Origin of the sequence: Candidatus Brachybacter algidus (assembly GCF_016707225.1) — a bacterium.
Taxonomy (GTDB): Bacteria; Bacteroidota; Bacteroidia; order Chitinophagales; family Saprospiraceae; genus Parvibacillus; species Parvibacillus algidus.
Map to the genome: position 1 here is coordinate 115,343 of NZ_JADJID010000007.1, position 57,671 is coordinate 173,013.

The window sequence follows — 57,671 nt, forward strand, 5'->3', positions numbered from 1 at the left end:
TAAGAAGAATTATGATGAGATTACTTATGAAGTAAAGTCGGATACACCTTATTATGGACCAGCTTTGTTCCTGAGAGGTGGAAAGAGTAAATATGTCAAAAATGAAGATATGGCATATATTAAAGCATTGTATCCTTATGCACATTTAGAAACTTTGGAGGACGCCGGGCATTGGTTACACGCCGATAAGCCGATAGAGACTTATGAGGCCATTGTAAGATTTATGGAGGAGATTGACTAATTGATCTACAAAGCTGTTGTCAAATCAATAGAACAAAGAGAAGTTTGATTGTGTCCTAATTTTTTTTTTTAGACAATAATTATCAAAACAGTCAAAGTTAGGAGCTCCGATGGTTTTAATCCAGAGAAGTACGATAATCAGAAATTTAAGTCGCGCCGAACCAAACTTAGGCTTCTAAATAGTATTCCATAATTAAGAAACATCCTTCTAATGAAATTTTGAATGAAATTTAAAGGAAGGTGATCTTTAATCATCCCCGATTTTACATCCTTTCTTGCTATATTTGCCCGAAATAACCTTATTTTATTTATGTCTTATCAATTTATAAATTTTAACATCCAGGACCACATTGCCAGGATTATTTTTAATCGACCTGAAGTTTACAATTCTATTCATCAGGCAATGGCTTTTGAGATACAGAATGCGCTTGAACTATGTAAATCGCATGAGGTAAGATGTGTGGTTGTCCAGGGTTCAGGAAAAGCTTTTTGTGCAGGACAAGACTTGAAGGAGGTCGTCGATCCAAATGGTCCACGCCTGCAGGACATCGTTCGTGAACATTATAATCCAATAATCAAAGCAATCAGGTCATTAGACAAACCTGTGATTTGTGCAGTCAATGGCGTGGCTGCTGGCGCGGGGGCTAATATCGCTCTTTCTGGAGACATCGTTGTAGCTACACAAAGTGCCTCATTTGTCCAGGCCTTTTCTAAAATTGGTCTGATTCCTGACAGCGGCGGAACATTCTTTTTACCACGCCTCATAGGATGGAACAGAGCTTCGGCACTTATGATGACAGGAGACAAGGTTATGGCAGCAGACGCCCTGCAGATGGGCATGTTATATAAAGTATATGAAGATAATGACTTTGATAACTGTGTTAATGCCCTGGCATCAAAAATGGCCGAAATGCCTACCTATGGCCTTGCTTTAACTAAACAAGCTTTAAACAATTCATTGACTTCAGACTTAAATAGGCAGCTATCTATCGAGGAGGAGCTGCAGACTCTTGCCGGACAATCCTACGATTATAACGAAGGTGTGGACTCATTTTTACAAAAGCGTCCACCTTCTTTTAAGGGAAAATAACTAGCGTTAAATTGTATTTTCAAGGAATATTTGTAAGTATTTAACAGAAAAATTGATAATGACGATAAATAAAGTTGCAATAATAGGAGCAGGGGCGATGGGCACAGGCATAGGGCAAGTGGCGGCATCCAATGGTTGTGAAGTCATATTTTTTGATGTAATCCAAGAGACGCTCCTACACTCACAACAATCGCTTTCATTTACGATGCAATCCTTGATTGTGAAAAACAAAATAAGTGCTGAAGACTCTGAAGCACTCTTGAAAAGATGCACATGGACGGGTGAAATGGCAGACATCGCTCAGGTAGATTTGGTCATCGAAGCTGTCATCGAAGACGTTCAGGTAAAACGTTCTATTCTGAATGATGTAGGAAGTATTGTTAACGAAGATTGCATAGTCACCAGCAATACCAGCTCTCTCAGTGTGACCAGGCTTGCCTCTGTATTAAAACATCCTGATCGCTTTGCGGGGCTTCATTTCTTTAACCCGGCTCCAGTTATGAAATTGGTAGAGGTGATTCCTGCATTACAAACTAGCCCAAACGTTTTGTCTATATTGATAAGTTTGATGGAACAATGGGGAAAGAGCCCTGCTGTAGCTCGTGATACTCCGGGTTTTATCGTTAATAAAGTAGCAAGACCTTTTTATGGAGAAGCATTGCGCATCTTTGATGAGGGATTGGCTGGTTGCAAGTTGATCGATGAAGCTATGAAAGAAATAGGTGGTTTTAAAATGGGGCCTTTTGAATTGATGGACTTTATTGGACATGATGTTAACTACAGGGTAACTGAGTCTGTATACAATGCCATGTATCAGGATGCCAGATATAGGCCCTCACTCACTCAGCGTTCACTGATGGATGCGGGTTGGTTAGGCCGAAAGTCAGGTAAAGGATTTTATACACATCCTGAATTGGAAGAAACGATGCCTAAAAGAGCTATTCTTACCAAACAAGGTATATTCGATCGTATCATGGCCATGCTCATTAATGAAGCAGTAGAGACTGTATATATGAATGTTTGCACTGAGGATGATCTTGACAAAGCCATGACCTTGGGCACTAATTACCCCAAAGGCCTGATGGCTTGGGGAAGAGAGATCGGCTTTGAAACTATCAATAGGAGGATCAAAGCCCTTTATGAGAACTATCTTGAAGACAGATACCGTCCAAGTGCATACTTTCAGGCCCTATGATCACTGATATACTTGGATATATAGGAGCATTCCTGATGGGTATCTCACTCGGAGTGATCGGAGGGGGAGGCTCTATTTTTTCTGTTCCTATCTTAGTTTATATTTTTGGAGTAAATCCCGTGATCGCTACTGCTTATTCTCTTTTTATTGTTGGTCTAACCAGCCTTTCCGGTTCCATTAATCATATCCGATTAGGCAATATCAACTGGAAGGCTGTGTTTTTCTTTGGGATACCTTCTATTACCACGGTCTTTATCACCAGAACACTTTTAATACCTTTAATCCCGGATCCCGTTTTTGTCGGTACGGCAATGCAGGTGCCAAAACCTACTTTTTTTCTTTTAATTTTCGCAGGGTTCATGTTGGCTGCGTCTTTTGCAATGATGCGTAAAAGTCAAATTCAAAAAACAGAAGATACTAAGCTAAATTTCTTTAAAATCACAATGGCAGGGTTCTTTGAGGGTTCTCTGACCGGCCTTGTAGGAGCTGGAGGCGGATTTCTTATTATTCCGGCACTTGTACTGCTAGGAAAGGTAGAAATGAGAAAGGCAATTGGTTCATCCCTCATTATTATTGCAGTGAAATCGTTAATGGGATTCATGGGTGACCTACACAACGACGTGGTGATCGATTGGAAACTGTTGGTTACATTTGCTAGTGTTGCTATTGTAGGCATCATGCTTGGCAGTACTTTTTCTACAAAAATAAGTAATGAAAAACTCAAACCCATCTTTGGATATTTTGTACTGGTCATGGCCATAACAATATTGTTTAAAGAACTATTTTTGAAATATTTTATTTAATCGATATTCTATGTTAAAACACATCGAATATTAAAAGAGCATCGCAAATGAAAGTGGAACAGATCTATACAGGTTGTCTGGCACAAGGAGCATATTATATTAAAAGTAAAAATGAAGTGGCTATTATTGATCCTTTGCGAGAGATCAAACCTTATCTCGAAAGAAGTGAAAGGGATGGTGCCAAGATAAAATACATTTTTGAAACACATTTTCACGCTGACTTTGTCTCTGGTCATGTAGATCTTAGCAGAGCCACAGGTGCACCCATTATATACGGACCTAACGCCAATCCTAGTTTTGAAGCAATAATAGCAGAAGATGGGCAAATATTTGAACTTGGTGATATAAAGATTAAAGTACTGCATACTCCCGGCCATACAATGGAGAGTGCTTGCTATTTGCTTTTGGATGAAAATAACACACCTAAGTATCTTTTTAGCGGTGATACTTTATTTTTAGGCGATGTTGGACGTCCTGATCTTGCACAGAAGGCAGGCCATTTGACTGTTGAGGATCTGGCAGGGCATCTTTATGACAGCCTCAACAATAAGATTATGCCACTTCCTGATGATGTCATTGTTTATCCTGCTCATGGTGCCGGCAGTGCATGTGGTAAAAACATGATGAAGCAAAATTCGGACACTTTGGGACACCAAAAAGAAATGAACTATGCGCTAAGACAACCTGATAAAGAATCATTTATCACTGAAGTCTTAGATGGATTGACCCCTCCTCCCCTTTATTTTGGCATGAATGTTAAGATGAATAGGGATGGCTATGAACAGATTGAAGATGTACTGGATAAAGGTAAAGTAGCCCTTAATCCGGCTGAATTTGAGTCCATTGCTAATGAATCCAATGCATTGATACTTGATGTACGGAATCCGGAAGATTTTGCAAAAGGATTTATCCCACGGTCTATAAATATTGGTCTAGAAGGTCAATTCGCACCTTGGGTGGGTGCATTGATCGTGGATGTTAAAACTCCTCTTCTCCTCGTGACTTATCCGGGCAAAGAAGAAGAAACATCATTACGGCTATCCAGAGTAGGGTTCGATAATCAACTGGGACATATCGGAGGTGGATTCCAATCATGGAAGGACGCTGGTAAAGAAATAGATCAGGTAGACAGAATTTCCTCAAATCAGTTTATAGATGAATTGACCACTAAAGGTGGCGTAATTTTTGATATTAGAAAGGAATCAGAATTTGAAGGAAATCACGTAGAAAATGCGAGAAATACTCCTCTGGAAAATATCAATGACTGGATTGATGATGCTAAAGAAACAGATGCTTTTTTTGTGCATTGTGCAGGTGGCTATCGAAGTATGATGGCAGCATCGATTTTGAAATCGAGAGGTATTCACAATTTCAAAGAAATAGAAGGAGGTTTTGGAGCCATTAAAAATGAAATGGAAAGCATAGTTTAACCAAAAAATAGGACAATGATATAAATGTTCAAATTATTTGATGTATTTTCATTGGTTCAATTATTAATAGCAGTATCTTTGGCTGGTTTTAACAAACAAAATTGTAAATTAATTATATAATATTTTAAAATTCAAATCTCACTATTATGGTAAACAAAGTAATTTTAATTGGGAACCTGGGCAAAGACCCTGAAATAAGACAATTCGAGAATAACTCGGTTGCTAATTTTTCACTTGCTACAAGCGAGACTTATGTAGATAAAACAGGCGAAAGGAAAACTCTAACAGAATGGCACAATATTTCAATTTGGGGAAAAGGTGCAGAGATTGTAGAGAAATATCTGAAGAAAGGCAGCAAAGTTTACATTGAAGGGAAAATCACTTACAGAAAGTATCAGGATAAAGATGGTGTAGATCGTTATTCTACCGACATTAAAGCAGATACTTTTAAGTTTTTAGACTCAAAAGAATCTAATCCAAGTGGGGGCAACGAATATAATTCTAATTCGACTCAATCCAATCAACCTTCGCAAGCAGCGCCCAACTATACGGACGCAGATGATCTTCCTTTTTGATCGAAGAATTAACAATAGGGATGTTTTGCGACATCCCTATTTTTTTAAGCTTTAATATGAATTGTGAATTATTTGTTATCGACCTGCAATCTATCTAAACACTAAGTAATTTTGCGTTGTTACTCGTGTAATCTCATTAGTAATGGTGAAACAAAGTGGTAAGTTTTTTTTTAAATGGTAGATTAATTCAATTTAAAATGAAAGCATTAAAGAATATTTTAACAGGTATTTTGATTTGTATTGCATTTCTTTCATTCGGCCAAGGCACAATGCTCGAAGTGCAGTTGAGTAAGGATACCGTATATTTTGGTAATCAGGTTAAAGTAACTTTTGTGGCCTCTAATATTTCCGGCTCATTTGTCCCACCGTCATTTGATGGCTTCAATGTGGTAAACGGACCTTATACTTCAAGTTCTTATTCTTTTATCAATGGAAGTGAAAGTAGAAAGACTACTTATATATATGTACTTGAACCAACGATCATAGGCAAATTGACCATAGGGAAGGCGACATACAAAAGTGCTGATAAGGAGCTTTCTAGCAATGAAATAAAAATTTATGTGAAAGCCAACCCAGAAGGAATAAAAGAATCAGCTGAGAAAAATGAACCGAAAAGAAGTAATGACTTCTTTGAAGGATTTGGTTCGATGGAGGACTTTTTTAATTCTCCAGACTTAAAACCTTTTAGTACACAGCCTCAAGAGGCACCCATCAAAGCAACAAAGCCAAAATATAAATTCAAAACTGAGAAACTATAATTATTAATCTTAACCACTATATGTCAGGCATTAAAAGATTCATCTTTTTTAGTTTCTTTCTCTTTTCCATCACTAACTTTCTAAAAGCACAGGAAGTTAGGTTTTATGCTGAAGCAGAGACTAATGAAGTTCCTTTAGATGGTTATTTTGAAGTATATTTTAAGATTGAAAATGGAAACGGAGTGGATCTCTCTCCTCCGACCTTTTCGGATTTCAAAGTTCTCGGACCACCGACCTTTTCATCACAGACGAGCATTATAAATGGAGAAGCTTCCAGATCCAGCTCATATACATTTACTCTTGAGCCTACAAGAAAAGGAAGATTTACTATTGGTCCCGCTACAGTAAAGGTAAACGGTAAGATCTTTACCTCCAAACCGATAACTTTGGAAGTATTGGAGGGAAAAAGTGATGCTAAATTGACAGATGAAATTCAAAATGGTGGAGATGTTTTTGCCAGAATGGAGATCAGTTCGGAAGTCGCTTACCCCGGACAGCAGATTACACTTGAATATAAAATATATTCCAGGTTGGATGTTTCCTCATTCAACTTTAATAGCGAATCAAAATATACCGGCATATACGTCAAACCTTTTAAAAACTTCGATGGGGGTGTCAAAGTTAAATCGTTTGGGGGTCAAAGATATATGGTTCGAACTCTTAGAAAGCTTGCGCTGTTTCCACAGCAAAGTGGAAAAATGGTCATAGATCCGGCCATCTTGACTGTGGGTATTCCGATGGACAATGATGATCCATTCGGCTCATTATTTTCTAGTTCTAAGCCAAAACAACTCAGAACCAATAGTTTGCAATTTGAGGTTAGGCCTCTGCCAACTCCTATCCCAGATGGCTTTCTTGGCGCAGTTGGTAACTTTGAATATTCTGTGTCGAGTGATAAAGTTGAATTGACCACAGATGATGCAGCTATGCTTAATTTTAAAATATCGGGCAATGGTGATATGAAGAAAATCCAAACACCATCGCTAAGCACAGACTCTATCTTCGACTATTATCCGGCTGAAGTGTTGGAAGATACAGAACAGGAATCATCAGGGCAATGGACTGGCATTAAATCTTATGTCATAGATCTTACTCCTAAAAAGCCGGGAAAGTATAACATCGATATTCCTCCATTTGTATATTTTGACCCAAAGACAAAGGAATATAAAACAATAGCACCTGAACCGCTTCCTCTTGTGGTGAGTCAGGGATTAAATAAAGCAGATTCACAGAGCGATGAAGCGGAGCTGGTAAAAGAAGTTTCCTATTTTCAGAAAAATAGAAATATTATATTGGTTACCGCAGGTAGTTTGGCGTTGCTGGCATTTATCGCTTTTCTCTTCAGACCTTCAACTAAAAAGGAGCATAATAATTTAACCGGCACTGAGCCTAAAGGAGCTGAAGCCAAAATAGATATTCTTGAATCTGACCAAGCCCTCAAAATTCCTCCAAAGGAGACAAATGTCAACGAGTTACTTAGAGAAGCAGAGAATTTAAAGATTAATGAAAACTGGAAAGAATTTTTCAAGAGTCTTAATGAAACATTAGGAAGTTTTCTTTCTGAAAAACTGGAAATTCCATTTTCTAAGTTTTCAATCAATTCTGTCATTGATAAGTTGAAGGAGCTTGAGCTCAGTAATGAGTTTATAGAGGAAACAAGACAAATAATGCAAAAACTTGAGGGTGCTGTTTATGCCAGATTCATTGATCAAAATACGGCAAATGAGATGCTGGAAAGTGTCCGGAATGTGATGCACAAATTAAAATAAGCCTTTATATATGTTATATTTTAACTTCAATCCCTTTCCGGTGCTCTCCTCTGAAAGATTAGAATTCCGCAGGATAGGGCATGAAGATGCCACTGATTTTTTTAATCTAAGGACACATCCTCAGGTCATTCGTTACCTTGACAGATTGCCGGAAAAGTCAGTAAAAGATGTTTTTCCGATCATCGATAACATTGATGCAGCAGCAAAGAATAACACAGGTATCCTATGGGTGATCACCTCTAAAGATTCTGAAAGAATGATGGGTACGATAGGGTTTTGGAAGACAGATTCACAACATCACCGGGCAGAAGTGGGATATTTATTACATCCGGACTTTTGGGGGAAAGGCTTTATGGATGAAGCTTTGAAGAGAATTATAAAATATGGCTGGGAAAATATGTTACTCCACACTATTGAAGCAAATATTAATCCGGAGAATAGGGCTTCAAAAAAATTATTAGTCAACAATGGGTTTGTGGTGGAAGGATATTTTAAGGAAAGTTATCACTACGATGGAAAATATTTAGATGCAGAGATTCTGTCCCTGATAAATAAATAATTGAAGTTTCGGTGGTATATATATTTTCTAAAAGTCTTACTATTACTCAACCTAAGTTAGAAATTAGTACACATCTGATGCTTTGATTCCAAAATCTAATGATAACTTGATGGAAATGGAACAGAGATGACACTAACTTTTATAATAGATCAAAACTCCATAAATTTTAGCCACCACCGCCCAAGCAGCATCGAAAATAATTGCACGAATTTGCACGAATAATTCGTGTTAGATGCGAAGCATCATTCGTGCAATTAGTGGCAAAAAGAAAAAGATTAAATTGCAAGCAAATCTTGTAAAAATAAAAATTCCTAAAGCTTTTATTTGCCACGACCGCGCAAGCAGCATCGAAAATAATTGCACGAATTTGCACGAATAAATTCGTGTTAGATGCAAAGCATCATTCGTGCAATTTGTGGCTAATAATATTTATTTTGGGTGAATACCTAAAAAATTAAATCTGAATAATTTTATGTAAAAACCATAGTCCTCAAATGAGGGAAATCTTCTCAACTGCATTTTACTTTTTACCTCATCAAGTTATCTTTTTGATTTTGGAACTAAAGCATTACAGGTTAAATAATTTCTAATTTCAGACATCTAACTTTATAATGAGTTAAAGAAATACTTATAGCGTTTCATTTCTAACGACGAATTTTTACTACCTAATACTTCTTACTTAGATATTCAGAAAGTTCATGAGAGATTCATATCTTTCATTCAGCGTATCGATATATTCAGTCTCCGTAAATGTCGCTAGCACTACATAATTATATCGCTCAAAAGTAGCTTTTAGGTATTGAACATCTAAAAGATTGATCTTTAAAGTTACATATATCTTGCTGGGGTCTGGACCACTATTCTGTGAAATGAAACTACTTAGTATCATACCGTTTTCAGATTCTACTATCCTGCTGATCTCGGTAAGTGAATAGTCAACTCTATTTATCTCAAGCACCAGAATGGCGCCGGCTTCATTGAAAGAAAACTCTGATGCAAAACTTTGCACTAATTTTTCCAGGGTAATGACACCTAGGTACTTTTGGTTACTGTCTACTACAGGAATACAAGTTAGATTAGTTAGCGATATGAGTTCAAGAACTTCAAATACATGATCGTTTGCCTTGACATAGGCTGGTTTATATGGCATTTGGTAGGACTCCAAAGGCTCGTTTGTGTCATGTTCAAGTATTAATTCCTCAGAAATAATGCCTATTACTTCATGACCATCAACTATGGGCAGGTGTCTTATAAAAAAATCTTCCATGATACGCAGAGCATCATCTCCGGTGTTAGCAGGGCTAACCGGAGTAATTTCAGATACGATCAATTCGGATGCAAACATTATAAAAAGTATTGTTGGTTATAAAGTTAGATTAATAACGTCATGCGAACAGTTTTTGTTTTTGAGCCGCAAATTGTTCATCAGTAAGAACGCCATTTTGTCTTAACTCACCAAGCTTTTTAAGTTCTGCCAATAATTCATCTGTGGACAATGGTTCCTGGTTTTCCTCAATTATTTCTACTTCGGGAGCAATTGTCTCAGGACTTTTTATTTCATTTAACGCTTCTTTTTCATCCTGAATTTGCCATTTAGTAAATCCCGAATCCTTAAACGCATCAAACTCAATTTGAATCCTGAAATATGCTAAAGCATCAAGCGTTTGAATCTTATCAAAATCCTTGAATCCATTCTTTATTGCTTTTTGCATATTGTTGAACAAGTCCTCTTTTTGTTCAAGCAATGAATTACAGCATGCCATCTGAAAAAGTATTTGTGGATTCTCTCTATTAATCAGTAAGGCAGCCTGGAAGCGTTCGAGTGCATTTCTATATTGGTAATCTTCAAAAAGTTTTAATCCTTCCTGATAAGCTTTATTGGCGCTCAATCCGACCACTTTAGGTATGGTAGTTCTAAAAGTGACATCCGGCTTTCTTTCTGGTGCACGGTCATAGTAAGGTTTTTCATCGGAAAAGATAATAGTCTTACCTCTTCTTCGATTCCTTCTATCGACTTGTCGCGATCTCCAATTCTTTGGTGTAGTAAATGGTATGTCTACATTGTATTTAGATTCAAATTCTTGTTGTCTCATAGTGATTAGCACTAAAAAGTCGATGACGCTCAGAAAAAAGGGAATAAATGTGAAGGAAAATACTGCATATAACACGCCCAACTTGATCTTTCCAAGATAAAATTTGTGGACACCTGTCCATCCTAAAAAAATAGCCAAAAGGCTGGCAATATTTTTATCACGTTGTGACTGAACATAATTGTTATTGTAGGATTTCATCTATATCTTTTTTATAACCTCATTTTTTTTATATAAACACCAAAGGAGGAAAGATTATTCCAAAATTACTATAATTAATAGATTAAATGGCACAAAATCAAGACGATTAGCATTTAATTATATGATAATCCTACAAGTTAAGACTGCTATATCATCCGGAAAATCCTGATTTACATTGAATATTTCCAATTGATTCAATAGCATTGCATTAAAATTCTTGACTGGCTCTGTGCAGTTTTGGCATACAAATTTATAGAGTATCTCATCTTCAAATGACCTGTCACTTGGATCCTTTAAGTCTGTTATACCATCAGTATAGAGGACCAGGGTAGCATTGGCACTGATCTCAACGGTAGCTACCTCCGTGGTAGGAAGATATTCCACTGCGCCTAATAGGGTCGTACCCTTATTCAGAAAATGCAACTCACCATTCATGTGCATGATAGGAGGTACGTGTCCCGCATTGATATAACTTAATGTGCGAGTTTTTTTATTGAATTCTCCAATGAAGAAGGTGATAATTTTTTCACTGTTGGTGATACGCACTACGGCTTTATTAAGTTCATATACCAAATTGTCCAATGTAATACTAGGTTTGATGACCTGGTGGAGAATAGCCTGAAAATTTGCCATTAGCATAGCTGCTGCTATGCCTTTGCCCGATACATCTGCGATACAAAAAGCAGTGCGGTTATTGTCTATCTCAAAACAATCCAAGTAATCACCACCTATATTCCAAAGTGGTCGATAGATAGAGGACACCTTAAAGTGCTTCGTTTGAGGCCATTCATTAGGCACCATCATCTGCTGAACTTCCTTTGCCAGCTTTATCTCGTTGTTAAAACGCTCTTGTTCTATTTGGCGATTAAAAAGTCTTTTATTTTCTATAGCGACAGCAATAATATTGGCCAGAGTAGTTACAAATTCATAATTATCGTGAGTTCGCAATTCCATACCAAAATGTCCGAGTATGACATATGCGATGCTGCTATCTTTATGTCTGATAGGGATAATATATTCAAGATCCTGAAAGAATTTCTTATCTTTTTTAGACAAAAAGCAGGGCTTCGAATAATTTTTAAGTGTAGATGCATAATCGACAGCATTCATCTCCGGCATCCCAATACTAGTCTTTATTCTCCATTCATCATCTTCAAAGAATAAGAGAATCATCCTATCGACGGCCATTTCAGCACTAAGAAAATTACTAAAACGGGTGTAAAGTGATTCTGCAGAAGCATTTTCATTGATCTCTTTGGTGATTTGAGACAATGAGTTGACCTGTATATCTTTGTACAAGAGGCTCTTTTCGAGACTCTTTATTTTGTTTTGATATATATGCATGTCATCTACCATTGCTCAGGGCTGTATATTCGTTTTTACATCAAAGATATCTCTTACACCATTGCCAACCAAGTTAAAAGCTAAAACGAGGAATAATAATACCAAAACGGGTGCTATAGCTAACATTGGCTTACCACTGAGGATGAATCCATAGTTTTCGCTAAGAATAGAACCCAGGGATGGAGTTGGAGGTTGAATACCAAATCCCAGATAGCTCAGACCACTTTCTACGATGATAGCTGAAGCGAAATTTGATACGGCGATCACTATCAATGGTCCTAACATATTAGGCAGTATATGTTTTGATAAAATACGCATGGTACTCATGCCCATAGCTTTGGCGGATTCTACATATTTTTCTTTCTTAAGAGCCAGCACCTGGCCTCTCACTAACCGGGCCGCATCCACCCACATAGTCAGACCTACTGCTATAAAAATATTCTGAATACCACGCCCCATGACCAGAACTATCGCGAAAACCAATATTAACGTAGGTATACTCCAGAATACATTCATGATATAACTAAGCACATCATCTACTCTTCCTCCATAAAACCCCGAAACCATACCGATCAAAGTGCCGATCGTGATCGATATCAATACGGCCAATAATCCGATAAATAAGCTAAAACGAATCCCTAAAATAATCCTGCTTAATAATGACCGACCGAAGAGATCTGTACCCAACCAATATGTCCTCTTTTCGACTTGTTCTTCATTCAGTTTTTTATTTATGGATGCTATTTCGAGTATTTGTTTGGACTTATTTGTCATTAAAACTTCGTAAGAGTTTCCCTTTTTTTCAATGAATGAAATATCACTTGACCTCAGATACCAAGCGGCTTTGTGTATGGCTATGGTGGGAATTGAATCCGGAATCAAATCTTCATCATATACTTTATATCTTAGACTATCACCTTCAGTATCATACCAAGCCACAGGGACATATCTGTAAGCATCTTCCTCCCCATTTAAAATAAAAGACAACCATGAAGATTGCTGAACATCATTGTTTTTAGGAAATTTGATCAATTTAATACTGAAACCGGGTTGTTTTAAACTAATTGCCGGTATTTGTTCATTGATGTTAGGTGTCTTATCATCTGTAAATAAGTAGGCGAAAATAGCAAGGAAACTACAAATAATAATAAAAACTAAGGCAATTGCGCGAGGCTTTTGCTTCATAAATTGATAAAAAAGACCTTTACTTTCGCCTTGTCTTTTTGACATTATTTGTTTTTCAGATTCATGTTGTAAAATAACACATTCCAAACCTCATTGCAAAGTTTTTAAAGAGATAGTATTATTATGAAATAAATTAGTGGCAATTATCAATTTCCTGTTAGATTTGGTCCTAAATGTTAACCAATAGTAAATGAGTGATAGTTTTTTAGTGACCGGAGGAGCTCAGTTGTCCGGAAGTATCGAGCCACAAGGCGCCAAGAATGAGGCCCTACAAATTGTTTCGGCGGTTTTACTTACAGCGGAGACCGTTATAATTAGCAATCTTCCGGATATCCTGGATGTGCGCCTGCAAATGGAATTGTTAAAAGGTCTTGGTGTCAAAATCGAAGAACTTGGCAAAGGAGAATACTCTTTCAATGCCGCTGATATCAATCTTGATTATTTTCAATCTGCTGAATATCAGGAAAAAGCCAAAAGAATAAGAGGCTCAGTGCTGCTTCTGGGCACACTACTAGGTCGATTCGGAAAGGCTTATCTTCCAAAACCTGGAGGAGATAAGATCGGAAGGCGGAACCTAGATGCTCACTTTCATGGCTTTGAAAAGCTGGGTGCTAAATTTGTGTACAATGAAGATGCAGGAAATTTCTACATAGATGGTGCCAATCTTAAGGGCAACTATATTTACATGGATGAGATCTCAGTCACCGGTACAGGCAATGTCCTAATGGCTGCTGTCCTGGTTCCTGGTAAGACTACCATTTATAACGCTGCTTGCGAACCATATCTTCAACAACTGAGTAACATGCTCGTCCGCATGGGTGCTAAGATCGAAGGAATTGGATCTAACTTACTTGTCGTGGAAGGTGTAGAGAAACTAAACGGAACGACCCACAGGTGCCTTCCTGATATGATAGAGATAGGTTCATTTATCGGCATGGCAGCCATGACTCAGTCAGAACTTACTATCACCAATGCTTCTGTCAAAGATCTTGGAATTATTCTTCCCACTTTTCGAAAGCTAGGACTTGAGATCAATGTAAAAGGAGATGATATTCACATACCTGCTCAGGAAATATATGAGATACAAACGTTTATAGACGGTTCGATCATGACCATTTATGATGCGCCATGGCCGGGATTTACACCTGACCTCATGAGTATTATATTGGTGATGGCTACTCAGGCAAGAGGAAGCGTGTTGATCCATCAGAAAATGTTCGAAAGCAGACTATTTTTTACGGATAAATTGATCGAGATGGGTGCGCAGGTCATTCTTTGCGACCCTCACAGAGCTACAGTGATTGGATTGGAACGCAAAAGCCGTTTCCGTGCCATCAACATGACTTCACCGGATATCAGAGCAGGAGTATCCCTTTTGATTGCTGCTATGTCGGCCAAAGGAGTCAGCCGAATAGACAACATTCAACAAATAGACAGAGGTTATCAGCATATTGAGACCAGGTTAAATGCGATCGGGGCACAAATAGAAAGAATTCAGAACTAATTACTGAAGTTTCGGACCAAAATATTTTCTTTAATATCGTTGATATGACTCTACTTAAAATTAGAAATCAGAAATTAGAAATTAGAATGAAATTCCGGTGATCATTTATAGCAGGTGGAACCAATTTCCTAAATTTCGAATATTCATAAATTAAATTAACTAATTGAAATATAACAACTTAGATAATATTATTTGAAATGTATTAAATTTGTATCTTGATGATACTCAACTCTGTAATCAACTCCGAAACTTCAGTTAATTAATATTCAAGTTTCAGCAGTCAAACTTTGTTTCTTTTAAAGAAAAATATGGATCAATCTACTATATACCTTCTACCCCGCCGTTGTCAATGCCTTGTCGGGCAAGCCTCTAAAATCAGCCATCTACAATCGCTTACCTATTGCCGAAACTGGAATTCATTATGAATAAAACGACTTCTGACGTTATTGATAACTATCGCTCAAACCAGTCAAAGGAGTCAGCTAGTCTTGTTCGTTTAGCTTCCAGTCCCTGGATGTACAGACTGTTCTTAATGCGCCATTTACCTATGGCCTTCATAGCCCGGTTGAAGGTCAAAGAAATAAGTCTCACTTCGTGTACAATTTCAGTGCCGTACAATTGGATCAATAAAAATCCTTTTCGGTCCACCTATTTCGCTGTATTATCTATGGCTGCCGAAATGAGTACCGGCCTGCTTGCAATGGCATATGTCAGAAATGCCAAGCCTTCTATTTCTATGTTAGTAACTAACATAGAAGGTAGTTTTACAAAAAAAGCTGTTGGGCCTACCATGTTTAAATGCAATAGCGGTGATGCAATGAGATTGGCTATTGAAGAAGCTATAATAACTTCCCAACCACAAACATTCCGCTGCCAAACTATTGGCACTAATGGGCAAGGAGATGAGATCGCCTTATTTTATATTACCTGGTCTTTTAAGGTAAAGAACTCAAAGTTGGGTAGTTAAGAAACTAAGGTAGATAGCTAAGATTAGAAAACAGTTCAAATTTAATGCTTTGTTTCCAAAATCAAATGGATAACAAGATGAATAAAAGGGAACTCAAATAACGCTGATATTTATGATCTAATACGAAACGGAATTATATAATTGACCAATATTTTGCCGTATAATACCGAGCTGAAAGTCGTTTGTCCAAATTTATTTGGACTATTACGAATTTCCATTCGGTATAAAATGTTTGTTTAGCACAATATTTCCCTCTGAAAGCTAGGGTTTATACATAAGTATTTTTTCAAAAAAAGGCTTAATTAGAATTATAATATAATTGATAGACATTAAGTTACTTATAAGCAAAATTAATTTTGCAGACACGCGCACGCTCACAGTCCCGAGAGGAACGATTCGGGGTAGGTTAACCTACGCTCAGCACTTCATAGCGAATGATGTACAATATTTAAAGTAAAAACATAGATCGTGAGGTTCGGCGTAGGTTAACCTACGTCGGGGTGTCACCAAAGTTTACTTTGAAATAAACAAAAAAGATGTGTATAAACCCTAGCTTGTAGCGAGGTGCCAAAGCCGGGGTGTCTCCTTGATTTTTTTGTTACTTTTTGTATTAAGACAAAAAGTAAGTATAAAATTTAAACTATTTAATCATTACAACAAGAACTTTTAAAAGTTAATCTTACAATTTATCAATGAGCTAGATATTAAATATTCAAATAAATGAATGACCCTTAGGCTAAAGGGGAGTAATAGATAAGTAAATCTTGTATTAAATATATCATTCAATATCGATAAACTAAGCAATTTCGAAATTTTACTCATCAATTAAAATACAACCAACATCTCTAAATAAAAAAAAGGGAATTTCGGTCGTTACCAAAGTTCCCTTTTAAAATTTATTAAGCATCACCCTTTCCAAAATTATGATCAAAATCTGCACAAACTTTATGTGCGTTTCGATGATGTAAAGATGAGTTGAAAATTTTCCCCAAACATCACCGTATTCCGCTAAAAAAAACTTTGGTAGTAATACTGTATGAATTTAGAGGTGAGACTCAAGAATTTATGCGGATCGTCATTAATAATTAGACTAAGATTTTTACTTTCTTTAGGGCATTCGCCAAGAAAATCAATATTATTAGCCACGATGTAGTAAGCAGCACCGAAGTTAATTGTACGAATTTGCTTTAATAAATTCGTGTTAGATGCAAAGCATCATTCGTGGAATTAGTGGCTAAAAAGAAATTAGTGTTTAATTTAAAAAAACGAATTATCAAGTTACATATAAAGGTTGTAGAGAAATGAATAACTTATGCTCGCCAATCAAGAAGTATTCAATATGTCTACGGATAAGATTTCATTTTTTTCCATCAAATCCTGAGAACCCTTATCTTTAAGCTTCATTTATTTCAAAATCAATTATAACAGGGATTCCTCATCTATGGATATCAGTGAATTAAATATCAGGGAGATTGATGTAGTGCGCTACATTACACCATTGCGCGAAGGAGGCTCACTGCCTGCCATTGTGGAAGGAAGTGACGGGCTTAATTATGTATTGAAATTTCGTGGAGCGGGACAAGGAACAAAAGCGCTGATAGCAGACCTCATAGGAGCAGAGTTGGCTAGAGTCGCGGGTTTCAAAGTGCCTTTTTTGGCTTTTGCTCAGTTGGATGAAGGTTTTGGAAGAGCCGAACCGGATGAGGAGATCCAGGACTTATTAAAATTCAGCACCGGCCTTAATCTGGGTGTTTATTATATGTCTGGTGCCATAACCTACGACCCTTTAGTTTATGAAATGGATGGTCTTCTTGCTTCAAAAATCGTATGGCTGGATGCCTATTTAACAAACCTTGACAGAACTGCTAAGAATACCAATATGCTGTATTGGAACCGGGAGATTTGGCTCATCGATCATGGTGCAGCATTATATTTTCATCACAATATCGATACATGGGAGGATCATGCATTACGTCCCTTTAGCATGATTAAGGATCATGTGTTATTGCCGATAGCAGATAAGCTGACAGAAGCTGATGCATTTATGAAGAATAAATTCAGCGGAGAAGTCATTGATGCTATAATCGATTTGATACCAAACGATTTCATTATTACACATTTGGAAACAGTCGATGTGGACGAACGAAAAAATATTTATCGTCAGTTTTTGAAGACAAGACTGGCTAATTCTGGAATATTCTTAAAAGAAGCCATCGATGCAAGGGAAGCACTTATTTGAATATTCTATTATCCGATATGTCCCTAAGGTCGAACGCGGTGAAGCTATAAACCTTGGTATCATTATGTTTTGTAAGGAATTGGGATATCTTAAGCTCAAATATAAGCTGGACAAAGTTCGCCTAAGAGCTTTTCATTGCGATGCTGATATAGACAATCTCGAGATGCACCTCCGATCGTTTGAACTGGTGAGCATTGGAGATGAAACGGCATTTGGAATAGCCTCCCTTGAACAAACTTTCCGCTTCCGATGGCTTGCTTCCAAAAGAAGTACCATTCTGCAAACTTCTGAGATCCATCCGGGCTTCTGTGATGATCCGGATGAAATGCTCGCTCATCTGTTCAAGGAGCTAGTTGATTGTTAGATCTTCTAAGCACAAATTAAATTTATGAATTAGAACCATTAGAATTGAAAATCATTTTTTTGATTACCGATTACCGATTACCGATTACCGATTACCGATTACCGATTACCGATTACCGATTACCCATGAAACTCCACCACCACCGGTTTATGATCGCTACAATGGCTCCAGGCCTCATGCGTTCCAATCTCGACAATGGTCATTCTGCTAATAAAATCTGAGGAAGCAAAGCAATAATCGAGGTGATAAGGCTTATCCTGATGGCTATACATGAATTGCGTCGGATGTAATTCTTTGCCATGAATTTGTTTGTGAAATGTGTGATATGCGCTATAGATTTTCTTATTAGCTAAATATGCGACAACATCACTATGATTTCCAATTCTGCGAGGGCGATCCCAGATGGAATTACTATTAAAATCGCCTGCCAGAATTGTATTTTTTCTTTTGATTAATTTATCATAATAATTAATTGCCTTCCATACTTGAGTGACATATGGACCATCTTTGTCCGATGGATTATTAGCCCAAATAGCAAATAAAACAAATTTGCAATTATCACGGGTCACTTGAATTGGAAGAATATTTTTAAATAGTGGATTGTGAATTTTTAGCAATTTCAATTTGTAATTATTATAGGAAAGTACCCCAAGACCCTTATTTTTATTATCACCATTCCAAATAATATTAGTTGGAATTTGAGTGCCATCCGGAAATATTAGTTTGTCCGGATGTTCGCACTCCGGCACTACAAGAATGTCCGGCTTGAGAGGTAAGATGAATTTTGCTTTTTTACGAAAAGCCATGTTGCAATTCCAGGTAATTATTTTCAATTTGCCTATATTTTATGGCTTTAATTTATGCTCCAAAAACGTGTAATTCAATTTAATGTTTTGTTTCCATTGGAATTTCAAAGGTCCTTTTAACAGATTTCTGTCCATGTTTGAATACTATCAACAAATTCGGTCAAGTTAATGAGGGCCAGTAGGTGAACCGCCCGCTTGGTATGAGCCGCGTAGATATCGGAGTATTCTGGTGAGGCTGGCTACTCGATTAGCGGTTCGTTGTTTTTTGATAATTAATTTTTGCTATTGAACAATTTTAATAGCTCCTTATATGTCCACTCATTACCTTTTTCAAAGAAAGTATAAGCTTTGTCCCAATCATTGCCTTGTCCCCAACCAACCATAGTTGAAATAATCTTTATATTTCCTTTTCCAATATCAATAAATTGAATTATTTCCTGAAGGTTTTTATCTTCATTTCTTGCTTGTTGAGGAAAGTTTTCGTTAAGATTTACTTTTAGCGTCAACATTTCACTATCTAAGTAGTTAATAATGTCCAATTGAATAGCTGTTGTATCCTCGGTTGTTTTGGTTTTATCATAGTTCGTTCTAATCCACCCTCCAATTTTCATATTTGTTTTTACAACAGGCGCTATCCATTTTTCAAGACCTTTGTCAGTAGTAAACAGTTTCCAAACTTCTATTTTATCTGCTGGAACAACTATTGAGAATTGTAAGGCTTTCTCTCCAAATTTTGTTACATAAGAAGAGTTGACAACTTGTGCTTGTATTCCAAAAAAGGGGATAACAAATAAGCTTAATAATAACAATGCTTTCCTGATTTTCATATTTTTAAATTTATTAATTTCGACTTTGTAATACTGGTAATGTCACCATAAAATGACTGTTAACTTTTTTACTTTTCATACACCATCGCGCATGTCCACCCAATTCCACCGGCTTTGCGCAATTAATGTGTTCTAATTTCTCCAAAGATATTGATTTTAAAAAGAAAGCATTTCATATTTATTGAAATCCATTAAGAAAGGAGAACGGGGTAAATATCAACTGGTAGTAAGTAAGAAAAAGTGGGAAACGCTGAAGGAAAAACTGAAGGTAATAAACCGCAAGGCCATACCGATGAACTTTGATGATCGTATCGAGCGGCTCAATTGGTTGATCCGTGGATGGATTAACTACTTTAATTTGAGGTGCGCAGCTCGCTTACGCAGGGTGGTGTGAGCCGCGCAGACATCGAAGTAGTTTGGTGAGGCCGTCTACTCGATTAGCAGCTGCTCTTCTTTCTGTTATAGTTTAAATCTCTCAAATGTTTCTCCGTTAAATTTATATGCCCCGTTCTCGTGTGTTCCAAGCCATAGGTCGCCATTGTTGTCTTTGTATATGCTGAATAAAGTAATGTCTTTTGAATTATTTTGAACAGCATAGTGTGTAATGTTCTTTCCGTCATATTTCCAAACGCCATCACGATATGTTACAAACCATAAATTATTATTATCGTCTATTACACTTGATAGATACTCGTCCAAATTGCTTTCAATTTTTCCATCTAAACCGCCAATGCTTTTATGTCTAGTATAAAATTTATTACTTATTAATGTTGTGCTGTCGTAAACACTGTAACGGAATTCTGTATTGAACCAAAAGTCACCATTTTTGTCTTCCAAAATAGAACGTACACCGTTTGCACCTTCATTGCGAAATTCTGTCACATCTTCTTCTGTAATCCATTCAAATGATTTTCCATCATATCGGCAAACTCCAACAGGGTTTGTACCAAACCAAATATTTCCTTTTTGGTCTTTATAAATACTATAGATTTCAAATGAATTTGGAAAATTAGGTGGTTTTGGTAACGTCAATTCATAAAAATTATTACCATCAAACCGATATACTTTTTCAGATTGATAGGCATTTCTAAACCACAAATCAGCGGATTGAAGTTTCCATTCATTGCTTTGGGTTGCTATAATTGTAGTAAATGATTGTTGGTTGAATTTGACAATTGTCGATTGAGGTGAACAACTAATGAAGTAAATATTACCTAATTTATCCTCTTTAATTTCATCAATTCTATTGTTTGGCAAACCATGTTTTGTTGTGTAATTAATCAATGTTTTTCCATCATATCTATAAACACCTGTTTCCCAACTGCCAAACCAATAAACGTTTTTCTTGTCTTGGTAAGCAACCATTATACTGCTTCCAAGTTCCTTTACTGTGTCTCCATTTATATATTGGTTTGTGTTATTTTTCTTATCTGCTGTTTGTCCATTGCACGAAGTCAACAGAGTTAAAAGGCTAAGAAATAAATGTATGTTTAATTTCATTTTCGGTCTTTTTAATCTTTGTAAGGTCTTCTTCGCCAAACCCTTGTGTGTGCCACGAATGGCAAACTCCTCTGTAAAAGTAGCTAAAATCAGAGAGCGTAAGGGTTTCTGAAAGGACATTTATTATCTAGGAAGTGAAAGTCTCGAATGTGCGGGGTAACGAGCCGAAGCACTAGCAAGCTCCATATTCAGCACTACTGGGACCATGAATCGCTTGAAGTCGCGTGGGTATATCTCCATGCTTGAATACTATCAACAAATCCGGTCAAGTTAATGAACCGCCCTGTACGTGAACCGTACGCAGGGTGGTGTGAGAGGCGCACCTCATCAGAGTAATCTGGTGAGGCCGTCTACTCGATTAGCAGTTCGGCTTTTATATTTCAATGTTTGTAACTCTATATGAAAAATATTTGTCTATCATTTTCATTGCCACACTTGAAGGCATTGCTTTAAATGCAAAGTTTCTTAACCTTATAAGTAATGGATTTGTTATTTGTCCCATTTTACCCAATTTCAAACTTGTATTTACAATGTTTTCAGACCGAGGATATTGAAGGTTTTCATATCTGTCAAAAGCTTTTTTGGTCAATCCATATTTCTGAATTGATTTAGCTAAAATGTAAGCTCCTTCAATAGCCATACATCCACCCTGTCCTAAATTGGGTGTTGTTGGATGAGCAGCATCGCCTAGTAAGATTGCATTTCCTCTAGACCACCCTTTATGTGGTTTTCTGTCAATTAAACTGTTTTTTAAAATGACTTCGGTATTATTCATTAAGTCAGGAATAGGATGATGCCAATCTCCAAATAATCGTTTTAATTTATCCTTTGTGCCTTCAGGGCTATCGTCCTGCATATACGTTTCATTACAGGTCGCCCACCAACCATAAACTCCGTCTTTGATTGGGACTATTCCTACTCTTTTTCCGATTCCATAAGTTTCGCTACCATATCCTATTTCAAAATTCGTTTTTACAACTCCACGCCAAATACTGTATCCTCTAAAAATCGGTTCTCCATCATTTATGATATGTTTCCTAACTTCTGAATGTATTCCGTCTGCCCCTATAACAGCATCAAACACTCTGTTTTCTCCATTTTCAAATTGAATGGTAATTTGTCCATTATCTAAGTGAGCAATATCTTTTAAAGAGAAATCATTGTAAAGATTAGCTTCAATATTTTTTAAAAGAATACTGTGTAAGTCTGCTCGGTGAATACAAATTACAGGGTAGTCGCTTTTAGGTTCGGACTTACTTAAAACTTTTCCTTTGCTGGTCTTTAAATAAACAGTTTTAAATTGTCCGCTATTTTGTAAGATTTCCTCTAACAAGTCTAAATCATCCATTACACAAAGAGCATTTGGGAATACGCTGATGGCTGCTCCTATTTCCCTAAAACTTTCTTTTTTCTCGAAAATATGAATTTCATAATCTTCGTTTGTCAAACTTCGGGCAAATGTTAAACCTGCAATTCCACCTCCAATTATTGCTATTTTTTTTCTTTCTCTCATTATCATTTGTTTACGTAATGTCTTCTTTTGAGCTGACTGCTAACGTTTTGGCGGTATGTGGCGGCTTCGGCGTTAGCCGAGCTGACATCATACCGCATGTTACCACTCGTTAATTCATTCATTTTGTTTCTATATCATATCTGAATCCAAGTTCCTTTCTGATAGGTCTGAGAGGAAATTCGGGATAAATTAGAGCTTCAAATTCCAAATCCTTCTCCCAAGGCTCATATTTATAAGTCCAAAAAATATCAAAGTATCTTTCTTTACTATTGTAATAACATATCATTCCTATCCCTTTTTCTAACTGCTGATCGTACATATGGATTTTAGTAAAATTTTGTAAACCATTTTGAGCTTTATCTTTTTTTTCGAATAATAGAGGTATGAATACAAAACCACATTTCGATTCAGAACTTACCATTCTATAGGGAATATCGAATTCTTGCTTTCTACATTTGTCCAGAGCATAATTAAACCTTTCTTTAAACGACTTCAAGTCTAATCTGTGTAATTTCGCCAATTCTTTTATTATAAAATAGTATTCAGTTCGTTCTGAGTTTACAATTATTTTATTTTTAAAATATTTGACAATGTCAGAAATATCAAAAGCACTTAAATCTACTGTTAAATTGATTTCTAATTTGTCAATCTCATTATTAAGTATAAAATTATTATGGTCTGTTAAATAATGCTTTAAGACATAGTTCTCAGTTCTATAATTTATACCAAGTTTATTGTTTACTATTAATTTTTCACGAAATTGTAAGTAATCTAAAATTTCATAAGGAGTTATAAGTATATTACAAATCAGGTTGTAATCTTCAATGTGCAATAAGTGGATACAGCCAACTTGAGAACTTAAATAGCATTTCTTATCTCTTAATTTTTGGTTGAAACTTATTCCTGGATTGTAAACAATCAGTTTTAATGGAACATTTATTTTAGCTTTTGCTATATCATGTATTACTCCTTTTTCGTTTGTAATTAAGATTTCATCATATTTATTTATATATGAAAGCGTATTCTTAATTTGCTGAACTGCTTTTTTTTCTATTTTGCTTTTGAACCAGTTTTCAATATTTTTTTCTACTTCAGAGTTTCTTTCCTTAATTTGAAATATAAGAAAAAAATCATCTATCCATATGACATTATCTGCAAATTCCAATTCTTGTCCATTTGAGTGATCAATGAATTTGTTTTGACCAAATGTGAATTCTTCGAAAAAATAGTTGTTATTGAGTTCTATTATCTTCCGTTCTGTACTTTCCATATTTTAATGAGTGGTAACTTATTTATATGCGACACAAAATAGCGCATATCCACCCAATTCCACCAGCTTTGCGCAATTCATGTGTTGTAACTTCTCCAAAGATATTGATTTTAAAAAGAACGCATTTCATATTTATTGAAATCGTGTGTATTACAAATTGCACAAAGCCCAAAAAGAAAAAACTTAGCACATTAAGATTCCTCGCTTCGCTCGGAAAGACATTATTTCAATGGGATGGGGGTAGAAGGATTCTGTCATTCCTACCGAAAGTAGGAATCTAATCCAGATCAATCAATTTTCAAAAGACAGGATCTTGCTATCGATAAGGGTAAATTAACAGCACTTACATAAAACACAAAAGCTGAAGTTTGCACTTCAGCCCTGCTGTGATGTATCAGAGTATTGTCCAATCTTCGATAACAATTCCGTCAAGTCGGTCAAAATCGCTAACATTTTTTGTTACTAAAATCAAGTCATTGAAAATGGCTGTTGAACCAATAAGTAAATCAAAATCGTCTAACATTTTGCCTTTGGTTTTCAATCGAGCCTTTTCGGTTGAGTAGATGTCAAGAGCCGGGAAAATAGGAAGAATGAAAATCTTTGCCTGAAATATTTCGAGAACTTTTTGGTTTTTTTCTTTGTGTGTGCTCTTTGCAATTCCGTACTTTAGTTCAGCTATTGTTATTTCAGAAACACAGCAATTTTCAAAACCAACCTCGTCAATTTTTTCTGTGAGATTGAATTTGCCATTGAAGAAATATGCACAAATGTTGGTGTCTAAAAGATACTTTTTCACAAGTCAATGGATTGACGGGTGAATTTTCTGTCTTTCTTTAACTCATCTACAAAATCGTCTGCCGATTGGTTAAGTTCCCAAGCTCCAAACAAAGACTTCCAGGAGTTATCTTTAGACTTTTTCTCAGTTTTCAATGACTTTGAAAGCCTTGCAATAAGTTCCAATTTATTGTTGGGACTAAGGCTTTTCAGCAACGTATAGTAGCTATCAACCAAGTTTATATTTGTATCTGCTGCTTTCATCTTTTTACTGTTTAAACTAAAAGACAAAGATACAAAAAATATCAAACGCACTGAGACCTACTCCTTTTGTGTTTTTCAGCTTCCACTTTTAGTTCTGCAAATGTCGATTGTATGTCGGTCAACCGGTGTCGTGTGTGTTTAGTCCGTCTTATGATAGAATTGAACTTGTCCATACGCGATGCAAAAATAGCACATATCCATCCAATTCGGCCTGCTTTGCGCAATTAATGTATTCTAATTTCTCCAAAGATATTGATTTTAAAAAGAACGCATTTCATATTTTTTGAAATCGTTTTGAAATATGCACGAAGATGGCTTATTTGAATAAGCATATAGATTCCTCGCTTCGCTCGGAATGACATTATGTCGATGGGATGAGGAGATAATGAGTTTTTCAAGTGACAAAGGAGTAAAAGTTGTTTTTAAAAGATGTTTGTTTAAAATCTCGGATGCGGAAGGAAGATAAGAAACATAATTTTAAAGCTGTGTTAGCCATATGGGTTTTCATTGGAGCGTAAATAAATTAAGCCATTTATCATTTCCTAAATTGTCAATAAAGTCTGCTGACAATACCGGAGATGCATAAGATTGTACATTGGTCAAACCAATGCCGGCAATACCTAGGCCAATTTGTTTTAGCCAGAGTCGTCTTTTGGTTTGCATGTTTTTTTTAGACTTTAAAATAATAGTTTATTACTCTAGCGGAGAGTTAAATTCGACTAACTGTTTTGTTGAAAATGTGTCTCATATGCGTTATCTATCACATCATCCCATTCATAAACGTCTCTACAAAGTCCATTAAACGCTTCAGTATCCTGTCACCTAATTTCTTTCGATGTAGCACACTTGGCTTGTCGCCATCTATGAGCTCCAGGACTTCGTCTCTCAATGGCTGCCTTTCTGCAAATAAATAGTTCTCAATTAATTTTTCTGTTTTTCCGGCAGAGAGATTTTCTTCAGTGACTAATTTTGAAAAGGCCTCCTCCTGCTCTTTGTTCCAGTATTTATCAAATGCTTCCGGTACTTCATCCGAGTTTTCTATCACAGGTAGATTCTCTAATATAAATTTCTCTATCAATTCCCGCTTACTACGCAGGGTAATTTCATTGTTAAGTAAGTTGAATATTTCCTGTTCAGCCTTTGAAGTATCCTTTTGTTTCTGTGATTTTAATTTGATCAAAAGCTAAATAATATAGGTTACATTTATTTCATCCCGATGGATCAATTCCAGCTCAAAATCCACATCTTCTAAGATAGAAACTTTCTCCTTTTCATGTCCACGCTTTACCTTATCGTATAGGTCCAGATACTTGCTTTTATAATCTTCAAACTGCTGTTCTGTCATTTCCAGGTCTTCCCATTTGAAATCTGAAAAGGAAGCGAGAATATTTTTTATCCTCATCAGATCCCGGAATGCCTTGATGAATTCCAACTCGTCATCTTCGCTCACCAACTCATCCACACTTTCCAGCGTAGGAGTTAATGCAATCAAATGGTCAAATGCTTCATCAAATTTGACCGCGTAATCTTCATAAGGTTTCATGATGATGACCTCGATCGCTTCCTTATTGCTAAACAATGTAATGGCTTCGTCGGTGCGACTTTTAAGATTGCGGAAAGCAACAATATTGCCCTGGCTTTTTTGCTCGTTCAATATCCTGTTCGTCCTGCTGTATGCCTGAATTAATCCATGATACCGCAGATTTTTGTCCACATACATCGTATTTAATGTCGGGCTGTCAAAACCCGTGAGGAACATATTGACCACCAACAAAATATCGATCTTGCGTTCTTTTACTTTTTTTGAAACATCATTGAAATAATTGTAAAAACTCTGACTGTCCCTGGTCGTAAAATTGTCCCCAAATAGTTTGTTGTAATCGCCGATAAACTCCTCCAACTTTTCCCTGCTGTGAAGATTTATTTTATATCCTGCCGGAGGATCTGCAGCCATTTCCATCTGATCAAAATCCTGATCCGCGTTTAATATTCCGTTGGCATCTGCATCATCTTCATTCACGCCATAACTGAAGATGGTTGCAATGTTCAGATTGTGTAAACCTTCTTCTTTTTTCCTTTTGAATAGGTCAACATACTTGATGAGCGTAGCCACATTGTTGATGCAAAACATTGCCGTAAAATCCCGATTGTGGGTCTTTCGGCTGTGATGCGCAATGATATAATCCGTTATTTTCTCCAATCGGACACCGTCTTCCATCAATTCTTTTGTATCAATGTCTTCTACCTCAATGTCGATATTGGAGGCGAACGGTCGTTCGTCTCTCCATTTATATCTGCCTACATACTCTACGGAAAATTTTAAAACATTTTCATCTTTGATGGCATCGGTAATGACATATTTATGCAAACAATCCTCAAACAAATCTTTTGTGGTTCGCTTGCCGTGTTCATTTTTGGCGGCATTGTCTGCGAAAATAGGCGTTCCCGTAAATCCGAACATTTGGGCATTGCTAAAAAACTCTTTTATTCTTTTGTGCGTGTCCCCAAACTGACTCCTGTGACATTCGTCAAAGATGAAAATAATGCGTTTGTCCTTCAGCTCAGACATTTTCGACTCATATTTGAGTTTGCTGATGGCTGTATTGAGCTTTTGAATAGTGGTTACTATGAGGTTTGAATTTTTTGATTCCCCTTTTTTGTCCACATAGGTTCCTGTAAACTGTTTTACCAGATTTTGCGTATTGTCAGAACCGTCGATACTGCCTTCCTGAAAACTGTTAAATTCCTTGATCGTTTGATTATCCAGATCTTTTCTATCCACTACAAATACTACTTTGTGCACTTGCGGTAAAGCCATGAGGATCTGACTGGCTTTAAAACTGGTAAGCGTCTTGCCCGAACCCGTGGTATGCCATATATAACCGTTCTTGGGTTGAGTAGCAAGGCCTTGCGACTTAACCCTTTCTATCAATGCCTCCACTGCATAGAACTGATAAGGGCGGAGCACCATTGGGATCTTGTAGGTTTCATTGAGTACGATGTATTTGCAGATCATCTTGCTGAGATGGCAAGGCTCTAAAAATGCATCTGTAAAACCGTTCAAAATATTGGAAAGCCTTTTGTTTTCTATATCTGTCCAATAAAAAGTCTGTTTGAAACTTTGGTTTCTATTGTTGGCATAATACTTAGTGTTTACGCCATTGCTGATGATAAAGATCTGTACATACTGGAATAGGGCAGCATTGGAGCTAAAGGAATGTCTCTGATAGCGATTGACTTGATTGAATGCTTCCTTCAGTTCCAGCCCTCTGCGTTTGAGTTCTATTTGCACCAATGGCAGACCGTTGATGAGGATCGTGACATCATAGCGGTTTTTATATTTTCCTTCCTGGCTTACCTGATTGGTTACCTGATATTGATTCTGGCACCAATGTTCGATATTCAGGAATTCAAAATAAAGATTGTCTCCATTATCCCTTAAAATATGCTGCTTTTGTCTCAGGGTCTTGCCTTTTTCGAAAACAGAACCTTTGTTTAAAATATTTAAAACCCTTTCAAATTCTGTTACTGAAAATTGTTCTTCTCCGGTTCTTTTTAAGGCAGAATGATTGTGTTTTTCTAATTGTCTTTTAAGATTAAATAATAGGTCGACTTCACCATCGATTTGCACATAGGTATATCCTAATTTTTGCAATTGCACGATGAGCTGTTCCTCTAATATTTGTTCGGATTGTTTAGCCATTAATTTTATCTTTTCCCCAATTCATTGGATTGTTGACAATGTATCTTTCAATAATCCCGAATTCACGATCATTACGAATAATGTGATCGTGATAATTGGGTTGAAAAAAATGATTTTTTTTATTATATTTTGGGATATTCAATTGATGTTCATCAATATAATCATCAATTTTTGTATTTACCGCCGATTTGAATCCCGCCATAAATGATGAAATGGATTTTGGCAATCGAATTGGCGGGTTTCGTTTTATGGATAATAAATCGGTGTCGATGGAATCGGTCGGGTTTGTGGATATTGATCATTGTGGAAGGGAACCGGGGGAGCCGGGGGATGGGAAGGGGGGGGAGGCGGGCCTCTGGCCGTCGAATCAACGACCGCCGCAATCACGTCCGTCGTCCCACCATCCGTCCGTTCCACCATCCATCCCATCCCATTTTTCGCGTATTTCCACAATTCCATGCAAATGATTTGGCATGGTAACAAATGTATGCAATAATAATTCATCCCGGATTTCAAATGATTTAAACCATTCCATTTCGACGATTTTTCCAAAATCGGACAATACCATTTCGTGATTTACAATGGTTCCTAAAATACATTCCCTGTGTTGTGTTACAATGGTCAAAAAATACATGGCCTCCGCCGAATAATCCCAATTGGGTTTGCGGTGTGATTGGATGCGGTATTTATTTTGATATTTTTCCATTTGTATTATATTGGTTCGTGTATAGGGGCACGGCCGTGCACCTCTATACAAACATCTTCTGCAACAATCCCTTTTTCCACACCTCCGTTTTTGTTATTTCGGTCTGTGTATGGTTTATTTTTTCGTCTATGGAGGAAAGGAAATTGGCGATGAGGGTTTGTTCTTGACAGGAGGAAACTTAATTCTATTTTGAAAATCTGCTTTTTGAGAACTTGGAGCACCACCTTGTGAAATTTTATTATGTATTTTCAATTAATTAAAAAAAATAAATAAAAATAAATTTTCAACTAATCTCTAATGAATTTTTATAAAACAAAGTAATCACAGTCATTTTACCATTTCAATATATTATTGGTTTATAAATTTGCCCCTTTCAAGTTCATTAATTAAAAATTTTCAACCTTAGTCATTTTTACTTGTCCATCTTACTGTGAGGTATACTTGCTTTACTTAAATGTTTGTAATCATTGCCATTACCAAAATTTATTATATTCTTTTATTTATGTTCGTTACCAAATTTCAAAACTTCCCCAATTTCTTCTCTTCCCAATCCCCAAATTCCTTCCCATCCTCATTTTTAAACCTCAACTCCTGCGAAAACAGTTTTTGCATGACCCCTTTTTTGTAAACTTCCAAAAGGCTTTTTTTCTTTTTAAGGGCTTGTAGTTTTTCATCAACTGCGGTGAGGAAGGTGGCGATTTTGGATTGTTCAAGTAAGGTAGGGAAATGAAATTCAAAGTTATTAATCTTATGTAGTGTAATTCTTCTTAATGCCTGACCAGCGATTTGGCTTTCTATTTCTTTCTGTCCAATGTCTGAAACAATTAATATAAAAAAGTAATTTGAATAAATGCTAATGTTCAAATTCTGCAATTGAAAGTAATCTAATTTTATTTCTTAACTCACAGTTTATGCATGATTGTCCAATTGTCCATCCTTTGTATAGGAATATCACCTTTTTAACATCAAATCTTTTGGACTTGTAAAATTATCTGATTTTGTTGTGTATTCGATCAATTTCCATATTCCTCTTCCATCCTTTAAGTGATATATTAAGTTTTCAGATTCATTAAATGATTTGGTAAAATTGATTTGCTTTTCTCTAGTTACTCTACTTGCCGTATTTCTAATAACTTCTTCTTTTCCCATTTCCTTCAAATTCCGGAAACTGTTTCATTTCATCTTTTGTATATTCGTCTTTGGTTTTCAATATTAAAAGGCTTGTTGAAATTTTATTTAATTCATTTAGTTGATTTAATGAAATGGTCGCTTTTTAAAAGGTGTTGAATATTTAATTTTATGTCATTTTCCAACGATTTTAATTCGTTTGCAATGGCATCAATGTCTATACTTTCCTCCGCTTCAAATGTATCGACATACCTTGGTATATTTAGGTTGTAGTCGTTTTTGGCGATTTCTTCCAGCGATGCTTTTTTGCTGAATTTTGCTGTTTCTGTCCTCGATCGATAGGTCTCAATGATAAGGTCAATGTCTTTGGTTCTGAGTACATTTTGAGTTTTCACCTTCTCATAATGATCACTGCCACTGGCATCAATAAATAAAATGTCTTCGGGATTTTCCCTGCATTTTTTAAAAACCAGGATACAGGTCGGAATACTCGTTCCATAAAATATATTGGCAGGCAATCCAATGACGGCATCCAAAAAGTTCTTGTTTTCTATCAAATACCTGCGGATGTGTTGCTCAGCACCGCCCCTGAACAATGCACCATGCGGCAATACAAGCGCCATCGTGCCATTGTCTGCCAGGTGGTAGATCATGTGCTGCACAAAGGCAAAGTCGGCCTTACTTCCCGGTGCCAGTCTTCCATACTGACTAAACCGATCATCACTGGTAAACAAAGGGTTGGCACTCCACTGCGCCGAAAATGGCGGATTGGCGACAATGGCTTCGAATTGTTGGTCTATATGCTGTGGATGTTCGAGGGTATCGTCCTGTTTTATATCAAAACTGCGGTAATGTACACCATGCAATATCATATTCATGCGCGCAAGGTTGTACGTCGTGCGGTTCATCTCCTGTCCGTAGAAGTTACCCACATCCTGCACCTCCCTAGCTACACGCAGCAACAAAGAGCCCGAGCCACAAGTAGGATCATAAACAGATTTTAGTTTTTTCTTTCCCGTGGTTACGATCTTCGCCAATATTTTGGAAACTTCCTGAGGTGTATAAAACTCACCCGCCTTTTTTCCTGCCCCACTGGCAAACTGTCCGATCAGATATTCATATGCATCGCCCAATATGTCGTTTTCCTGTTGAGACGTATGGTCATTCTCTTCCAGTTTGAAATCAATTTTGTCAAGGTGAGTCAGCACTTTTGAGATGATGACATTCCGTGCTTCGGGTGTTTTCCCGAGTTTGGAACTGTTCAGGTCCATGTCCTCAAAAAGATTGTCAAAATCTTCTTCGCTATCCGTCCCCATCGTACTCAGCTGAATATTGATGAGGATCTTCTGCAAGTCCTCCAAAATAAAATTGGTCTTGCTTGCGTCAAATTTGTCCACATCATCCTCATTGTCTCCCTGCCCACGTTTCGCCACTTCTGCAAACAATTCTTCCGGCTTCAAGAAGTAACCCAGTTTGTCCAATGCCTCCTCCTTGATCGCTTCTATAAACTCCGCCCCATCTTTCGTCTTCGGCGTAATATCCCTAAACTTAATATTGTCCTGTTTCAATATCTCATTGGCGAAGAGGTCCATCTTCTCACTTAGATACTTATAAAATATAAATCCCAGGATATAATCCCGGAATTCGTCTGCATTCATCTTACCACGCAGCGTATTGGCGATGTTCCAGAGTTGTTGTTCCAATACTTTTTTAAAGTCTTCAGACATAAGGAGGTTGTTGGTTTAGGGGGGTGAAGGTACGGAATGGGAATTGGATGGTGGGAAAATTTGGGGGTCTAAGCAAAAAAGGTTAATGGTGCAGGGTTATGTATTAATGCTTGGGTATTATTATCAGATATCTGCCCTACTTGTGAGTAGCTCATTAAGCAACCATGCATCCTAAGTTCTACATAATAATGAATGTAAAATAAAATGTACTTGGCTTGAATCTTCTTAGTGAGAACGCAAATCCAACATGTATAATCTAATTGCTTTTTTGTTTTTATCAACTATAGTATGTGTGCAATAAATTTCGCTGGTTGGAGGCTTTTGAGAATCGAAACAGAGGCAAGTATCAAATAAACCTAAGGCCAAGCGCCTAAGCTCATCGGATACTTCAGCAGCATAAACCTGTGTAGGATTCGGACCAGTTGGATCATAGCGATTGCCCGGTAGCCCGAAATCATGATTAACCCAAAATTACCCGAATATGTGGCCTGAACTCGATTAGATCTTTGTTTTTTGCTGATTTTTTGTACTTTTTTAGTGACTTGCCCACTTTTTTGGAGTCAACTTATTTTAGGTCTAAGAACACTTTCACGAGGGCGGAAAAGATGAGTAAGAGGAATGGTTAGATTGTTCCGATTGTTTACAATCCAGAGGTTTCGAAATCCTTCAAGGTTATGGGTTAAGCTAAATGGAGAAGAACTGCACCCGGCTAATTGCTCCATTCTTTTCCATATCCACCTGCGAATAACCCGGGTTAATGGTTAGACCTCCTCCTTGTTTTTCACTGTCCGTAACCTTCCGGGCAAAAAAACCTCCCCTTGGACCTGCACTTGTTGTATTTATATATAATGGATATTTATAAGGAAATGTTTTCAGTCCGATACTACGGCCTTGGTTAGCTGGAGACTGGATTGGTGGAAGCAGGCTTTTTACAAGCATCTTTCCAACAAGAGTAGGCGCAATTTTCTCCTTGTCTGTAGTTATATGCACAACATACAGCCCATCACGATGGATATGACCGGAAAAAATAGCACGAACACCGGATTTTGAGTCTGTCATTTTTTTAATAAACCAATCTCTGTCCTTACTAAATGAGTTATAGTCCGCTACAGCACCATATCCATATTCATTTGGAAGAACTGCAAATATGGGATGGCCATTCCACTTCTCTATTTTACCATCTGGCATGCGTGTAGCATAATGTTTTGTGCCACGTGCTTTTTCATTTGGACCATAAATCTTTTTCCCTTTCATAAGATCTAAGTCAGACCAGTCTGGATAAGGTGATATAGCTGGTGCATGGATTCCGATGAACTTAGAATTTCCTTTTTTCGCTAAAAAACCCTCTATCAAATTCTTCTGAATTGATGTTAGACAATTTCTTGCTTTTGGCCCCGGCATAGTAGCTTTTTCTGCTTCCCATGGCATGAAAGGCCACTCTTTGCCATTTTCCATTAATGGAAAAAATAAGTCCTCGTCTTCAGCCCAATCAAGCATCAACACGTTTTGACCGCCAGGTAATGGAAATGAATAATCCAGAAATGGGTTGATTGTCATGAGATACCAACCAACAGATTCAACCGTTGTTTCGACAGGAAGATGTGGTTCATCAAGGGTCTTTCTTTGTGCAATGAGTTTTCCTACCGTTTTTAAAAGAGAACCGTCATCCCAAAATTTCTTTATGAAATCATTGTCAGATGCTAAATGGTAAGTGAATTTTCGATCATAACCATAACCATGAGCAGCTTTCAAAAGACGTTTAGTTTCCTTTTCTTTACCTTTCGGTGTATCTTTATCTAACTCAACATGATTATGAAAAAAAGCCGTGGGTGATGGTGAACCTGCAATAGCAAATGGAGGATAGGGATTAAGACGCCAATCGTGATTTCCAAGAATTGTATAAGTAGGCTTTTGATATGAATCTCCGGAGGCCAGCAGATAATAAAAAAGAAACCAATTACGGTCGCCATGGTAAAGCCCGTCTTCTCCCAATCTGTTACTTGCAGTTAAACCCCAATGCCCCCTTCCATAATCGATTAAATCTCCTGTCAACAGCAATATATCAGAGTCTTTCTTTGCATTACCATAAGCCTTGATAAAGCTTTTATTCCAATTGTTGAATTGCGTTTTCTTATTTTCCTTTTTAAGGTTTTCTTCATAAACATTAGCCCTCACGCTAACATGGGTATCCGTAATGTGCCCGATTTTAAAGCCACTATTATTCGAATGTTTCACAAAAAGCGGGTGCAGTACTTCAGTACGGTTCCGTCGCATCTGTAACTCAGTCCGGTATGGTTTGTGAAGGCTGCCATATTCGTATTCATATTCGCCCATCAGAAATTTAGATTGTGTATCCTAAAGCTCTGTATTTTGACGTTTTGGTAAAGCATACTGATCGAGCAGTAGTTTTATTTCTGCTGAAGGTGCATTCTCTTTCAAGTTTTCACTATTCCAAAAAAGATTATACTGTCCTTCCTTAAGCTGAGCCGATACCTTTTCAAAAACCCTAATCTCGTGCAAGTACTGCAACCCATTTTTACTGTAGAAATTTTTTACATAGTTCGCTAACTTTACAGCAATTCCATTTTCACCCTCACGGTCGCCACCAAACGAAATACCGGTGCCATGTAAATCTTTCCAACCAGGAATTGTAAGCTTTGGTCCCGGCAACTCATTTCGCACTTGAATATCAGACGCTGCAAAGGAACCTGTTTGCCCTGCCGGAATATGCCTGCGGCTGCGTTCTTCCCACGGCACATAACGTAGATACTTAGCAGCATCTTCTTTTGACAAATATTTTTGGTTAGATAACAGGAGTACACAAATACATTTACAGGCATCGCCATCTAGCATGGGACTTGATGAAGAACTTGAGTTGGGGCTTATTACTGATGGGAATCCTAAGGCTGGCCATAATATTCTTGCTTGGATTTTCAGATTACTTATTTCCGATTCTTCCCCAATCTCAAGGGACACTGGAATAGTTGTTTTGTTATCTCCTTTGGAATTGAGATGCTCGATTTCATGGTATAGATTATCTCTCTGCATAATTTACCGCTTTACACAAATGAATTATTTTCCTGATTGTTTCCAAACTCCTTGTTTCTTTCACTTACTTTTCCCCTTTTTGCTATTTGTATGTTCGTAAACCCCGGATTAAGTGTAGAAACATTCGCGGCGTTTGGAGGGCTCCCTTGAATGTCTTTTTTGAGCAGGTTTATCCTGCCTATAATCACTGTAGATACAATGTTGCTTTTAACTTTAATAGGTAACATATAGTCTTTTAAACCCCAAAACGCGCCCAATATTTTTCTTCCAAAATGTGTAAAATATCTTGTCCTGAATTCACCTGAATTAAATATTTCATCCTGATAACCTAAATTCATAATTGCTTTCTCATCTTTCAAAAGCGGAGAGCCTTTTCCTACATGGGCAGGACTGAATTTCATTTCAATCCATTTCGTATCATATTCATCCATCAGGCCCCACACATGTCCTAATTCATGTACCAAAACATTTCTTGACGAGCCTATGAAAACATTCAGATTCCTCATAACAATTTCCCGGTCTTTGCCATTAAACCAAGAAGACCACGTGCCATTGGGATGCACATCTGTTTTTTTATTGGCATATTTAGTATTCTTTACTAGGCGGAGTTTGAATCTAATTTTAATTTTAGTATTGTAATTACCATTAACATCCTTTAATTGAAGCTCTGCTGCATTGTCCCACACATCTATCGCTTGTAATAAATTATTTTCAAAAAGTCTTTTTTCTGCATTACTAAAGTTTTTTCGATATGAAAAATATGTACTAAAGGTTACCGTCGCCTCGTTCAATCCACCATCATAGGAGAAATCGAAATTACCACCATAGTAAGGAGCATTTAAATCAGTGTTATAAACATTGATGTTTGATGGTTGTATTTCATAAGAAACTATTCCATTTTCCTTTTTTGAAAAAAGATTTTCAATCTCTTTGTTCAGAATATCTCTTTGCACATTTTACCGATTTATAAAATAAATTAATTAAATATATTATTAATCAAACTTTGAGGAGGTTAAATTCTCTGCCTAAAAAATTTCTTTCCTTTAGACTGATTTTTTAATCAATCTTTAATAGAACCCACCGCTTTCTTATACCCTTCCACCCATGGCTCTATATTATTAATCCATAAATTTAGCGGATCATCAATAATACTACTTGGATTAAATAATGAAGTGTCCACCAATTCAAAATCTGTTAATAGGCGGTAACCGTATGAAGCACAATTATCATATATTATAAACCGATTGTTGTCTGTATTTACGGCAGGCTTACCCATTACAAGTATATCATACGCTGCTGGGATAAAATCTTGAGGTTTGTCAAATTGTGGAGAGATGCCTATTTCGCCTTTTAGCAAACGTATTAAGCATATAGTTGCATATACTGTTGCAATGCCTAGGAAAGTGTTTATGGTATTTCGTCCGTAATAAAAAGGTTGAAATTGACTCTTAAGATTTTCAAGAGAATCTTTAATTGTGGTTAAAGTAGCCACGGAAGACCTTGTTGGGTGAGGGTTGGATGCTAAATTTATCGCATTATCTAATCTCCTGTAAGCATAATGCTCCAAAGCCTGTTTTAAAATCCCATCAAAAGTTTTCATGAAACTTTCATTTCGTGTGGTAGCCATGCCATAATTATTATCAATAGATAGCCCCAGCGACTTTTCATAAAGCGTAACCCTGTCCCTTAAATTAGAGGAAATTCCCATTCGATACATGGTAGATACATGCTCTAATAGGACTGCATAGTCTTTTTTTATTTTAATAGTATATTTTCCTTTGTAGTTGTAATCATCTAGTAATGCACCCAAAATTTTAAATATGCCCATTTTTTCATAATAGTATAACCAGATGACTGAACCCATGCCTAGTTGGTTTGTAAGCTGCAGTTTAGTACTAATTATTTTGTTATCAAATGGTCTTATTCGGTTATAATTTAATTGTGGGTAACATGGGCTATTATTTAAATTATTTTCTTCCTTCAATTCTTGACAATAAGTGTTATTATTCATCTCTTTATCATCATTTGAATATCCATTAAATGCCAAACATAAATTAGGGTTGTAAAATTTAAAATTTGAATCCTTAAATTGATCTTTATCTTTTGAGTGAACAATACCCAACATATAATTGTAATAATCTATAAGGAAAAAGGGCATATCAGACCATTTGAATTGAGAAGTCTCATGGATTTTAAATAATGAATCAGTTGGCATATATCTTAATTTTTAATTGTGATTATAATTATTTTGTGTACTTAGGTTAATTAGCCATGAATTTAAAATTGCATTTAGTTTAGCAATCGGCATATTATTTTTGTCTCTTATAAGTCTAAATGCAGACAGTTGAACTCCAATTGATTGATTTAAAAGATGATCTTTGTTTTTGCATTTTAATAAATTACCTGGGCTAATACTTTCCATATCAAAAAAGGTGGCAATAGTTTTATTGCTTAATTTTTTAAACCGGGTAGTTATAGTTGCCCTTGCAATATTTGGTAATATTTTTTTTGCTTGTAGAATAATTTCTTTAGTTGCTTTATCTAAATATTCAACAGGATAAAAAGTCTCCCATTCTTCAGCCCACTCGTCCCAATCACCTCGACCCCATAAGAAACGACACCATTCTACAGAAATTAGAAATCTCAAATAAGGAGGAGGGTGTTGTTGATAAGGTGAAATACTCAATGCCATTGCTTGGGGAACTAATAATACATCTCTGATAGAGGATGTTTGCCCCATACCGGTATGCCCAAAAGCCCAAAAATCCGGAATGATTTCTTTTGACCAGTTAGCAAGCATGTTTTGAAGTAATTGATTTGCTCCAGCATTTTTTGCAGACAATGAAAAGACTTGCCGAAACGGTTCAACGAGATCGAGTTTATATAATGCCTGGTGACCCACCTCATGATAAATTGAAATTAAATTGTATTTTTCTGCCAGCCTGGAATATGGAATAGCGATAAAGGCGACAGGATTTACAGTTTTTGCAAGTGTTACACCTTCACGTAAAATACTTGCTCCAAAACCTCTATCACAATAAACAATTGGATTTTTTGTAACAGATGTAAGATATTCATGTTTTAATCCATCTGCTGCAATTTCATCGCAACCTCTAAGCAAAGGACCTAAAACAGGACTTAATCTTTGTGTAAGAATATCCATGTAGGTATCATAGAAGTTATATGCCTGTGATAGTTGTAATTCAATTTCACCCAGTACATTTATTAACTTACTTTTTTGCCTTTCATCGTCTGCATAAATCAAATAACTATCTGTACAGGTGTCTAATTGACGAGAAATTTTATTTGCAACAGTATTTAATTGATTATTAATAGGAAACCATTGGGCAGGCTTTATATTTAAATAAACTTTTGTAGATACAACTTTATTCAACCCTGTTAACAACTCAGTCCTAGCTTTCAAAGATTCTATCTTAGAAAGTAAAAAAGAGTTAGGCTTATATAAAGCAGCATCAAGCATTACTTTTTATTTTAATTCCCAAATGATAATCCTGTTATTTTTGACAACTACGATAGAAGAAGGCTTTATAGGGATCACTTTTTGTCTTCTATTGATAGAAATTTTTAATGGGAAAATTGCAACTCTGGAATTAGGTTGAAGATTAATTATTCTTTTTGTCCTATTTGAGTATTGTGTACTTTTTCTATTGTCAATTACTGTGCGATTTCTACTTCTATTTAGGCGCTGATTATTAAGAGCACTCCTTAAGGCAATATTAGATGCCTTTTTTACCTCCAATTCATTTTGAGCTTCAGGAATTGTACTTGCTAAATTCTGATATGCATCTTTACCAACCTGAACTACATCTTCAATTCTTTGTTTAGCGGCATCAGCCTTATTCAGGACATCACCGGCTATTCCCATTGCTTTGCTTACTATTGGTCCTGCGCCAGGAATAAATCCGGCAGCTGTCTGAAGTAACTTATTTTTTAATAAGTTTCTTATATTAATTCTACCTAAGGACGATACGGCCTTTAATGCACCATAACCAGGAATAGCAAATTTGCCATACTTTTTTGCTTTTCTTTTAAGCCACCTTTTAGCAGATCCAAAAAAATAGTCCTGCTCCATCTCATGCAGGATGTTATCTATCTCTAATTCTGTTTGGAGTTCATTATCTGCATTCGATCTGATTGCTCTATATAAACGATTTTCGAACTCCCTATCCCTGTCATAATTACCATCACGACTCATGGAAGCATAATCAGTTTCAAATTCATCATCAGTTTCAAATTCATCATCACTTTCCAACTCATCATCATTTTCGAATTCATCATCATTTTCCAACTCATCATCGCTTTCGAGTTCACCATCATTTTCAAATTCATCGTCATTTTCGAATTCATCATCATTTTCAAATTCATCATCAACTTCATAACTATATTCATTATTTAATCTAGATGAATCATTTGCTTCATCATCCATTTCAAACTCCTGTTCAAATTCTGATAAATATTTATTAGACATAATGTTGAATTTTTAGTTGTTAATTAGACATATTGTATAATTCAATGCAAATGGTTTTAGAAAACACAAGCAAGATAATAATATTTAACAATATTTTTTTATTAATTTTTTGATTGGGCTTAACGATCTGTATTTATAAGGGCGACTTCAAAGGTTAGTGGTGATGAACACGATTTTCATTTTCAGAAATACAGTAATTGCAAATCACTTGAAGTCGCAGCTTCTATCTCAATGCTTGAATACTATAAACAAATTCGGTTGAGTTAAAGATGGCCCTGCACGTAGTCCGTACGCAGGGTGGTGTGAGCCGCGCAGACATCGCAGTAATCTGGTGAGGTCGTCTAATCGATTGGGTGCTGTGCTTTTAATTCAAGCCCTTTAACGTTTCAATATATTTTTCCATAGAATGTTCTTTAAAAAAATTGCTAATTGGTAATTTTAACGAATACAATAGTCTAAATAACCAACTCTCATTTTCGATTACTTGTGTTTTATTGTACCAAATTGACTCACCTATATGTCTAAAGAAAAACGGAGGTGTAAAAGGTACAATGTCAGAACCGTTGATAACTCTTAATGTCCTCGAATTTAAGTCGCCATAATAACGCTTAAATTCATCAAATCCAACAGCGGGAGAGCCAAATAAAATAATGTGTTCAATACTTTTATCAGTTATATTCTTATATTTAAAACGGAGTTTAACTGCAAATAAAGTTGCAATTGCCGCTCCTAACGAATGTCCTGTAATAATAATTTTTCTATCTCCATTTAATAAATCATTACTTTCAAGATGATTGTAAATAGCATCAATACTTTTCAGTCCAGTTGTTTTGTCTGTATAATAAAGAGCTTTTTGAAAACCAAAATGTACTTTTATTGATTGTGGTTCTGTACCACAATTCTTAAGTCGCGTTGGAAATAGTTTGAGATTAGAAATTTGCCAGTCCAAATTCTCACGAGTACCCCGAAATGCAATTATGACATATTCTTCATTCCAAAATAATCTACAAAAACCTCTATGTAATGAACCATGAATTATTCTTTGATGGTTTAGCTTTTTATCTTTAATTGTTAGTATTTTATGGTTTATAGGACTTCCATAAACTGACTTACAAATTTTTGCTAATTCAATTAATAGTTTATTTGAAGGATATATTACTGATTTATCTTTCATAGCAATAGTTTGGCATTTTTAACATAGCACCCAACTGGTTTATATCCCTCACTTCATAACACATATATCGCCAATATAGATAAATGCGCAATTACCACAAGTTAAATTCCTCTAAAGATATTCATTTTTCACAAGTATTTATTCCATATTCTTCCTCCAGAATTATTTGCCATAACGCTCATATGCATGCACTGTGAATGGAATCTGACCTCCGATCATTTTCATCGCTTGCTTAGGTTTCTTTTCTATGCAGAAAAGCAACGCTGCTTAGATCGTTGGCTTTTCTATTTTTACAAATGGAAGGATGTCGACCAAAAGCCATAAAGTCTTCATTTAAACAATGAACAGCAATTTCTTATGGGTGCTGTGTGTGCCACGAATTGCAAACTCCACTGTATAAGTAGCTAAAAGCAGAGAGAGAAAGGATGTTTAAGAGACATTTATTAACATGGAATAGTAAGTATCCTTTTTGTGGGTAATGAACCGCCCTATATGTGATTCGCACGCACGATGGTGTGAGAGGCGCAACACATCAGAGTAATCTGGTGAGGCCGTCTACTCGAATGAGTAGTGCTTTTATTATTTCATATTTCAGGTAAGAACTGTTTTAGTGCAGCAATAAGCTCCGCCTGTCTGCTCCCTTTTAATAAACGAACTAATAGTTTTCCATACTCTCCTTTTGCTAAGCCGAAAGTTCCAGAAAGTCTATTTGGAAGGGATTTTCTATTATATATCAGGAGTAATTTCTCTAAATTCCTTTCATCAATGGCATTTTGAAAAGCAACTCTTGATTCCTCGTATGTTGCTGAAACATCAATTCTTTCCAATGTAGTTTTAAGACCATCTGTTAAGCCTTGTTCTGAATTAGATTCCTTTGAAAATGCTCCGAGCTGATATTCAATTATTTTTTCAGCTTTTGACGAAATTTGAACACTAAATTCAGCAACCAAAGAAGCAATTAAAAAGTCTATCACTTCATTTACTTTGTCATTAGCATCCATTTCTAAATGTTCAGAAATTATTCGCAATACAGGCTCTATGCAAAATAAATTTTCAATTTCAGCAACAGATATAGTATGAATATTATGACCTAATAATGCTGCTATTTCTGCTGGTTCTTTATAGTCACTATCAATAATCCCATGAGCAGTAAGATGATGTAGAGCAGTATTAGCTCTGAATGCTTTTGTAGCTTCAACAACTTTGTCGCCTCCCCCTCTTGGTATTATATGGTGATTAGGATATATTAATTGATATATTGCAGAATCTAGTTTTCCGCTTTCACCTTCACAAAAAATCACATCTTTTCTATTTCCAATTATTTCAAGCATTAAACCTTCAGGTAAATTCTCGTCAACAGGTGTATCTTCCCAAAACCATTGATTATTGCCATTATATTCTTGAATCCATATTTTCTTGGCATCAGTTCTTGATGAAGCAAAATCTAAATCATGAGTGATATATATCAAAAGTTTGTTTTGAATATGCGATTCAATCTGATTCCATAGTTTATCAACTAACGATTTGTGTATATGAATTTCAGGTTCATCTATAATAATTATAGAATTTTCAGGGATGCATAAACATTGACCGATTAAATACAAAATAACCCTTTCTCCATCACTCATTTCTTGACCATGATACTCATCTTGCCCTGTCTTATGAGCCATGACCTTTCCATCGGCAAATGAGACTCCTCTATGTGGCATTATTGTGTTCCATAGAGAAATAATTTTGTCTATAGGTGCATCTGGTACTTCTGAATAACTTTCTCTTTCTTTCGCAGCAAGCGTATAATCCCTGTCTCTTTCAGCTGATTTAGCAAAAAGCAATGAAAGAAGCCTTGAATAGTCATCTAGCAAGAAGGTAGCAGGTTTTCTGCCCCATCTTGTATTCATTTTATTATCAATATTAGCATGCTCGTCAGACCTTCCAAATAGAAGTTCGTTTTCTGCTTGTTCAATGTTTTTAATTTCAGCATAGTCAGGAATATTTAAGGCCTTTTGGGCACTTATTCGATGAACTGTGATAGAATTTTGGGTCAATTCCTCAATTCTAACACCTAATCGTGTTTTACCTGAACCATTTGCTCCAATGAGCACAATATTATTTTCAGTTGTAATTGTTTCATTCCCAGTAATTCCATTTCTATCTGGAAAAATTATATCGTAACTCATAGTTTATTCTTAAACCTACCCAACTTATTTATATCCCTCACAGAGTTTCGCATATCCACCCAATTTGGGTAACTCTACATAAATGTGATTCCAATTTCTCCAAAGATATTGATTTAAAGCAGAACATCTTCCTTATTTTCTAAAATCCAGATCAATCAATTCCCAATAACCGGATCATCCTATCTTTAAAGATAAATCCACAGTACACACATAAAACACGAAAGCTGAAGTTCGCACCTCAGCCCTGTTCTTCCAATACCTTGTTGGCGAATGCCACACTTGTTTTACACTTTTTTACTTCCAAATATTTATTGTCAATTCATTGGTTTGTATTTTATCAATTGCCTGATGCTCGCCAACATAGCCAATAACACCAGGGGTACCAGAAAAGTGGGCAATAACATAAAAGGAAAAAATCCGAGAGCGATATTCGGTTGCTCAAAACCAAATAACTCAAACCGCTCCGGTAAGGATAACAGCGCATTTGAAACGACGTTTATCAATAATATCAGGCAAATTAAATTCCAAATAATTATGAATTTATTTCCTAATTTCTTTTTGACAAAAGAAAAATAATAAATGAAAGGCGCCGTAATTCCGGAAAGTATATCAAAATTTCTGCCCTCAAAGGTCATCGCCTGAGGAATGGAGTGATGCAGAAACAACCAGAATAATACCATTTCTACTGGAATTCTGATTGTGTGAATCAGTGTAAGCGTTGGCAAATTCAAGTCATCAATAATTTGCCTTCCCTTCTTAAAGAAGAACAGCGACAATATATAAAGCAGCGCCGGCAGAAATAACAAGGTAAATCTTGTCGTCATGGTGGCAGTATCATTGTAAAACCCCGAAATGGCTAGCGCTGACTGAAGTCCTATCCAAGAAAGCGAACCAATAATAAATGGCTTCGAATAATTGGTGGCTCTGAAGAAAAGCAAGATAGCAGCGAGTACAGTAACACCAAATGTGATGTAAACGTAGATTGGTAAATTTTGCATTTTTAATTAGTTTTAAGTACTCAAGTTTCGGCAGTTAACAAACAAAGGTAGATGGTCCCGCAGCTGCGCGATTAGATGTTGGTTCCACTGTAATGCTTTGCTTCCAAAATTAAAAAGGTAACAATAAGAGTGAAGAGTAAGCGGTGAAAACATATCCCCCTTGTTTGAGGGGGCCAAGGGGGAGCTATTACTAATTATTTTAATTACCAGATTTACAGCACATTAAATTTAGTTATATAGGGGAAGATTCCTCGCGTAGCTCGGAATGACGATCAGTGTCTGGGGTTTAAGGGGGAAGTTAGGCGGTGGCTGTGCCACCGCTTAACTTCCCAAAAAATAGATTATGATGTCATTCCGAGTGAAACGAGGAATCTAATACAAATCGAGGATGACAATAGAAAGTGGAATGAGGAAACTAGATTTATGGAGTTCGTATTAAGGCTGCTCCAAGGTGCAGCGCACCGAGATATTTTGAATGAACATATGGCCTTAACTTAATGATATTGGGGTGGTGTGAACCGCACATACATCGTAGTAATCTGGTGAGGCCGTCTACTCGATAAGTGTCTGGTTATTTATTCAATATTTATTTTTCCGGTATGCAAATCATCAATAAATTTTTCTGGATTTTCAATAAATTTAAAAGAATTTGACATTTTTATAAAAGTTTTTAATTCATCAAAATTTGGGTTTATTAAGTTTCCTTTTCTGTCCATAAGCATCATTTTATAATTTTTAGCCAATTCCAACATTCCATATAAAAATTTTAAATTAGGTTCTCTTAAATCAGCTCTGAATGAAAGTTCAATTATCTTTTCAGTTTCAGGTTTTATTAACATCGAAGCATCATTATCTATTTCGTCTTTATAAGTTTTCCAATTAAAACTGTCATTTTTATTTCCCCAATTTGCTTTTTCAACAATTTTGTCAATTTCCAATTTAATCTCGTGAAAAGTTACTTGAGCTAATTCCCAATATTCCTCTGTATTTGCTTCAAAATATTCAGTTTCTTTACTTATTTCAATCTGATTTGGAATTACTTCGTGTTTTTTAAGTATTCCAATTTTAGGAATAAATGCTAAATAATATTGATAAATTGCCATTAAAATATTGATAAAATTTTGTTGTTTAATTCTGTCTTTTCTCGATTCTACGTTTTACTTACCACTAACTAGTTTATATGTCTAATTTTATGAACCAATCCACCCAAATCCGCTCGCTATGTCTCACTTTTGTCGCTTCTATTTTGGCTAAGTTATTCATTATTCATGTAGTGAATTTTATTTAATTTTTTAAATGCGAAGTAACTGCACTTATCAATTATCACTCATTACCTATTACCTATTACCTATTACCTATTACCCATTACCCATTACCCATTACCTATTACCCATTACCCATTACCCATTACTCATTACCCATTACTCACCATTTATAATTTATCATTCACCATTTATAATTTTTTCACAGTATTCCCTTCGGCAGCACTTTCCTCGTCCAGGTTTTCAACCTTTTCTTTCTCGAAACTTTTGAATCAGGGTTGAAATCCTTAGTTATCTCCCAACTATTGCCGGGTTTGTATTCCTCTTCCATTCCTTTTAATACTCCCTGTGCAATTAGATCTGAGTGCACTATAGCCACACATTCTGTGTTGAGATTGGCACTACGCGGGTCAAGATTGAAGGTGCCTATGACAGCGATTTTGCCATCTACGACCATAGATTTGGCATGATGACCAAATATAGGTTTGTAATCGATTGTCTTTTGTAATTCACCGGTCATGATGGACATACGTTCTTCAGCATCCGGACGGAATTCAAAGATTCTGACACCGGTCGCCAACAACTCCTTGCGGTCCGATTGATAGGCGCTAAAGGCTTCGACATTGTCAGTGGAAGATAGACTATTTGTAAGTATTCTAATCTTTACACCACGATTTACAGCATCTCTGAAAAGCCCGCGGCTGAGCTCAGTTGTTATTAAATATGGCGTCTGTAGATCTAAACTTGTATTTGCATTTTTAATCAGTTTGATCAGTGCATCCGTGCAAACTCCACCACCTCCAAGGCCTTTGCTGCCGTCGTTTTTGCCGGGTATATCTGAGACAAATTCGACATTATCTAACCAAATGAAATGATTTGACTTTTTGATTTCTTCAATGATGTCTCTAAAATTTTCGATTTCGTTTCTGACTTGTGGCCAGAAATTATCCGGATTGCAGGCATATTCATGAAGTTTGTCGAAACGTTTCGCTTCAGTTGGCACAATCTTGTCCTTTCCTATAAGATCGACGGCAGGAATGCTCAGATCGCTGTTCCAAAATTCTTCAAAGGATTTATTTACCTCTCCGGAAACCTTTCCCATCAGTAGGACATCTCTGTCCCGGAAATTGTATTCATGATCGTAATCAAAATATTCATCTGCTATATTTCTGCCTCCGGTGATGACGACTTGCTTATCGACGATAAAGGTCTTGTTGTGCATACGTTGATTGGCAGAGCGAAAATCGGTGGCAAATTTGTGGAGTTTATTGAAAATATTCTTCCCAAGATTGACACCGGGATTGTATATTTTGACCTCTATATTTGGATGGCTGTCAAAGATGAGAATATCCTCCAATGCTGCATCCACCATAATATCATCTACAAGGATTCTGACTTTTACACCACGATCTGCCGCTCTCACCAAATAATCACATGCAATGAGGCCGACGTTGTCTGTTGAAAATATAAAGTATTGAATATCTATGGTCTTTTCTGCATACTCAGAAAGCCATGCCCGGGTTATCAACGACCTGCCGCCATCTTCCAAAACATATACGCCTGTTTGGGTCTTCATTTTTTCCTGGTAATCGGATAATTCCTGAGTCAAACTAATTGAATCATTTCTGTGGATTTTGGAACAGAAATCAGTTGCTTCAGTCATCGGAGGAGGTGTTTTGGTACAGGAAAATAATACCAGAGTCAGTAAAAATAAATAAGTCGGAAGTAGGAGGATGCGCATGTACAAATATAAGGAGTTGTTAGATTGTTGAGTGTATATTTATTGTAGTCGAAAAGTGTATTTCAAAAATCTTCCATTTATTCAAGATAACCGATAATAAACGCTTACAAACGACTATAAACGTTTGTAAATTGAAACTTCTTTGTTTTTCGAATTATCTTTGTTAGGTCAATTTGAGTGTATAAATTACTTGAATTTATTTAGTTAATAAAAGATTGTAGATGGTTGATACAAAATAATTGCTTTATTAATTAAATGAAGATGGATGGCTGGCTGGTTGGGATTGGGCGTTAAAATTTTTACTTCCCCTGTTGTAGAGGTAGGGTTTATACATAAGTATTTTTTCAATAAAGGCTCTTCTATGAATAGCAAGATAATTTATTGATTTTAAGTTTATTATAAGCAAAATGAATTTTGCAGACACACGAACTTAGGTTAACCTAAGCTCAACGTTCCACAGCGAATGATGTACATTAATTTATAGTCAAAACAATGATCGTGAAGGTTCGGCGTAGGTTAACCTACGTCGGGGTGTCACCAAAGTTTCACTTTGATATAAATTAAAAAGATGTGTATGAACCCTAGCTGGCAGATGCGTGACGTAGGCAGGACGTCCAGCCTTGACTTTTTTTGCTACTTTTTGTGTCAATACAAAAGTAGAGAATATACTTGGCCAACGATGTCTATCGATATATAAAATGCTTTACATAAAAATTAAAATCTAACATTTTTCTAAAAAAATGCTTTCTATAAAATCCTATTTTAAATACAAAAACTAAAATAAATCTCTTAATAAAACAAGCACCACTGCTTAATCTTCACAAATTCAAAACCTATTCACCAAAATATTTGTCCTATGAATTCTTCAATAAGTGCTAATTTTAAACCAATGCAAACACTAGAAATCAATGAGTCTTTCGAACTCGCATGCCGTTTCATCAATGAAACAAATGAAAGTATTTTTGTCACAGGAAATGCCGGTACCGGTAAGACTTCCTTCCTAAAATACATCATCAACAACAGCCCAAAAAACATCTTGGTGGCAGCGCCGACAGGTATTGCTGCACTAAATGCAGGTGGAGTGACATTGCACAGTTTATTTCAACTGCCTTTTGCACCATTTATACCCACAGATGAATACAAAGCAGAGTTAAATCGCAACATCCGTCAGAACAAAAAAAAGCTGGATCTCCTGCGCAATATGGATGTGCTGGTCATCGATGAAATCTCGATGGTAAGATGCGATGTCCTCGATGCAATAGATACCATGCTTAGAAGCGTAAGGCGCAATCACCGTCAGGCTTTTGGTGGGGTTCAGTTGCTGTTTATTGGTGATTTAAGTCAGTTGTCTCCTGTAGCAAAGCAGGAAGAATGGCAGTTGCTTTCCAAATATTATAAGTCTCCTTATTTCTTCGAATCAAAGGTTGTGGAAGAAAACAGACCGATTTGTATTGAATTTACTAAAATATATCGTCAAAAGGAAGAAAGTTTTATTGAATTGCTTAATAAAGTACGGAACAATGCACTCACTCCTCAGGACGTCGCCCTGCTCAATAAAAACTATCAACCTGACTTTATCCCATTCAAGGACGACAAATACATCACACTTACGTCCCACAATGCTCGAGCCGATAGGGCGAATCAATCAAAGTTGGAAGAGCTCAATACAAAAGCCTATACATATACGGCGGAAATAGAGGATGACTTTCCCGAATATTTATACCCAAATGATTTCAATTTGGTCCTAAAAGTCGGCGCCCAGGTAATGTTCATAAAGAATGACAATATGGGCCGAAAATACTTTAATGGTAAGATCGGTGTGGTCCATTCTTGTACCGACGATAATGTCGTGGTCGATTGTGAAGGTGAAAAGATATATGTTGGCCGGGATTTTTGGGAAAATACCAAATACAGCATTACTGATGGGACAAGTACTGTGGAACAGAAAGTATTAGGCCGGTATTTGCAATTCCCTCTCAAACTGGCTTGGGCCATCACCATTCACAAAAGCCAGGGATTGACATTTGACAAAGTCATGATCGATGCGGCATTCTCTTTCAGCAGCGGGCAGGTATATGTGGCGCTATCCAGATGTACCAGTTTAGCGGGTATCGTATTGCTTTCAAGGATAGATTCGAATGCCATTGTTTATGATAGCAGGATTAAGGAAGGAGTCAATAAACTAACATTTCAAGGCCAAATAGATAAATATTTGCAGGACTCTAAGCAGAAATATGCATATCTTTTAATGGCTGAAATGCTTGACTGCAGTGATTTACTGAAGTTTTCGAATTTTATGCACGCCGAGATCCGAAAGGTCGTGGACAAATTTTCAAAAGAAAGTCTTCCGGAAGCAGAAGCATTAAGGACATCCTTTACGAATCAACAGATCATCGTGGACAAATTTTTACCAAGTCTTAGGAAATTGAGCGATGAAAGCGGTGGAGAAGCGGGACTTGCCGGCCTGAATCAAAGGTTAAATGATGCTTTGAAGTACTTCCTTCCACTCCATAAGCAGACACTGAGCAATATTCTGGAAAATCATATATCAACAGAGTTAAAAGATCTATCTTCGAAGGTCACTGAAAATTTAAATGAATTATACCAACTCATGAGCCTGAAAGTCTATCTCATGGAGAAGATGGTGGATAATTTTAGTATTGTCACATATTTAAATGCCAAGACCGGATACGCTCCTCCGGCAAAAAAACTTTCCGTTTACAACAACGAACAAAAAGCAGGATCCGGTAGTGATATGGCTGATCCGGGAGATCATAATCTACTATACTTAAAGTTGAAAAAGTGGCGGGATGAACTTTGTAAGTCCATAGATATTCCGATTTATCTAATCGGAAATCAGGAAGTGTTCAGGATATTATCGACATATATGCCTCAAAATGAGTCAGAGTTATTGAAAGTTAAAGGTTTTGGCAAAGCGAAGGTCAATAGGTATGGCGAGGAGATCTTAGGTATCATTAAAGATTATTGTGATGAATTTGATATAGTCCCGGACAGGAGGGACGAAGTTTTAGATTCGATAGTTCCCGTCAAACGAGAGCGAAAAATTAGAGCTCCAAGTGAAAAGAAAGTCAAAGTAGATACTAGAATGATCACTTTACAAATGTTGCAAGAGGAAAAATCAATTCCACAAATAGCGGAGGAAAGAAATCTGGCTCAAAGCACTATTGAAGGCCACATCGCCCATCTTATAGGCGAGCAAAAACTATCCATATATGACTACGTGGAAGTTCCTGATATTGAAGATATTACTAAGGCAATAAAAGGTCACCTTGACTTAAGCTTGACTGAACTAAAACAAAAGTTGCCAGACAGGTTCACCTTTGGGCAACTTCGTGCAGTCAAGGGCTTTTTAGAAATAACAAAAGATTGAGATGGACAACATCAATGACAATTATCTGGGAAGTGTGATAAAGCAAATGGAATACTATAAATCTTTGGGCGAAAAGGCGATGAGTCAACTGAGCGACGAGCATTTTGTGATGAAGTTGAATGATGAAAGCAATAGTATCGGCACTATTGTTAAACACATTTGGGGCAATATGATGTCAAGATGGACTGATTTTTTGACGGCTGACGGGGAGAAGGAATGGCGGGAGAGAGAAGCAGAATTTGACAATGACCTTTCTACGTCGGCAGACATCATGCGGCATTGGGAAGAAGGGTGGAAATGTTTTTTAGATGCGCTTAATTCATTAGGAAGTCAGGATTTGGACAGGATAATCTATATTCGCAATGAGGGCCACACTGTGATGGAGGCTATCAATCGCCAACTTGCGCACTACCCTTATCACGTAGGACAAATCGTATTTTTAGCCAAACTCTTAGCCAAGGATCCCTGGCAGTCACTTTCAATACCTAGAGGTGGCACGAAGGCCTTCAATGTTGAAAAATTCAATCAGGAAAAAAGAAGGAAACATTTTACGGACGAAAATTGAAGCAGAATGTAGGTTTTGCCAACTTTAATTTCCTATTAGTCATAATTTGCAATTTTCATGTTCTCTATAGGTGTGTATTAAATTACTAGGGCTTAAAAGCTAGCTTGGTATTATATTTTGTGTACCTTTGCCGCGCAAAAAACACAGATTTGCCTCATGATTTCATACATTGATGGGAAAATTACTTTGATGACACCAACCTATGTCCTTTTGGAGACATCAGGTATCGGTTACCATGTAAATATTAGCCTCAATACTTACTCTCAATTGGAGGGTAAGGAGCGGGTTAAGTTATTGACTGTCTTACTAATCAAAGAAGACTCACATACTTTATATGGTTTTTTTACCGAAGAAGAACGATCTTTATTTCAGCATTTGATTTCTGTCAATGGTGTTGGGGCAGGCATAGCGCGATTGATTCTTTCCTCCGTAATGCCTCACGACATTCGTCAGGCTATTATTTATGATAATGAAAGAGTTTTTGGTCAGGTCAAAGGTATCGGCCCAAAGACTGCCAAACGCATCATTATTGACTTGAAGGACAAATTAGCCAAGGAGCCTGAATCTGAGCATGTCACCATGCAAGGTAATAGTACCAATATTCTTAGGGATGAATCGTCAGCTGCCTTGCAGGCTCTTGGATTTCAGAAGGCTGCCATAGAAAAGACGCTTACATCACTATTGAAAGAAGGGAAAGAATATAATTTGGAACAACTTGTCAAGGCAGCCTTAAGGGCTTTGTCGGGCTAGTTGAATATGAGAGATTAAAAGAAAAAGTGTTAATTTTTCAGAATACAAACGAAATCAAAAACTTATGCGTTTAGTGTAAGTCGAAACCTTAAAGATAAACACATAAATTTTGAATAAAGCAATTCACCACGAATAAAAACAGTAATTAGTTGAGCACAGATTATTCTTTTTAAAGAACCGCGCTAGCTCAAATATCATCTATTTTTTTGTTGCGAATAATGCAAGTTGACTTATTTATATGAATTTTAAAATCAACACATTCGGTCCTGTTTTAATCATTTGTCTCGGGATTTATGCCTTGACCGCTGGGAACCTGATTAGAAGAGGATTCTTAAATAACACTAAAGAATCTACAGATGAACACGCACAGGATACAATTCCGGTGCGCAAGTCCATCTATCCCATCGATACGACCAATCCAATCAATCTAAAATTACCTCCTGATATCGATCAGGGATTCAATTATGATCCTGAAACTGATAGTTACTTTGAATCTACAAAATTAGGTTCTGATTTTCTGGAAGCTCCTGTGGGAATGACCTTCTCAGAATTTATGGCAGCAAAAGCCAAAGAACAAGAAACGTCTTATTTTAATAAGTTGGCAGGTATATCGGATGGTAAAAATTCTGGCCAGGCAAAAGACCCTTTAGAAGGTTATAAGACCAGTACTTCCATCATCACCAGACTCTTTGGAAGTGATAATATAGATATCAAACCGGCAGGTAGTGTAGACATCAACCTGGGCTTGAGCTCCAATAATACCTTCAATCCAACAGCTACTGAGCGCCAAAGAAAATATACCAATTTTGATTTTCAACCTACCATAGACTTAAGTATTGCTGGGAAAGTAGGCGAAAAATTAAATATTAACGCCAATTACAATACTCAATCCCAATTTGATTTTGACCAGGTGATCAAGATAAATTTTGATGGAGGAAGCTTTGGAGAGGACGATATTCTTAGAAAAATTGAAGCGGGTAACGTTAGTTTGCCATTGCGTAGTTCGCTAATTCAAGGTAGTCAGTCTCTTTTCGGAATAAAAGCTGATCTCCAGTTCGGTCATTTGAAAGTAACCGGTTTGATTTCCCAGCAGAAATCAGAACGGAAAAACTTACAATTGCAAGGTGGTAGTCAGTTACAGACTTTTTCACTACCCATCGACCAATATGATGAAAATAAACACTTCCTATTGTCTCAATACAATAGAAATCAGTTTAATAATGCACTGAAAACCCTCCCTCAGATCAATTCGCTTTTCTCCATAACAGATATTGAGGTTTGGGTAACCAATGACCGTCAGGAGACTGAGGATGTAAGGGACATTGTAGCATTGGCGGATTTGGGTGAATGGAAGACATTAACCACTTATAATCCACTGATCAACGATACATTATCTGTAAATCATCCTGATTATACAGGAAGAATTGAGTTGCCGAACAACAATTCAAACAAGTTGTATAATCAACTTGCTATTCAGGATTCATTAAATAGTCGTCCGCTCAGCAGAACTATTAATACCCTGCAAGGCTCCCCATTAAACCTTGTTCAAACTAAGGATTTTGAAAAAGTAAGAGCAAGAAAGCTTCGAAGCGGAACTGATTATACCTTTCATCCTGAATTAGGCTTCGTTTCAATAAATATTGGCTTAAGGCCAGATCAAGTATTGGGTGTATCCTACAGATATAGATATAATGACAAGATCTATCAAGTAGGAGAGTTTTCTTATGAAGTTCCCGTAAATCCGGTAGAGCCGAATGTGATTTTTGTCAAATTACTAAAAGCTACATCACAGAAAACGGAAGTTCCACTTTGGAATCTGATGATGAAAAACATATATTCTGTCGGAGCATATCAAACAAATGCGCTGGACTTTAGGCTTGATGTTTTTTACGAAGATCCGGGTTATGGGCAGAAAAGATTCCTTCCAGATACAGACCTCAAAGGTCAACCTCTTTTGAGAATATTCAATCTGGACAACTTGAACACTACGGGTGATCCGCAGCCGGATGGAGTATTTGACTTTGTGGAAGGCGTCACGATCAATAGCAGAACTGGTAGGATCATGTTCCCGGTGCTGGAGCCATTTGGAAGTGATCTCGCCAAAAAAATTAATAATTCTAGCCTAGCAGAGCGCTATACTTATCCTGATCTTTATACCAGGACAATAACCAGGGCACGTGAATATCCCGAGAAAAATCGATTTACTTTAAAGGGGTCGTATAAATCTTCAGTCTCTTCTGAGATCTCATTAGGTGCATTTAATGTGCCTCAGGGTTCTGTGAAGGTGACAGCCGGAGGTACGCAACTGGTAGAAAATCAAGATTATACCATAGATTATTCTGCGGGTAAGGTCAACATCATCAATGATGCCTATCTCACTTCAGGAGTACCTGTCAATGTCTCCTTTGAGGATAATGCTTTATTCAGTTTTCAGCAAAAGTCAATGATGGGCTTGCGCGCAGACTATGCTATTAATAAGAATATCAATATTGGAGGTACCTTCATGAGACTTTCAGAAAGACCATATACTCAAAAAAGTCAATCTCGGAGATGATCCGCTTAATAATAAAGTGTACGGGGTAGATTTCAACTTTTCGAAAGATGCTGAATGGTTGACAAGACTCGTTGATAAGCTGCCCTTGATTCAGACTAAAGAAGTTTCAAAAGTCAATTTGACTTCCGAATTTGCCTTGCTACAACCGGGTCATTCGAAGTTTATCAATAACTTGGCTGACGTAGGTGGTTCTGCTTATATAGATGACTTCGAAGGAAGTACATCGAGTTTTGATCTAAGAACCCCGACCCAGGAATGGTTTATCTCAAGTGTACCTCAGAACGATAATGCCAACAATAACCCGCTTTTCAAGGAATCAATGTTGACGAACAATCTTGCCTATGGTGCCAATAGAGCGCACTTGAATTGGTTCCGTGCAGAGGTTAATGCCTTAAACCCAACTGATATCAATGACCCATACTCGAGATTTGTTGCTATTAATGAGGTATTCAAAAGAAGGAACAATGTCGTAGGTATCAACAACGGCTTATATACTTTTGACGTAGTATATGATCCGACAGAGCGAGGGCCTTATAACTTTGATATCCCGGGTGGTTATCCTGGATTTTCTGCAGGATTAAACTCTGCGGGTGGTCTCAATGAACCTACTTCTAGATGGGCAGGGATTCAGCGGGCTATTACAAACTCTGATTTTGAGGCACAAAACTATGAATTTATTGAATTCTATATGTTGAGTCCCTTCTTGGCCAGACCTAATGGTGTTCAAAACACTTCAAGCGGTAAGATATTTATCAATTTAGGGAATGTTTCTGAGGATGTATTGAGGGATTCAAGAAATTTCTTTGAAAACGGCCTGCCTGGTCCCAATGATGATAATCAAAAAATATTTAATTCAGTATGGGGTAATATTCCTGCAGTTAACCAATTTATCAATGCTTTTGACAATGACCTTACCAAGCGTCAGGCTCAGGATGTTGGACTTGATGGATTAAACAGTGAACAGGAAAGAGCGTACTATACTGATTTTATCAATGCAATTCAAAACTCGAATTTGAGTGCGGATGCAAAAGCAAAAATCCTTGCTGATCCTTCTGCCGATGACTTCCAGCATTTTAGAGAATTTGACAACAATTCTCCCATTCTTGAAAGATATAGGAAGTTCAACGGACAAGAAGGTAATTCAAAGCCTACACAAAGTAATGCAAGTGTCCAATCAGCCTCTACCAACTATCCAGATCGGGAAGATATAAACAATGACAACTCGCTGAACGAATCTGAAGCATATTATCAATACGAGATTCCAATAGAGTGGGACGGTGGTAATGGAATTAAGCTGAACCAATTCATTACAGATACGATACATGGCCGAAATGATGAGGAGGTTTGGTACAGATTTAAAGTTCCGATCAATCAGCCAACACAAACAGTAGGGGGTATTAGCGATTTTCGATCTATTCGATTCATGAGATTATTCATGAAAGATTTCGGTCAACAAACCATCATGCGATTTGCTCGAATGGATCTTGTCAGGAATCAATGGAGGAAGTACACCAGAGGTATTACGGGCGCTATAGACGGTCCTATCATTATTCAACCTCCTTTTTCAGATCTAAAATTTGATCTGAATGCAGTCAATTTTGAAGACAACTCTGCCAAAATCCCGGTATCCTATGTCCTGCCTAAAGGTTTGAGATTGGAGAGAGCTGTAGGTGCATATGCTGAGACATTTCAGAATGAACAATCACTTGCAATGAATTTCTGTAATCTACCTGAAGATTATAGAGTAGGTGTATTCAAAAATACAAACATTGACATGAGGAGATATGACCGATTGAAAATGTTTGTTCATGCGGAGACTCTTGCTGATCAGAATAACTCAATTCCTGAAGGAGATTTAAGCCTCTTCCTGAGAATCGGTAGTGACTTTACTGATAACTACTATGAATATGAGGTTCCATTAAAAATGTCAGATCTGGACAAACTTAAAGCATTGTCCAATGACATCTTTTTATACAGTGATGAAGTATGGCTGGAACAGAATGCTTTCAATTTTCCTTTGGAAGTGCTCACTAAATTGAAAGAAGAAAGGAATAAATTAAATGGTGTAGGTACTTATTACTCAAAGCCGGATCCAGAGAAACCAAATAATACCATTACTGTAAAAGGGAATCCTAACCTTGGTTACGTCAAAGGGATAATGATAGGCATCCATAATAAAGATGGCGGAATACCACGGTGTGGTGAGATCTGGGTCAATGAACTCCGGATGACAGGATTCGATGAGCGGGGTGGTGTAGCTGCTATATCCAGATTAGATTTTCAACTTGCTGACCTTGGTACACTTACGCTTTCAGGCGCATATTCTTCACTTGGATGGGGAGCGCTGGATCAAAGACTCCAGGAGAGAGCTATTGAATCCAACTATCAATATGATATCAGCACCAATCTGGAACTTGGTAAATTTATACCGGGTAAGACCGGAATTAAAATTCCTTTTTACTATCAGTATACTACCAGTGTTAAAACGCCGGAATATGATCCTTACGATCTGGATATAAAATTGAAAGATAAACTGAATACTGTAGATGCAAATGTCAAAGATAGTCTTCGCGAACAAGCGATAGAATACGAAAATATTACCAGTTATTCATTCAATAATGTACGCAAAGAGAGATTAAACAAAGCCTCAACTCCGCTTCCGTGGGACATAGAAAACTTTAGTTTTACTTATGGACATTCCAGAACTAAACGTACTGATCCCATCATAGCCAATGATCAAACAGATCAATACAAAGGTGGATTCGATTACAACTTTACAATGAAGCCTCTTTATATAGCTCCATTTGCTAAGGCAATCAAAAAGGATAAATACGTCAAGTTTATTACGGACCTTAATTTTAATTTGGTTCCCAATACATTTACCTTTAATACCCAACTCAATAGATTATACAGCACTAAATTGTACAGGTTTACGGATCCATTCCAAAGTACCTGGAGAACAAGGAACTTCTTGTGGGATAGAAATTACAG

The 57,671-nt window shown here is 36.7% G+C and carries 46 protein-coding genes and 1 pseudogene (2 of these 47 running past the window's edge); 19 read left to right on the forward strand and 28 right to left on the reverse strand.

Annotated features, from left to right (window positions below; all coding sequences use genetic code 11):
• The 9 genes from IPI15_RS17820 to IPI15_RS17860 form a co-directional block, all read left to right on the forward strand.
• Positions 1-241 carry the final stretch of an alpha/beta fold hydrolase gene (locus IPI15_RS17820; protein ID WP_287405661.1) on the forward strand. The gene continues 488 nt to the left of window position 1, outside the view, so the window shows 241 of its 729 coding nt (coding positions 489-729); the start codon falls outside the window, past its left edge; the stop codon is at positions 239-241.
• A gap of 309 nt (positions 242-550) precedes the next feature.
• On the forward strand, positions 551-1,330 hold the full coding sequence (locus IPI15_RS17825) for an enoyl-CoA hydratase-related protein (RefSeq protein ID WP_287405145.1): 780 nt from the start codon (positions 551-553) through the stop codon (positions 1,328-1,330).
• A gap of 58 nt (positions 1,331-1,388) precedes the next feature.
• Positions 1,389-2,525 carry a 3-hydroxyacyl-CoA dehydrogenase NAD-binding domain-containing protein gene (locus IPI15_RS17830; RefSeq protein ID WP_287405147.1) on the forward strand — a complete coding sequence of 379 codons (1,137 nt, stop codon included), beginning with the start codon at positions 1,389-1,391 and terminating at the stop codon, positions 2,523-2,525.
• Complete coding sequence (locus tag IPI15_RS17835) at positions 2,522-3,328, forward strand: sulfite exporter TauE/SafE family protein (protein WP_287405149.1); 807 nt, start codon at positions 2,522-2,524, stop codon at positions 3,326-3,328. The genes IPI15_RS17830 and IPI15_RS17835 overlap by 4 nt, the downstream gene beginning before the upstream one ends.
• Before the next feature lie 47 nt (positions 3,329-3,375).
• Positions 3,376-4,758 carry an MBL fold metallo-hydrolase gene (locus IPI15_RS17840; RefSeq protein WP_287405151.1) on the forward strand — a complete coding sequence of 461 codons (1,383 nt, stop codon included), beginning with the start codon at positions 3,376-3,378 and terminating at the stop codon, positions 4,756-4,758.
• Positions 4,759-4,904: 146 nt separating this feature from the next.
• The gene (locus IPI15_RS17845) at positions 4,905-5,333 is read left to right on the forward strand and encodes a single-stranded DNA-binding protein (RefSeq protein WP_287405153.1); all 429 of its coding nucleotides are present in this window, start codon (positions 4,905-4,907) and stop codon (positions 5,331-5,333) included.
• Between the two features lie 197 nt (positions 5,334-5,530).
• Positions 5,531-6,091 carry a BatD family protein gene (locus tag IPI15_RS17850; protein WP_287405155.1) on the forward strand — a complete coding sequence of 187 codons (561 nt, stop codon included), beginning with the start codon at positions 5,531-5,533 and terminating at the stop codon, positions 6,089-6,091.
• A 20-nt stretch (positions 6,092-6,111) separates the two neighbouring features.
• Positions 6,112-7,860 carry a BatD family protein gene (locus IPI15_RS17855; protein WP_287405157.1) on the forward strand — a complete coding sequence of 583 codons (1,749 nt, stop codon included), beginning with the start codon at positions 6,112-6,114 and terminating at the stop codon, positions 7,858-7,860.
• Between the two features lie 10 nt (positions 7,861-7,870).
• The gene (locus IPI15_RS17860; RefSeq protein ID WP_287405159.1) at positions 7,871-8,419 is read left to right on the forward strand and encodes a GNAT family N-acetyltransferase; all 549 of its coding nucleotides are present in this window, start codon (positions 7,871-7,873) and stop codon (positions 8,417-8,419) included.
• 679 nt (positions 8,420-9,098) lie between these two features.
• On the opposite strand, the gene IPI15_RS17865 is transcribed toward IPI15_RS17860, so the two are convergent.
• The 4 genes from IPI15_RS17865 to IPI15_RS17880 all read right to left on the reverse strand — a co-directional run bounded on the left by IPI15_RS17865 (position 9,099) and on the right by IPI15_RS17880 (position 13,284).
• The gene (locus IPI15_RS17865) at positions 9,099-9,764 is read right to left on the reverse strand and encodes a CBS domain-containing protein (protein WP_287405161.1); all 666 of its coding nucleotides are present in this window, start codon (positions 9,762-9,764) and stop codon (positions 9,099-9,101) included.
• Positions 9,765-9,804: 40 nt separating this feature from the next.
• Entirely contained in the window at positions 9,805-10,710 is a 906-nt protein-coding gene (locus IPI15_RS17870; protein ID WP_287405163.1) for an NINE protein, read from the reverse strand.
• 117 nt (positions 10,711-10,827) lie between these two features.
• The gene (locus IPI15_RS17875) at positions 10,828-12,009 is read right to left on the reverse strand and encodes a GAF domain-containing SpoIIE family protein phosphatase (protein WP_287405165.1); all 1,182 of its coding nucleotides are present in this window, start codon (positions 12,007-12,009) and stop codon (positions 10,828-10,830) included.
• A 60-nt stretch (positions 12,010-12,069) separates the two neighbouring features.
• On the reverse strand, positions 12,070-13,284 hold the full coding sequence (locus IPI15_RS17880) for an ABC transporter permease (protein ID WP_287405167.1): 1,215 nt from the start codon (positions 13,282-13,284) through the stop codon (positions 12,070-12,072).
• A 145-nt stretch (positions 13,285-13,429) separates the two neighbouring features.
• Between IPI15_RS17880 and murA the strand changes: the two genes are divergently transcribed.
• From murA to IPI15_RS17900, 4 genes are all read left to right on the forward strand, one after another.
• Positions 13,430-14,743: a UDP-N-acetylglucosamine 1-carboxyvinyltransferase gene (gene murA, locus IPI15_RS17885; RefSeq protein ID WP_287405168.1), complete on the forward strand. Its 1,314-nt coding sequence runs from the start codon at positions 13,430-13,432 to the stop codon at positions 14,741-14,743.
• A gap of 421 nt (positions 14,744-15,164) precedes the next feature.
• Complete coding sequence (locus IPI15_RS17890; protein ID WP_287405169.1) at positions 15,165-15,710, forward strand: DUF4442 domain-containing protein; 546 nt, start codon at positions 15,165-15,167, stop codon at positions 15,708-15,710.
• A gap of 1,441 nt (positions 15,711-17,151) precedes the next feature.
• Positions 17,152-17,949 carry a HipA family kinase gene (locus IPI15_RS17895; protein WP_287421641.1) on the forward strand — a complete coding sequence of 266 codons (798 nt, stop codon included), beginning with the start codon at positions 17,152-17,154 and terminating at the stop codon, positions 17,947-17,949.
• Positions 17,927-18,313 (forward strand): DUF3037 domain-containing protein, encoded by a 387-nt coding sequence (locus IPI15_RS17900; protein WP_287405173.1) that lies wholly within the window; start codon positions 17,927-17,929, stop codon positions 18,311-18,313. Before IPI15_RS17895 ends, IPI15_RS17900 begins: the two co-directional genes overlap by 23 nt.
• 119 nt (positions 18,314-18,432) lie before the next feature.
• On the opposite strand, the gene IPI15_RS17905 is transcribed toward IPI15_RS17900, so the two are convergent.
• Both IPI15_RS17905 and IPI15_RS17910 read right to left on the reverse strand, forming a co-directional pair.
• Positions 18,433-19,146, reverse strand: coding sequence for an endonuclease/exonuclease/phosphatase family protein (locus IPI15_RS17905; RefSeq protein ID WP_287421642.1), 714 nt, complete (start codon positions 19,144-19,146; stop codon positions 18,433-18,435).
• A 245-nt stretch (positions 19,147-19,391) separates the two neighbouring features.
• Positions 19,392-19,946 carry a hypothetical protein gene (locus tag IPI15_RS17910; protein ID WP_287421643.1) on the reverse strand — a complete coding sequence of 185 codons (555 nt, stop codon included), beginning with the start codon at positions 19,944-19,946 and terminating at the stop codon, positions 19,392-19,394.
• A 181-nt stretch (positions 19,947-20,127) separates the two neighbouring features.
• Between IPI15_RS17910 and IPI15_RS20030 the strand changes: the two genes are divergently transcribed.
• Positions 20,128-20,340, forward strand: coding sequence for a group II intron maturase-specific domain-containing protein (locus IPI15_RS20030; protein ID WP_353738776.1), 213 nt, complete (start codon positions 20,128-20,130; stop codon positions 20,338-20,340).
• Between the two features lie 65 nt (positions 20,341-20,405).
• Here the strand turns inward: IPI15_RS20030 and IPI15_RS17915 are convergent, their stop codons facing one another.
• The 22 genes and pseudogenes from IPI15_RS17915 to IPI15_RS18020 form a co-directional block, all read right to left on the reverse strand.
• Positions 20,406-21,446 (reverse strand): ligand-binding sensor domain-containing protein, encoded by a 1,041-nt coding sequence (locus tag IPI15_RS17915; protein WP_287405178.1) that lies wholly within the window; start codon positions 21,444-21,446, stop codon positions 20,406-20,408.
• A gap of 373 nt (positions 21,447-21,819) precedes the next feature.
• Positions 21,820-22,959, reverse strand: a complete 1,140-nt coding sequence (locus IPI15_RS17920; protein WP_287405180.1) for an FAD-dependent monooxygenase — start codon at positions 22,957-22,959, stop codon at positions 21,820-21,822.
• Positions 22,960-23,077: 118 nt separating this feature from the next.
• Positions 23,078-24,229 carry a hypothetical protein gene (locus tag IPI15_RS17925; RefSeq protein WP_287405182.1) on the reverse strand — a complete coding sequence of 384 codons (1,152 nt, stop codon included), beginning with the start codon at positions 24,227-24,229 and terminating at the stop codon, positions 23,078-23,080.
• 394 nt (positions 24,230-24,623) lie between these two features.
• Complete coding sequence (locus IPI15_RS17930; RefSeq protein WP_287405186.1) at positions 24,624-25,025, reverse strand: type II toxin-antitoxin system VapC family toxin; 402 nt, start codon at positions 25,023-25,025, stop codon at positions 24,624-24,626.
• A complete protein-coding gene (locus IPI15_RS17935) occupies positions 25,022-25,267 on the reverse strand; it encodes a hypothetical protein (RefSeq protein ID WP_287405187.1) in 246 nt (81 codons plus the stop codon). The genes IPI15_RS17930 and IPI15_RS17935 overlap by 4 nt, the downstream gene beginning before the upstream one ends.
• 504 nt (positions 25,268-25,771) lie before the next feature.
• Positions 25,772-25,930: a hypothetical protein gene (locus IPI15_RS17940; RefSeq protein ID WP_287405189.1), complete on the reverse strand. Its 159-nt coding sequence runs from the start codon at positions 25,928-25,930 to the stop codon at positions 25,772-25,774.
• 97 nt (positions 25,931-26,027) lie between these two features.
• Positions 26,028-28,970 (reverse strand): annotated as a pseudogene (locus IPI15_RS17945) (type I restriction endonuclease subunit R).
• Between the two features lie 367 nt (positions 28,971-29,337).
• Positions 29,338-29,676, reverse strand: a complete 339-nt coding sequence (locus IPI15_RS17950; protein WP_287421644.1) for a transposase — start codon at positions 29,674-29,676, stop codon at positions 29,338-29,340.
• A gap of 519 nt (positions 29,677-30,195) precedes the next feature.
• Complete coding sequence (locus IPI15_RS17955) at positions 30,196-30,549, reverse strand: restriction endonuclease subunit S (protein WP_287421645.1); 354 nt, start codon at positions 30,547-30,549, stop codon at positions 30,196-30,198.
• Between the two features lie 78 nt (positions 30,550-30,627).
• Positions 30,628-30,825, reverse strand: coding sequence for a hypothetical protein (locus IPI15_RS17960; RefSeq protein WP_287421646.1), 198 nt, complete (start codon positions 30,823-30,825; stop codon positions 30,628-30,630).
• Positions 30,826-30,917: 92 nt separating this feature from the next.
• Positions 30,918-32,531 carry a type I restriction-modification system subunit M gene (locus tag IPI15_RS17965; protein WP_287421647.1) on the reverse strand — a complete coding sequence of 538 codons (1,614 nt, stop codon included), beginning with the start codon at positions 32,529-32,531 and terminating at the stop codon, positions 30,918-30,920.
• A 684-nt stretch (positions 32,532-33,215) separates the two neighbouring features.
• Complete coding sequence (locus IPI15_RS17970; protein ID WP_287405195.1) at positions 33,216-34,865, reverse strand: metallophosphoesterase; 1,650 nt, start codon at positions 34,863-34,865, stop codon at positions 33,216-33,218.
• A gap of 21 nt (positions 34,866-34,886) precedes the next feature.
• Positions 34,887-35,579, reverse strand: coding sequence for a hypothetical protein (locus IPI15_RS17975; protein WP_287405196.1), 693 nt, complete (start codon positions 35,577-35,579; stop codon positions 34,887-34,889).
• Positions 35,580-35,590: 11 nt separating this feature from the next.
• Positions 35,591-36,532, reverse strand: a complete 942-nt coding sequence (locus IPI15_RS17980; protein ID WP_287405197.1) for a zinc metalloprotease — start codon at positions 36,530-36,532, stop codon at positions 35,591-35,593.
• Positions 36,533-36,639: 107 nt separating this feature from the next.
• A complete protein-coding gene (locus IPI15_RS17985; protein ID WP_287405198.1) occupies positions 36,640-37,794 on the reverse strand; it encodes a hypothetical protein in 1,155 nt (384 codons plus the stop codon).
• A 12-nt stretch (positions 37,795-37,806) separates the two neighbouring features.
• Positions 37,807-39,060: a hypothetical protein gene (locus IPI15_RS17990; RefSeq protein ID WP_287405199.1), complete on the reverse strand. Its 1,254-nt coding sequence runs from the start codon at positions 39,058-39,060 to the stop codon at positions 37,807-37,809.
• 6 nt (positions 39,061-39,066) lie between these two features.
• On the reverse strand, positions 39,067-40,068 hold the full coding sequence (locus tag IPI15_RS17995; protein WP_287405200.1) for a hypothetical protein: 1,002 nt from the start codon (positions 40,066-40,068) through the stop codon (positions 39,067-39,069).
• 364 nt (positions 40,069-40,432) lie between these two features.
• Positions 40,433-41,242 carry a lipase family protein gene (locus tag IPI15_RS18000; RefSeq protein ID WP_287405201.1) on the reverse strand — a complete coding sequence of 270 codons (810 nt, stop codon included), beginning with the start codon at positions 41,240-41,242 and terminating at the stop codon, positions 40,433-40,435.
• 584 nt (positions 41,243-41,826) lie between these two features.
• Entirely contained in the window at positions 41,827-43,419 is a 1,593-nt protein-coding gene (locus tag IPI15_RS18005; protein ID WP_287405202.1) for a DUF4435 domain-containing protein, read from the reverse strand.
• A 314-nt stretch (positions 43,420-43,733) separates the two neighbouring features.
• Positions 43,734-44,417 (reverse strand): DUF8737 domain-containing protein, encoded by a 684-nt coding sequence (locus IPI15_RS18010; protein ID WP_287421648.1) that lies wholly within the window; start codon positions 44,415-44,417, stop codon positions 43,734-43,736.
• A 575-nt stretch (positions 44,418-44,992) separates the two neighbouring features.
• Positions 44,993-45,520: a hypothetical protein gene (locus tag IPI15_RS18015; protein WP_287421649.1), complete on the reverse strand. Its 528-nt coding sequence runs from the start codon at positions 45,518-45,520 to the stop codon at positions 44,993-44,995.
• 361 nt (positions 45,521-45,881) lie between these two features.
• The gene (locus tag IPI15_RS18020) at positions 45,882-47,420 is read right to left on the reverse strand and encodes a phospholipase D family protein (protein WP_287421650.1); all 1,539 of its coding nucleotides are present in this window, start codon (positions 47,418-47,420) and stop codon (positions 45,882-45,884) included.
• 856 nt (positions 47,421-48,276) lie between these two features.
• Here IPI15_RS18020 and IPI15_RS18025 point away from each other — a divergent pair.
• The 5 genes from IPI15_RS18025 to sov (IPI15_RS18045) all read left to right on the forward strand — a co-directional run.
• Positions 48,277-50,811 (forward strand): helix-turn-helix domain-containing protein, encoded by a 2,535-nt coding sequence (locus IPI15_RS18025; protein WP_287421651.1) that lies wholly within the window; start codon positions 48,277-48,279, stop codon positions 50,809-50,811.
• A gap of 10 nt (positions 50,812-50,821) precedes the next feature.
• Positions 50,822-51,376 (forward strand): DUF1572 family protein, encoded by a 555-nt coding sequence (locus IPI15_RS18030; RefSeq protein WP_353845329.1) that lies wholly within the window; start codon positions 50,822-50,824, stop codon positions 51,374-51,376.
• 156 nt (positions 51,377-51,532) lie between these two features.
• A complete protein-coding gene (ruvA, locus tag IPI15_RS18035) occupies positions 51,533-52,126 on the forward strand; it encodes a Holliday junction branch migration protein RuvA (protein ID WP_287405208.1) in 594 nt (197 codons plus the stop codon).
• 238 nt (positions 52,127-52,364) lie between these two features.
• Complete coding sequence (sov, locus tag IPI15_RS18040) at positions 52,365-54,680, forward strand: T9SS outer membrane translocon Sov/SprA (protein ID WP_287421653.1); 2,316 nt, start codon at positions 52,365-52,367, stop codon at positions 54,678-54,680.
• Between the two features lie 16 nt (positions 54,681-54,696).
• Positions 54,697-57,671, forward strand: partial view of a T9SS outer membrane translocon Sov/SprA gene (gene sov, locus IPI15_RS18045; protein ID WP_287421654.1) — the 5' portion only. It continues 2,068 nt past the right edge of the window; only the first 2,975 of its 5,043 coding nucleotides appear in the window; its start codon is at positions 54,697-54,699; the stop codon falls past the right edge of the window.

Bases quoted from the DNA above. Each gene is read 5' to 3' on its own strand.
- IPI15_RS17825 (WP_287405145.1), top strand. From the start codon at position 551: ATGTCTTATCAATTTATAAATTTTAACATCCAGGACCACATTGCCAGG.
- IPI15_RS17830 (WP_287405147.1), top strand. From the start codon at position 1,389: ATGACGATAAATAAAGTTGCAATAATAGGAGCAGGGGCGATGGGCACA.
- IPI15_RS17835 (WP_287405149.1), top strand. From the start codon at position 2,522: ATGATCACTGATATACTTGGATATATAGGAGCATTCCTGATGGGTATC.
- IPI15_RS17840 (WP_287405151.1), top strand. From the start codon at position 3,376: ATGAAAGTGGAACAGATCTATACAGGTTGTCTGGCACAAGGAGCATAT.
- IPI15_RS17845 (WP_287405153.1), top strand. From the start codon at position 4,905: ATGGTAAACAAAGTAATTTTAATTGGGAACCTGGGCAAAGACCCTGAA.
- IPI15_RS17850 (WP_287405155.1), top strand. From the start codon at position 5,531: ATGAAAGCATTAAAGAATATTTTAACAGGTATTTTGATTTGTATTGCA.
- IPI15_RS17855 (WP_287405157.1), top strand. From the start codon at position 6,112: ATGTCAGGCATTAAAAGATTCATCTTTTTTAGTTTCTTTCTCTTTTCC.
- IPI15_RS17860 (WP_287405159.1), top strand. From the start codon at position 7,871: ATGTTATATTTTAACTTCAATCCCTTTCCGGTGCTCTCCTCTGAAAGA.
- IPI15_RS17865 (WP_287405161.1), bottom strand. From the start codon at position 9,764: ATGTTTGCATCCGAATTGATCGTATCTGAAATTACTCCGGTTAGCCCT.
- IPI15_RS17870 (WP_287405163.1), bottom strand. From the start codon at position 10,710: ATGAAATCCTACAATAACAATTATGTTCAGTCACAACGTGATAAAAAT.
- IPI15_RS17880 (WP_287405167.1), bottom strand. From the start codon at position 13,284: ATGTCAAAAAGACAAGGCGAAAGTAAAGGTCTTTTTTATCAATTTATG.
- murA (WP_287405168.1), top strand. From the start codon at position 13,430: ATGAGTGATAGTTTTTTAGTGACCGGAGGAGCTCAGTTGTCCGGAAGT.
- IPI15_RS17890 (WP_287405169.1), top strand. From the start codon at position 15,165: ATGAATAAAACGACTTCTGACGTTATTGATAACTATCGCTCAAACCAG.
- IPI15_RS17895 (WP_287421641.1), top strand. From the start codon at position 17,152: ATGGATATCAGTGAATTAAATATCAGGGAGATTGATGTAGTGCGCTAC.
- IPI15_RS17900 (WP_287405173.1), top strand. From the start codon at position 17,927: ATGCAAGGGAAGCACTTATTTGAATATTCTATTATCCGATATGTCCCT.
- IPI15_RS17910 (WP_287421643.1), bottom strand. From the start codon at position 19,946: ATGAAAATCAGGAAAGCATTGTTATTATTAAGCTTATTTGTTATCCCC.
- IPI15_RS17915 (WP_287405178.1), bottom strand. From the start codon at position 21,446: ATGAAATTAAACATACATTTATTTCTTAGCCTTTTAACTCTGTTGACT.
- IPI15_RS17920 (WP_287405180.1), bottom strand. From the start codon at position 22,959: ATGAGAGAAAGAAAAAAAATAGCAATAATTGGAGGTGGAATTGCAGGT.
- IPI15_RS17925 (WP_287405182.1), bottom strand. From the start codon at position 24,229: ATGGAAAGTACAGAACGGAAGATAATAGAACTCAATAACAACTATTTT.
- IPI15_RS17935 (WP_287405187.1), bottom strand. From the start codon at position 25,267: ATGAAAGCAGCAGATACAAATATAAACTTGGTTGATAGCTACTATACG.
- IPI15_RS17940 (WP_287405189.1), bottom strand. From the start codon at position 25,930: ATGCAAACCAAAAGACGACTCTGGCTAAAACAAATTGGCCTAGGTATT.
- IPI15_RS17950 (WP_287421644.1), bottom strand. From the start codon at position 29,676: ATGGAAAAATATCAAAATAAATACCGCATCCAATCACACCGCAAACCC.
- IPI15_RS17960 (WP_287421646.1), bottom strand. From the start codon at position 30,825: ATGGGAAAAGAAGAAGTTATTAGAAATACGGCAAGTAGAGTAACTAGA.
- IPI15_RS17965 (WP_287421647.1), bottom strand. From the start codon at position 32,531: ATGTCTGAAGACTTTAAAAAAGTATTGGAACAACAACTCTGGAACATC.
- IPI15_RS17970 (WP_287405195.1), bottom strand. From the start codon at position 34,865: ATGGGCGAATATGAATACGAATATGGCAGCCTTCACAAACCATACCGG.
- IPI15_RS17975 (WP_287405196.1), bottom strand. From the start codon at position 35,579: ATGCAGAGAGATAATCTATACCATGAAATCGAGCATCTCAATTCCAAA.
- IPI15_RS17985 (WP_287405198.1), bottom strand. From the start codon at position 37,794: ATGCCAACTGATTCATTATTTAAAATCCATGAGACTTCTCAATTCAAA.
- IPI15_RS17990 (WP_287405199.1), bottom strand. From the start codon at position 39,060: ATGCTTGATGCTGCTTTATATAAGCCTAACTCTTTTTTACTTTCTAAG.
- IPI15_RS17995 (WP_287405200.1), bottom strand. From the start codon at position 40,068: ATGTCTAATAAATATTTATCAGAATTTGAACAGGAGTTTGAAATGGAT.
- IPI15_RS18000 (WP_287405201.1), bottom strand. From the start codon at position 41,242: ATGAAAGATAAATCAGTAATATATCCTTCAAATAAACTATTAATTGAA.
- IPI15_RS18005 (WP_287405202.1), bottom strand. From the start codon at position 43,419: ATGAGTTACGATATAATTTTTCCAGATAGAAATGGAATTACTGGGAAT.
- IPI15_RS18010 (WP_287421648.1), bottom strand. From the start codon at position 44,417: ATGCAAAATTTACCAATCTACGTTTACATCACATTTGGTGTTACTGTA.
- IPI15_RS18015 (WP_287421649.1), bottom strand. From the start codon at position 45,520: ATGGCAATTTATCAATATTATTTAGCATTTATTCCTAAAATTGGAATA.
- IPI15_RS18020 (WP_287421650.1), bottom strand. From the start codon at position 47,420: ATGCGCATCCTCCTACTTCCGACTTATTTATTTTTACTGACTCTGGTA.
- IPI15_RS18025 (WP_287421651.1), top strand. From the start codon at position 48,277: ATGAATTCTTCAATAAGTGCTAATTTTAAACCAATGCAAACACTAGAA.
- ruvA (WP_287405208.1), top strand. From the start codon at position 51,533: ATGATTTCATACATTGATGGGAAAATTACTTTGATGACACCAACCTAT.
- sov (WP_287421653.1), top strand. From the start codon at position 52,365: ATGAATTTTAAAATCAACACATTCGGTCCTGTTTTAATCATTTGTCTC.